This window comes from Dolichospermum sp. DET69, assembly GCA_017355425.1.
Lineage (GTDB): Bacteria > Cyanobacteriota > Cyanobacteriia > Cyanobacteriales > Nostocaceae > Dolichospermum.
Map to the genome: position 1 here is coordinate 3,255,320 of CP070233.1, position 57,671 is coordinate 3,312,990.

Consider the following 57,671-nt stretch of genomic DNA (forward strand, 5'->3'; position numbering starts at 1 on the left):
GGAGGGTAGGATGACTACCCCACAAGAGTTACGTAAAATTATGGTATGCAAATTATAGAATTTTCAGCGGTTAAGCAACTCATTTCAAGAAACAATTGTGACAAAAGAAGGGAACAGGGAACAGGGAACAGGGAACAGATAAGAAACACTCATTTGCACCAGTTTAGAGCTTCAGTCAAAAAAAAGATGTTTTGACAAGATGCGTATCACGAAAAAAACAGTGTCATTATTTCAATCTCATGTTTTTAAACATGAGTTTTTCCTGTTAGAAAGTTGCCCGTTCCCTGTTCCCTCTGAATTAAAATTAAGTGTTGAATACTATGTAGTAAGGAAAATATGAATTAATAGTTTTCTACAACATTGCTAAAGCTTTTCAGATTATCCTTCAATTGTTGATGCACGCGAACTGCTTGCAGCAGCGCTTCGCTATCGCCCCAAAAAGGAATCACGACATTAATTTGTCACTACCATCAAAACGACAAAAAATAGTCACAGAGACACTGATTTGTCACCGATGACATATAATTAGTCACTGTACACAAAAATATTGTTTTTTTAGCCTTAATAATCTAAAAGTGCGGATAAAAGGACTTGAACCTTCACTCCTTTCGGAACTAGAACCTAAATCTAGCGCGTCTGCCAATTTCGCCATATCCGCATCAATAACTTACTTTAGCATAATAAATTATTTATGGCAATAGGTAAATAAGTCAAAATTGAAAATTAAGGTATGGGGTATTATTTTTCCCCATGTCCCCAATCCTCTACATCACAGCTACACGAGGTAGACGATGCTTGAAGCCGCAGAGAATTTCCCAAGAAATGGTATTGAGACGATTTGCCCAATCATCAGCGGATATTTGTTCTTTGCCCTGTTTTCCTAGCAAAGTGACTATTTCCCCTTCTTGCAAATCGGGTATAGAACTCACATCTAACATGATTTGATCCATTGTAATTGCGCCAATTTGTGGCACACGCTGTCCACGGATTAACACCTCCATTTGGTTAGAAAGATGACGAGGAACTCCATCTGCATAACCAATCCCCACGACAGCCAAACGCATTTCTCTAGGGGCAATAAAATGATGCCCGTAGCTAACTCCAGTTCCTGCGGCTATGGTTTTAACTTGGGTAACTCTGGCTTTAAGTTGTAAAACAGGTTGTAGTTTGATTTGATTGTGTAAATGAGTAGCAGGATAAAGCCCATACATAGCTAATCCCACCCGCACCATGTCATAGTGTAATCTTGAATCTGTAAGGGTAGCGGCTGAGTTCGCTAAATGTAAACTAGGAATTTTGATACCTTTTGCTTTAATCTGTGCAATTGCTTCCTCAAATCGTCTATGCTGTTCTGCCATCACTGTAGCATCAGGACTATCCGCCGTTGCCAGATGAGAATAAATACTAGCAATCTCTAAATGGGGTAATCCTTGTACCAATTGAACAAACTCTGCTGCTTGTTGCCAATTAGTACCTAATCTAGACATTCCTGTATCTAACTTAATGTGTACAGGTAAAGAAGAATGATAATTAATAGTTTCTAATGTGTTAGAAAATTCTAAAGCTTGCTTAGGACTACACAATGTTGGCTGAAGTTGCCAATGAGCGATCGCCTGAATTTGTTCTGGTGTGTTAGTTGCCCCTAGAATTAGAATTGGGGCTTTAATGCCATCTTCGCGTAATTGAATCCCTTCGGGAACAGTCGCTACACCCAACCAACTAGCACCTGCTTCTAAGGCTGTTTTAGCGACTACTACAGATCCATGTCCATAGGCATCTGCTTTGACAACTGCCATTAACTGGGTACGTGGCGATAAAAACTTTACTAACTGCTTGACATTACCAGACAAGGCCCCTAAATCAATTTCTACCCAAGCCCGCTGAGAAAACCAAGCATAAGTATCACGTTCCTGATTGTCAGCAAAAATCGGGGTTTGCTTGCGACTTAACATTGCACTTCACTCCTATCACACCACCGACAGGCTTCTGATATCCCCTAGAAGCCATATCACTTTAATCAGGAAGTTTAACTTTGATCCGGTAATTTATACAAGATCGTAGCTTGAGCAATATTTAGTGTGCCTGCATCCTCAAATATTTATTAGAAGATAGTTCTTCCTTATCAGTTTTATCATAACAAATTTAAAATCAAATGTCAACCCCTAAATACTCTTTTATGGCGATTTTTTTTTCGAGTTGGTGGAAAATTTCAATTGACAAGATATAAGAATTTAGAATAGTAGAGACGTTCCATGGAACGTCTCTACGAGGGTTCTAGGATACCTACATTTAATTTCTGGAGATGTCTAAGAGACTTCCAATTAAAGAAATATCCAAAATTTCTTGTGGTGCGGGCATCTGGTCCCCTAATAATACAGGGACAGGCAAGATGCCCATCCCACAAAATTGGATAGCGAACGCGAGAGCGTCCCGGAGGGAACTAGCGCTGCTGCAAGCAGTTCATCTTTTTTGTGGAGTTCTCTAATGAATACAGCATAATCTTTTCACAGATTCAGAATGGTTCATTAACTTACGCCGGACTGGACTAGAAAAAGTTAGTGATCTAAATCAAGCACCAAAGTATAAATTATTCTCATATTCCCAGCAGAGTGTATTTGTGTTAGTATGTGTAAAACTAATACCTTAGAGCGCAGATTCATGAGGAAGGTTTTAGTCCTGAACGCCTCTTACGAACCGCTCAACATCACCAGTTGGCGACGAGCCACGGTTTTGTTGATTAAAGGCAAGGCTGAACGCTTAGAATACAACGGTAAGTTTATTTACTCGGATTTTCCGCTGCCGACCGTTATTCGGTTGCGCCACTATGTTCGCGTTCCTTATATGGAAATTCCTTTCACTCGCCGAAATATCCTGCATCGTGATAGCAATACTTGCCAGTATTGTGGTAGCACAGGAGACGGGTTAACTCTAGATCACGTGATGCCGAGATCACGGGGTGGGGGAGATACTTGGGAGAATATTGTTACTGCTTGTGTACGCTGCAACGTAAAAAAAGGCTGTCGTACACCTCAAGAAGCCCGGATGCCTTTGCGTCATTTACCCCGTCAACCTTACAGTAGTCTCTACTTTGAGGTAACAAAGCATCTTAAAAGTGGACTTCACCAGGAGTGGCAAAAGTATGTCATAGGTCTTTGACATTATCCATAATTAACTACAAAAATTCAGGACAAACTTCACCTGTAGATAGAACCGTTTGATTAAAATCAATGGCAGTCTCTACAAGTAGGGTTTTCGCTTGTGTTTGGTTAGTTTATACTACAGCTTATGGCAAGTTTCCACTAAGCTGATATTTTCATGTCCGCAGCAACAATCTTAATTTCCAGAATTGGCGTTTTATCTTTTAAAAAACGATATATATATAGTTTTTGTTCTTAACTGATAATTTGTTACAATTACAAGTAGATGATTTGCCACCCAGAAATTGAGAGATCAATTTGCACAAAGAATACTAAAAATAACACAAGTCAAATAAATATTCAAGATAATTATCAAATTTTTTTTCATAAAAATCTGTATATTTGTTTAGACAAAGCCACAAATTACGAGATTGCATATACTTCAAAACGTAAAGCGGACTTAATTTTCAGCATCTCTATGTGCTTTAAGGTGGATGTAATAGATCCTTAACTCATGCTATTGACAAAAAATCAACCACCCTACACAGTGCCAAAACAATTAGTTTTAGATTTTTGCCCAGCCTAATGTAGCTTTAAGAGCGCATCATCCGTGGGATCATATCTGAATGGATAACACCACTTTCCACACTTAGAAATACAGTTACTTATGTACGTGAATTATCCGCCTTCTCAACTTGAGAGTTTATCATTGGCTACAGATCCTAATCCAGATGAAGCAGAAATAGAGAAAGAGTTAATTGAACTTCCACCTTTAACCCGGACTTCCTTACCATCCTCTAATGGTAATAGTAATGGTGATGGAGGTATCTATTTAGTGCAGCGTGGCAATTCTTTGGCATCTCAAAAATCAGAAGAGTTACAGAAAACACTGCTTGCACATCGTCATGAACGGCAATTAGTAATTTTGCAAGATTTTCCTGACCCTGATGCTCTTTCATGTGCTTGGACTTACCAATTAATTGCCCAACAGTATGATATCAAGTGTGATATTATTTACGCGGGAACTTTAAGCCACCAGGAAAATATTGCTTTAGTTAAGCTAACTAATTTACCTGCTCAACGGTGGACAATACAAACCGTAAAAAATAAAGATTTGTCATCTTATCAAGGGTTTGTGTTAATTGACAACCAGGGAACTACATCTCAATTATTACCAGCAATCCAACAAGCCGGAATTCCCCTGATAGTGCTAGTGGATCATCATAGTTTACAAGGGGAACTCAAGTCAGAATTTGTTGATGTTCGTCCTTATGTGCGAGCTACAGCCACAATTTTTACTCAATACTTACAAGCAGGATTGTTAACCTTAGATAACAGCATGAGCCAGCACGTTAAATGTGCTACAGCTTTAATGCACGGGTTACGCTCAGATACAAATCGGTTGATGCAGGCACAAGAAGAAGATTTTATGGCTGCTGGGTATCTGAGCAGATTTTATGATGCTCAGTTACTAAATGCTATTTTGCAAGCAAATCGTTCTAAGCGGGTGATGGATGTGATCGAGCGATCGCTTAAAAACCGCATCGTTCAAAATAACTTTTCCATAGCTGGTGTTGGTTACTTACGCTATGATGACCGGGATGCAATCCCCCAAGCGGCTGATTTTCTGGTAACTGAGGAAAATGTGCATACCGCAGTAGTCTATGGAATTGTTCATGATGAAGATGACGAACTAGAAGTAGTAATCGGTTCTCTCAGAACCACAAAACTGACCTTAGATCCTGATGAATTTATTAAAGAAGCCTTTGGACAAGATAGCGCCGGACGGTTTTTTGGTGGTGGAAGAACGGGTGCAGGAGGTTTTGAAATTCCCATGGGTTTCTTATCTGGTGGTAATGAAAATTCGGCTTATGCGAAAATAAAATGGGAAGTTTTCGACGCACAAATTAAACAGAAATTATTGAGATTGGTGAATCCTAGAGATAATCCAATTTAGTCTTAAATCGGATTGAAAGACTTGATTTATTTAGGGTTTAGCAATGCTGAACCCATACAAATGAATTTCTTGGCGGTTAATTGCAACTTAAAAGTAGTGTTTGAGGCAATCCCATGAAGACGAAAAACCCGCAAATTTTACAACTTCTGTATGAGCAAGATTTTTATGCTTGGGTAGAACAAACAGCAGAGCTTTTAAAATCTCGAAATTGGGAAATACTAGATTTAGAAAATTTAATTGAGGAAGTGGTGGATTTGGGTAAGAGTCAACAAAGAGCTTTGCAGAGTGCATTGAGGTTAATATTATCGCATTTACTTAAATGGAAATATCAACCTGAAAAACGTAGCAATAGTTGGCAAATAACCATTACCCGTGAGCGACTAAATTTAGATGAATTATTCATAGAAAGTCCTAGTTTGCGACGTTTTTTAAATGCTGCTGAGTGGATTAATACTACTTATCAGAGAGCGCGAAGAGAGGCAATGGTGGAAACGGGTTTATCAGATGATAAATTTCCTATTGTTTGTCCTTTTGCTGTTGATGATATTTTAGATTTGGACTTTTATCCTCATGGTGAAGAATAATTGTAATATTTGTGTATTTAAATTATTTAATTATTTAATTGCGTTACCATGATCATAAATAAAGCAGTGTATAGATTATTATGTACCAACTTAATTTAACTATTCCCGAAGAAACTGTATTGGCTCTCAAGGTAAAGCCAGAACAGCTACAAGGTAAAGTTCTTCTTGCTGCTGCTATGAAATTGTATGAACTTGGTAAACTTTCCTCTGGAGCAGCGGCTAATTTAGCGGGTATTCCTAAAGTTGTATTTCTTTCACAACTAGCAAATTATAGTATCAGCACCTTTAAACTCACTGAGGCTGAACTGATTGAGGATTTAGGTCAGTCATTTTTAATTTAAGATATTCTTAGATACATTCTAACAAGTAAGCTCATGCTCAAACTTTTTGAGTAGCAATTTTTTAGTGAAACTATTAAACATTTAACAATAAATAAGACTAAGAAAGTTATTATGACACTAATTGCACGATTGCCAGATAGTCACGAATTAATTAAGCCAGCAGTTCTAGTAATGACAGGAAAGGAATCTGCAAAAGTTTTGGATAAAGAGTTAAGAGGTGGGACATATTACTGTCCATTCTGTGAGAGGTTTAGGGAGCAGATTAGGTCTTATGGCAAACTCACAGAAACATACGCAGCTCTTGAGAAGATGACCTTGAATGTGAATTATCGTTGTGGGTGTTATACCCCATTGGATGAAGTGAAGAGATTAATGCACTTTGCTCATCCTTGTGGAACAACTAAACAGATACAGCAGATTGCAGGAGTTGATATTCATAGAGGTTATAATAATACTGCTCATGATTTATCAGTTTTGTCATTTATGGAATTATTGTGTGAACAATATCCACAAGAACAAGGATATAAACTGCAACGGGAAAAGTTTTTGAAATTAGATGTGCCACCAATAAGTCGTTGCCCTGATATTGTTATTTACAAGGGTAAAGAGGTTATCCGAGCGATTGAAGTGCAAATCTCACAACAGTCATTTAAAGACTTTAAAGAGCGAAATAATCACTTATTACTTCTTGCCTCAGAAGTCGAATGGTTTATTCATAAAGATATCTATAACAGAATGGGAGAGCATCGTTGTTGGTTAACAGATCAAGGAATTCAATACTACCTGTTTTGGCAAGATCCAACAACTGGGAAATTACATTATGATATTGGCAAGCCTCCAATATCACGTTCATATAAATCACATAAAAGACAATTTAATGATCAAGGATTAGACGGTTCATGTAGCATTGCTAGTCGCATTGGGTTAACACCCCAAGAGTTAGAATTAGAAGCAAATTGGCTGAAAGAAAAGAATCTACCTCCCAAAATTAAAGTAGGAAAACCAGAGTATTCACCATTGCAGTCAATAGCAGCAGTACAACACTCTTTACCGCTTGTAAAGTACCAGATTGGTGATCTTGTAGAAGTCCATACAAGCCTAAATTGGGAATCAGCAGAAATAATTGACATAGCCGACACTGGATTGCCAAAAGTACGGATTGGTGGGAAAAGACCGCGTATTCATGAGGTTTTTACATTTAATCATATACGCTTTCCCAGTGAACAAGCAGGATCTATAAAATCATCTTCATCTGAACCATTATTGAAGCAAGGTAGCCTTTTTGAGTTGTCTTATGGTTATCAGCTATGAGATAGGAAATTATTTTTTTATCTAAAGTTGGAGAAGACATTACCAAAGTTTACAGAAAGCTATATTCTTGAAGATTTTGTACCTAGCACAAAGACGAAATCTTTAGATTGGGTTAAGATCAATTACACAGCAATAATTTATGAAGTGAATATGCGCCTTAAACTAACTAAAATATTCAAAAAAGTTCCAGAAGGTTATATAGGATTTGTTCAAGAATTACCTGGAGCAAATACTCAAGCAGAGACTCTTGAAGAAGCAAGAGAAAATTTAGAAGAAGCTATTGAATTAGTTTTAGAATCTCATCGCTTGCTTGCAGAAGAGCAACTGCAAGGACAGGATGTAATTCGTGAACCTATTTTCTTGTCAGTTGCATGAAGCGCATAGACTTAATTCGCCATTTAGAAACTTGTGGTTGTGAGTTCTTGCGTGAAGGAGGAAACCACACCATTTATGTCAATAGAGCTACCCAAAAATCATCAGCTATTCCACGACATAAAGAAATTAACGATTTTTTAGAGAAGAAAATTTGTCGAGATTTGCAAGTGCAAGAACTAGGTGCAACTTAATAAACATGGAACTATATTTAATTCGTCATGGTATTGCCGAAGAACATCAACCCAAACTAAAAGACGAAGAACGACAACTCACCCCAGAAGGACGACAAAAAACCGAGAAAATAGCTCAAAAATTACTAAAGCTAGAATTACACTTTGATTTAATACTCACCAGTCCCCTAGTTCGCGCTTACCAAACAGCAGAAATACTCATTGCTGCTGGATTGAGTTCCCAGTTAGAAGCATCTGACCATCTTAGCTTTGAAGGTAATCTTCAAAATTGGCTGCAAGAATGGCTAGAACCCAGAAAATATCCCCATAAAACCCAACTAGGATTGGTAGGCCATGAGCCTAATTTAAGCCATTGGGCAGAAATTCTGTTGTGGGGAGAAGTAAAAGAGAGTCTCATCCTCAAAAAAGCAGGTATGATGGGAATAAAACTACCAGATGATGGTTCAGCTTGGGGTCGGAGCCAAATGTTTTGGTTGACACCGCCCAAGTACCTGCTGCAATAGTTGTTACATCTGCAACTGTTGTGGTGAAAATAGTCTCTGGTGAGTTAGCGCGAGCAAATATTTTACAAAGTAAATGGTGTCGCCATGACGGTATGCGAATACAAGCCTGGTTTAGAAGGTATTCCCGCAGCCCAGTCGAGTATTAGTTATGTAGACGGGCAGAAAGGAATTCTAGAATATCGTGGTATCAGGATTGAGGAATTAGCTGAAAAAAGTACATTCCTAGAAACTGCATATCTCTTAATGTGGGGTGAGTTACCAACTCAGGAAGAACTAAAAGAATTTGAGCATGAAGTTCTTTTCCACAGACGCATCAAATACCGCATTCGGGACATGATGAAATGTTTCCCTGAAAGTGGTCATCCCATGGATGCTCTTCAAGCCTCCGCTGCTGCTTTAGGTTTATTCTATTCTCGTCGGGACTTACATAATCCGGTCTATATTCGTAACTCTGCTGTCCGCTTGATAGCTACTATTCCGACAATGGTAGCAGCGTTCCAGTTAATGAGAGAAGGTAATGACCCAGTTAAACCCAGAGATGACTTAGGCTATGCAGCTAACTTCCTGTATATGCTTAATGAGAAAGAACCTGATCCTTTAGCAGCAAAAATCTTTGATATCTGTTTAATTCTTCATGTTGAGCATACAATGAATGCTTCTACATTTAGTGCTAGGGTAACAGCTTCCACCTTAACTGATCCTTATGCGGTGGTTGCTAGTGCTGTAGGTACTTTAGGCGGTCCATTGCATGGTGGAGCGAATGAGGAAGTAATTCAGATGTTGGAAGAAATCGGTTCTGTAGAGAATGTTGTCCCTTATGTAGATAATCTTCTCAAAAACAAAGCCAAAATTATGGGCTTTGGGCATCGTGTTTACAAAGTCAAAGACCCCCGCGCGACAATCTTACAAGGCTTGGCAGAGCAGTTGTTTGAGAAGTTTGGCTATGATGAATATTATGAAATTGCCGTGGAAATGGAACGGGTAGTTTCGGAAAAACTGGGTGGTAAAGGAATTTATCCTAATGTTGACTTTTATTCCGGTTTAGTGTATAGGAAAATGGGAATTCCTACAGACTTGTTTACACCAGTATTTGCGATCGCTCGTGTAGCTGGTTGGTTAGCACACTGGAAAGAACAACTGGTAGAAAACCGGATCTTCCGTCCTACCCAAATTTACAATGGTCGTCACGAAATCGCGTACACTCCCATTGACCAACGTTAACGAATAAACAACTCAACTCTAGATTTTGGATTTGCAATTCAAGTCCACTAGTGGACAGATTGATAAATATCATATCTTCCCTTGAGGCTTGTCTCCCAAAATCGCAACCTGCTAGAAGTTCTAAAAAATCAGACAATTTGTATATATACTCAAAACGGCTTAGTTATTTAATTCTGCGGGCAGGGGTTTAGCAATGCTAAACCCCTACAAATCTAGGTTTTTCGTGATTTTACTTTCATTCCATGTCCCAACCGTTTTGAGTATAATAAACAACCGTCGCCAACCTGGAAACGGCTGGTTTGTCTTGTCTAACGACTTAATGGGTAAACTTTTGCCCATTTTCCGACTTACCAATCATTAATTCCTAATCCCAACCATAAGTAGAAGTTGTCTTGTGGAGTCTCATGGTGAAAACCATCCAAGGATATACTAGACTCATGAATTGGCAAATGTATTGAACTTCAATCGAGCATCATCTCAGCAGAGATTATTAGTAAAAAAATGAAGATGGGAATAAGAGAACTCCACAAAAAAAATGATCCAATCTTGTGGGATGGGCATCCTGCCCGTCCTGATATTATTAGCAGGCTGTTTGGCCTGCACCACAAGAAATCTTGGGATATTTTTTTATTTGGAAGTCTCTAACTAATTTCATCCTTCATAGTTCATCAGAACGTTGACTTAAAGAGCAGCAAACATGAATCCAGGAATTGACCTCCAAGGAACTTTTATTCAATCTGTCAGGGACTTAGGCGTACCCCCAGGAGCAGCCAAAGCCCTATGGATGCCATTACCAATGGTTCTGATGCTAATTGGGGCTACAGTCGGCGTACTAGTTGCCACATGGCTAGAACGGAAAATCTCTGCGGCTGTACAGCAACGAATTGGGCCTGAATATCAAGGACCTTTTGGATTGCTAGTGCCTGTGGCAGATGGTCTGAAGCTAGTATTTAAAGAAGATATCATCCCCGCTAAAGCAGATCCTTGGCTATTTACCATCGGTCCAATTATTGTCGTCTTGCCAGTATTTCTGTCGTATTTAATTGTGCCATTTGGACAGAATATTATCATTTCTAATGTGGGCATGGGCGTGTTTTTGTGGATTGCATTATCCAGTATTCAGCCCATTGGGTTATTAATGGCAGGCTATGCCTCTAATAATAAATACGCCCTGTTGGGAGGTTTACGGGCGGCAGCGCAGTCCATCAGTTATGAAATACCCTTGGCATTGAGTGTACTAGCGATCGCCATGATGTCCAACAGTCTCAGCACCGTTGACATTGTGAATCAGCAATCTAACTTCGGTATTTTAGGCTGGAACATTTGGCGACAACCATTAGGTTTCATGATTTTTTGGATAGCCGCATTGGCAGAATGCGAACGCTTACCCTTTGACTTACCAGAAGCAGAAGAAGAACTAGTAGCCGGGTATCAGACCGAATACTCAGGCATGAAATTCGCGCTTTTTTACCTCAGTTCCTACATTAACCTGGTACTTTCTGCTTTACTAGTAGCAATTTTGTACCTTGGTGGTTGGCATTCTCCCATCCCCCTGCACCTGATTACTGACTACTTAGGAGTTAGTGAAAGTGACCCGGCAATTCAGGTAGTCACAGCGGTTATAGGCATCACGATGACCGTAATTAAAGCCTACCTACTCGTATTTCTGGCCATTCTCATTCGTTGGACAGTACCACGAGTCCGAATTGACCAATTGCTAGACTTAGGATGGAAATTCCTTTTACCAATAGGCTTGGTAAATCTCCTCTTAACCGCAGCCTGCAAACTAGCCTTTCCCTCACTTTTCGGTGGGTAAACAGCAGTTGTCACTCGATTTTGGATTGACGATTTTGGATTTTGGATTGACTCCACCAAACAAGTGTAGAAGCTCGAAAATTTTAGATTTTGGATTGACAATTTTTCCGTTGTGAGAATGACGGGGCTTGTACCAAATTTTTTTAAGCTAAAATCTAAAATCTAAAATCTAAAATCTAAAATTCCCGGTCAGTGGTCAATATCATTAATAATTGGCAACTGACAACTGAACAAAAAAGTCAAGAGAAAAACAGATAATGCTAAAGTTCCTCAAACAAGTTGGTGATTACGCCAAAGAAGCCATCCAAGCAGGTCGTTATATTGGTCAAGGATTATCCGTTACCTTTGACCACATGAAACGGCGACCCGTTACCGTCCAATATCCCTACGAAAAATTAATTCCTGGTGAAAGATTTCGCGGTCGCATTCACTACGAATTTGACAAGTGTATTGCTTGTGAAGTCTGTGTGCGTGTATGTCCCATCAACCTCCCTGTAGTTGACTGGGAAATGGACAAAGGAACTAAAAAGAAAAAGCTCAAACACTACAGTATTGATTTTGGCGTTTGTATCTTCTGTGGTAACTGCGTGGAATATTGTCCCACTAACTGTTTATCCATGACAGAAGAATATGAACTAGCCACTTACGATCGCCATGAACTTAATTACGATAGCGTCGCTCTAGGACGTTTACCCTATAAAGTTACAAATGATCCAATGGTAACACCACTCCGTGAACTTGTTTACCTACCTAAAGGCGTAATGGACCCTCACGGAGTTCCCGCCGATGCCCCTCGTGCTGGTTCTCGTCCAGAAGACTTGGTAGAAAAATAGGTGACAGTTGACGGTTGACGGTTGACGGTTGACGGTAATTACCAATTACTAGTCAGCATTTATCAAACATTAAAAGGATCGAAAGAAGTGAATTTAGCTGAAGGAGTACAGTCTGTATCATTTGGCATTCTTGCTGTGATGATGATTGGGGCAGCACTAGGTGTAGTGCTATTCTCTAACATTGTCTATTCCGCCTTTTTGCTGGGAGGAGTATTCATCAGCATGGCGGGATTATACCTATTGCTAAATGGTGATTTTGTCGCATCGGCACAAATACTAATTTATGTTGGTGCAATTAACGTTTTAATTCTGTTTGCCATTATGTTGGTAAACAAAAGACAGGATTTTTCACCATTGCCTAATGCTGGAATCCGTAAAGTATTTACAGCTTTAGTCAGTTTTGGACTATTTGCTCTCTTAAGTACAATGGTGATAGCTACGCCTTGGGCTTATACAACTAATCCTGTAGTTAATCAAAATTCCATCGTTGTCATTGGGGAGCATTTCTTTAGCGACTTCTTGCTACCCTTTGAATTAGCTTCCGTCCTCTTGCTAATAGCGATGGTAGGAGCAATTATTTTGGCACGTCGTGAATATATCCCCGACACAGTACCAACCTCTGAACTACAACAAACAATTTTAACCCTACCAGAACGCCCCAAAGAACTCATATCCACTGGTAGCAGCACTGACAACTAACAACTGACAACCGACAATCATGCAACTCCAATACTTTTTATTATTAGCCGCAGCTTTGTTTTGCATTGGTATTTATGGTTTAATTACCAGTCGCAACGCAGTGCGGGTACTGATGTCAATTGAGTTATTGCTAAATGCCGTTAATCTAAATTTAATGGCATTTTCCAACTTCCTTGATTCAACCTTAATTAAAGGTCAGGTTTTCACAGTTTTCGTGATTACCGTGGCAGCGGCAGAAGCAGCAGTAGGTTTAGCAATCGTTCTGACTATTTATCGCAACCGCGATACTGTCGATATGGAGCAGTTTAATCTTCTGAAATGGTAATAGTGCGTGCAACTTAAGCAGGTAATCATCGCTTACAAAGCGCGAGATCCCCAGAGTAAACGCTGGGCTGAACTCTGTGCTAAACAACTAGAAAATCGTCATTGCCAAGTATTGATGGGACCTAGTGGGCCAAAAGATAACCCCTATCCGGTTTTTTTGGCCTCTGCTAATCAACCAATTGATCTAGCTTTGGTACTCGGTGGTGATGGTACTGTCTTAACCAGTGCTAGACATTTAGCCCCAGCAGGCATCCCCATTCTTGGAGTGAATGTGGGAGGCCATTTGGGGTTTTTAACTGAATCAGTAGACGAGTTTCAAGATCCAGAAATTGTTTGGGACAGGCTGTTAGAAGATCGTTATGCTATCCAACGCCGCATGATGTTACAAGCAGCGGTATATGATGGGACTGGCTCAAATTTAGAACCTGTGACGGAAAGTTACTTGGCTTTAAATGAGTTTTGTGTCAAACCCGCTTCTGCTGACAGAATGATTACCTCAATTCTGGAAATGGAAATTGATGGTGAGATAGTTGATCAATATGTAGGAGATGGATTAATTATCTCTACTCCCACAGGTTCTACTGGTTATACAGTTTCTGCCAATGGACCAATTATCCACGATGGGATGGAAACAATTACCATCACTCCCATTTGTCCCATGAGTCTTTCTAGTCGTCCTCTGGTTTTACCCCCTGGTTCTGTGGTCAGTATTTGGCCTTTGGGGGATTATGATTTAAGTACCAAACTGTGGATGGATGGTGTGTTATCTACTTCCATTTGGCCAGGACACCGTGTTGATGTGCGAATGGCTGATTGTCGAGCTAAGTTTATTGTTTTACGCGCAAATAATTCATATTATCAAACATTGCGGGAGAAATTACTTTGGGCTGGGACAAGAGTTCGCTACAACAATAATCACCGCAGTTGATTTTTATGTGTTTTTTCTAAACTTTTCCCCAGTGCGCTCGTATTTGTAAATTCATTTTTGCCCCTGATTTCAATACATCTGGGGTTTTTTAATATCTACTATTACTGACAATTAAAAGTATGGACTAAGTAGGTAAACATAATAAAAACGATATATGTTTAGTTTTGTGAAAACCGTGAAACGACCTATTTGCAAGGCATTCATTGAATTTACATTTCGTCATATACCTTTAATTTTTTCTGTTTACCTACTTAGTCCGGTACGGCGTAAGTTAATGAACCATTCCGAATCTGTGAAAAGCTTATGCTGTATTCATTCTCAATTCTAAATTCTAAATTCTAAATTCCGAGAAAGCGGTACTAGGTGAATTTGTATCTTATCACCAGATTTTTTGAGCAGTTAAGCTCATAATGAAAAAAAGATAATAACCAGATCCCCGACTTCTTAAAGCAGTCGGGGATATATCTTCTATGTTGGTAAAATATTTTACAAATCTATGTAGGAAAATAGATGGAACTTTCTGATCGCTACAATAATTATCAACTCCATCTTTCTGATTTTCCCACTTTGCAAACTGATAAATATATCCTGCGTCTAGCTGCAAATGCCAAAGAACTAGAATCTATTTTTCAGTTGCGGTTTGAAGTGTTTAACCTCGAACTGGGTTTAGGATTATCTAGTTCTAATATTGGCCAGATGGATAAAGATAAATTTGATGAAGTTTGTCATCATTTGTTACTTATTTCTAAAAATACAGGTGAAACAATTGGTACTTATAGAATGCAAACTTATACAATGGCTGCTCAATATCTAGGATTTGATGCGGCTGATATATTTAATCTTCACGGTATTCCTGATGCTGTGCTTCAATCTTCTGTTGAGGTAGGACGAGCTTGTATAGCTAAAAAGTACCGCAATAGTCATACTTTATTGTTACTGTGGAAAGGATTAGCTAATTATTTAATTTGGACTAAAAAACAATATTTTTTTGGTTGTGCATCTTTACTTACACAATCCCATTGGGAAGCGGCTTGTACTTTTAATTATTTAAAGCACAATAATTTTATACATCCTGATATTTTAGTATGTCCTCATGCAAAATACCTAATAGAAACCTTACAAAATCATCCAGATAAATATAATATATCAATTCCTAATATTCTTCAGGCATATCTAAATATTGGTGCTAAAGTATGCAGTTTACCAGCTATTGATAAACAATTTAAAACTATTGACTTTTTAGTTATTTCTAATATTGCTGATTTTACTAAATGGCATCATGGCAGGAGTCAGGAGTAAAAATCTGTTATGGGCTGATTTTTATGAATATTAATATAAACACTATAGCGGTTATTGTTGGGATTCAATACAATTGAGGGCGGGGAAACCCCTACGGGTTTTGAAATTTAATCACTGTATCTCATTCAAGTGCATACCGCTATAAGTAGGGCTTAGTGACATACTCCACACACTCCCTTTCAGGTGAGTGTGGGCAACGAGCGCGACTCTTCTATGAAGACATTGACTGAGCTTTAAGACCGTGTGTCCCACGGTTCTTGATCCCACATTCCGCACTTCAATGAGTAGTATGCAAAAACTACATTCACGGGTAATTCAAAACAATAGTTCGTAAAAATTACGTTACTATCAAAAAATAAATTATGCACACAAAAATTCTAGCTCTTTTATTGTGTCTAAAAAGCCAGTGAAATAGTTGAATTTGAATTTTTAAATCAGTTAGAGAAACACAAAACCATGCAATAGGGAATTATAGATTTTAGAACTAACATAATAAATAATATTTTTGACAAGCATTCGGTAGGAATTGCAAGAGGCGACAATGTTCCTTCGTTAAGTTAAGAATTCTCTGAACTCCTTGTGCAATCAGAATATGAATCCCCTGAAAACATTGAAATATCCACCTTAATGTGGGAGATTCCGTGGGTTTATTTAGTTGATTTTTAACAGTAGCTTTTTGTGTTTTTAATGCAATTCGTAATTGTCTTTGTCCCAGATTATAAACCAAAAGACATAATGCCATTAACATCATCATTGTCTCTACTCTTTCTGGATTTTTCACAAAAAGACTATCGGCAAAAAATAACGGGTCTTTGATAAATCTAAATCCTCGCTCTGTTGATTGCTGTTCTTTATATATTCTCAATATTTCTGTAGGTGCTAATTTTGTTGTGTCTAAAATATTCGAAGAATAAAATAAATCGACCACAAGAATTTTGATGTTTTGTGATTAACTCCTGATTTTCTATTAATTTACATTTGACTTGATACACTACTGTTGTTCCTTTCTTTAATTTCTCGCTAATTTCTATGTCCGATGTTTGATGATATTTTAATTTTGCTGTCATGTCTTTAATTTTTAATTCTGCTAAAGATTTTGAACAAAAATCTTCTTTTTCTAACTTGACTAGCTGTTTATTAGTTTTTAGAAACTCCTCTGAGATTTTTTGAGTTAATTTCTTTAAATCTGCTTTTTTTCTGTCTGTGCTTTCAATTAATAACCATCTTTGCTCTATTCCTCCATAAGATACTTGTTCTTCTCCATAGCTATATCCTTTGATTTCACAGGCTTTCATGTCTTTACTTATAAATGCTTTCACTAAGTTTTTGGCTTTTTTAATGGATAATGTACTACAAAATGAAGTGCGGAATGTGGGTTGGTACGAAATCCTCACTTGTATATTGCCTTTTTCAATAATTGGTGTTACTTTTTTAGTATACGCTGATTAGAAAAATACGTCAAGATGCTCATGAAAAATGATTTTACGTCCAAAGGTAGATCGGTAAGTGATTTAAAAGTGCATTTAGTTTTAACAACCAAATATAGACGGAAAGCCTTTACAGGTGAGATGTTGGTACGACTTCACGTTATTTTAGAAGAACTTTTAATTAAATGGGATTGCAAACTTGTAGAGTTTAACGGTGAAGAGGATCATATCCATTGCTTATTCCAATATCATCCTGATATAGAATTGAGTAAATTAGTTAATAATTTGAAGTCAGTTTCTTCTAGAAAGTTACGTCAGGAATTTTCAGAACATCTAGCAAAGATTTACTGGAAAGATGTTTTTTGGAACGGGTCGTATTTTGTAGCTAGTTGTGGAGGCGTTACTATATCAACATTACGCAAATACATTGAAAATCAAAATCAACCCGAAGAATAAAATTTGTTCATTTCGTCGCTGTAGCCTTCTTTGTTTTCGCTACGCTCAAATATAAGTCAGGCTACGCAACTCAACTCACGCGCATTCATCCCACGCTCCTAAGCGTGAGACGTGGGGCTTCTGCTGATTAAGCTAAAAGAAAGCAAAAGCGTTGATAGATCAAGTTTTACAGAGTTCTATCAGCAAACAAGTGCCAGATTATTAAGCCAAGATGTTGAAAACCTTTACATTTTCACTCTTCTATAACTGGGTAAATGTGAGGTCTCGTTGACTAGCCGTTCTTCTTTCTTCTTTCTTCTGACTCGGTGACTCGGTGACTCGGTGACTCGGTGACTCGGTGACTCGGTGACTCGGTGACTCGGTGACTCGGTGACTCGGTGACTCGGTGACTCCTATCCCATGGCTTACGCTATCAGCAAACCCTATGTAACCAAAAAGTGCAAAAAATCGTCTAATTAGATACAATTTATTAACATTAAGAGAAGTTTTGGAGAATAACATGGTCTTATTAAAAGGCTTTGAGATTGAGATGTACACTGGTACGCCTCAAGGTGAAATTGTGGGACTATCAGACAAAATTATTGCGAATCTAGATGGGTTTATGCGTGAGCCAGATAGTCGTAATGTGGAGTACATAACTCAACCATCCATGAATTATGAAAATCTATTATGCGCTTTGCTACGCCCACGAAAAGAGTTGCGGAATTACCTCCAAAGCTTGGATAATTATACTTTGATACCGGGTAGTACATTATCTTTGCAGGGAAGCAATCACTTTTTGCGTTCTGACCCTACCAATCCCTATCATGACTACATTGAACAAACTTATGGGACAAAAGTAGTTACTGCCAGCGTGCATATCAATATCGGTATCAGTGACCCAGAAATATTAATGCGTGCCTGTCGGGTTATCAGAATGGAAGCACCTTTATTCCTGGCCATGAGTGCCTCATCTCCTTTCTTAGATGGTCAAACTACTGGTTATCATTCCACACGCTGGGGACTATTCCCCCAAACCCCTGATCATGTCCCCTTGTTTGCTAGTCATGCCCATCATATTCAATGGGTAAATGAACAATTAGCCGCTGGAGCAATGCAAAATGTCCGGCATTTATGGGTATCAGTGCGCCCAAATGGCGATCGCCGTCCTTATGACCTAAATCGGTTAGAATTGCGAATTTGTGATTTAGTGACCGATCCTATTGCTTTATTAGCGATGACTGCTTTATTAGAAGCACGGTTAATCCAAATTATTGACAACCCGACTATTGATCCTTTAACTCAAAGTCCGTTTTCTCCCGAAGAATTGATTACCTTAACCATGAAAAATGAAATGGTTGCTGCAACTGACAGTCTTGATGCTAAATTACAGAGATGGCAAGATGGTAGCAGTATTCTTGCTAGAGATTGGATAGCAGAAATCTATCAAGATGTTTGGAGTATTACTAAACAACAGGGCTTTAGTTGTTTCCTATCCCCCTTGCAAAAAATCCTGCGGGAAGGCAATGAAGCTCAACAGTGGTTGCAATTACATAAGGTCGGCGTTGATATTCAACGTGTGATGACTCAAGCGATTCTTGCTACCCAAGAACGGGAAACTGAACTAGAAAGCAAACTATGTTCATCTATCAGGGAATAGCAAGAGCGACGAGGGAAGAGGGAAGAGAATGTTTTCAGTCATTATAAAAATAAGAAGTAAGCAAATTATACAAAGAATATCACGAATTGATTGCGTCCTTGTTGTTTAGCGCGGTAGAGTGCTTGATCAGCTTGTTCAATTAGAGTAGCTTCTGATAATTCAGCAGCAGGTATTTGGCTAGTTATACCAAGACTAATGGTTACTGTATCACTTACTTTTGAGGCTTGGTGAGGAATGGCTAAATCTTTAATTGCATCATGAATCCGTTGGGCGATCGCCATTGCTCCTATAATATCAGTATTAGGTAAAATCACCGCAAACTCTTCTCCACCATAAGGTTCTTAGCGGTACTTTGGTGAATATTTTAGCAAACCAGTTGGCGGAGTGATCATTCATTCTTAAATAATCTTTTCCTCCACGGGACGTTCTATATCATCCTCACCCAAATACTCGCCATTTTGGATTTCCAAGATTATCAAAGGAATCAAACCGGGATTTTCTACCTTGTGCAGTGTGGCTGCTGGCACATAAGTTGATTGATTGTGATTGAGTAATATTTCTTGATCTCCACAAGTTACCCTAGCCACGCCAGAAACCACTACCCAATGTTCATGACGATGGTAATGGATTTGGGCTTTAATGCCATGTTTAGGCTTGATTTCTACCCGACTGATCCGATAATTTTGTCCTTCTTCGATAACTTCCACATAGCCCCAATAGCGATTTCCTGCATGAGACGAATTTATACTCAGATTTGATAGTATTTCCACTTCGTTTTGATTCATACAATTTTACCAATTACTTATTACTTATTACCTATTACTACCCTAAACAGAAAAAGATTTATTAGTTAATAATAGCTTGTAAAATTCTAACGCAGGTAAGGCTGGACTATATATAAAACCTTGAATTGCATCACAGCTATTTTCCCGTAAAAGTGCTAATTCTGCTTCAGTTTCCACCCCTTCAGCAATAATTTTCAGATGAAGATCATGTCCTAATTGAATCAAACTTTTTGTAATTGCTGCTTTGCGGTAATCATTATTAATATCTTTGATAAAATCACGATCAATTTTGAGTGTATCCATTGGTAATTGTTTAAGATACATTAAGGAATTATTGCTAACTCCAAAATCATCAATGGCAATTTTTACTCCAAAAGAGCGTAATTTTTCCATGGTAGTTATAGCCAAATTCATATCTTCCATAATCATTCTTTCTGTTAATTCAAGCTCTAAACAATTTGCTTGAATATTATGGCTAGATATCAAATTAATAACTTTGGGAATTAAATTTACTTGATTAAATTCAACTGGTGAGAGATTAACCGCTATCGTTAAGTTATGAATGCCAATATCTTGCCAAATTTGCATTTGCTGGCCAACTGTCTTGAAAACCCAATTACCAATATCAATAATTAATCCATGAGACTCTGCCAAAGGAATAAATTCCTGTGGTGATATTCTTCCTAACTCTGCATTCTGCCAACGCAACAGACTTTCTGCGGAAGTAATTCTGCCAGTATTCATATCAATGATTGGTTGGTAATGAATCTCAAAACCCTCATAATTTTTCTCTTTTATTGCCAGTTTCAACTGATTTAAAACTAGCTGCATTCTCGATGTTAATTTATGAGAAATAGTCGACAAATTCTTCTTTAAATTTGCATATTTTTCCAACTTGTTCAAAACAGCACTCAATAATTCAGCCCTGGTAAATGGCTTAGTCAGGTAATCATCTGCTCCCATATTCATCCCTTGACGGAAATCAGATTTAGCAGCATTAGCAGTCAAAAAAATGAAAGGGATAGTTGATGTTGATGGCTCTTGACGTAATGCTTTTAATACGCCATAACCGTCTAGTTCTGGCATCATTATGTCACAGAGAATTAAATCTGGATATTCTGATATAGCCATCTCTACACCTATTCTACCATTAGCAGATGCTACGGGTTCAAAATTCTCAGTTTCTAGTAGATCTAATAAATTATCTCGTACTGATTCCTCATCTTCAATAACTAGAATTTTCGACATAATTAACCTCATTTTTATTTTGATTATTTACAAAAGAAGGGAACTCTTAACTGGGAACAGATAAGAAACACTCATTTGCACCAGTTTAGAGCTTCAGTCAAAAAAAAGATGTTTTTACAAGATGCGTAGCCCGAAAAAAACAGTGTCATTATTTCAATCTCATGTTTTTAAACATGAGTTTTTCCTGTTCCGGTGTGCCTATTCCCTGTTCCCTCTGAACTACCATATCTTGATTTTGATAAGTAATACCGCAGGAGGGAATTTAGAATTTAGAATTTAGAATGAATACAGGATTCAGCTTTTCACAGATTTGGAATGGTTCATTAACTTACGTCGGACTGTACTAGGTTTATACTCTAATCTAATAAATATGTATTAACCTTACCAGGTATCAAAACATCATTTAACATTTATACCATTTCTTTGCCGCACATTTAATCTTCTTTCACCAAAACGGATTAGTCGTTCAATAGCTAAAAGTCGGTTTTCCCAAACTTTAACCTGATAGGCATAGGGTTGATTTTTTGCTTGCATCTGTGAAAATTGAGACTGGACGTTATTGAGAGCTTCCCTGACTGTAATTAAATTAATGGCAGAAGGTACGGATGCTAGTTGATTTAACGCATCCTGTAAATCCTGATCCAGCTTTTTAAACTCAGCAGAGGTCATTGCAGATATAGGCAATTGACCATTATTTTCTACCACTTGCCATTCTCTCTGCAAAGCTGCATAACGAAAGGCCGCAGTGCGAAAAGGTTGACGCTGGGGCATAGGTTCATTTTTAATCCCTTGGGTACTATTAAACATTTGTTCTAGTTCAGGATTAAAATTTTCCGCTGCAAACAACGCATAACCATTAACTGGCAAGTCTCGCAGCAGTTGCAGTTGATCAAATGCACCCATAGTTGGTAATGATAATAGACGGATTCCCGGAATTAACAAAGTAGCACCCAATTTTGTAGAATTAATCCAGGGTTGGGCTAATCCTTGAAACCGAGGTGTATCCAAAGCATAGGTCATGGGCATAATTAAATCTATATCTCCTCTTCTGGCCCATACTTCCCAATGTTGTTGAATTTTTTCTATGCGTTCATATTCTGGTAAGGGAAAAACGGCTACTGAGAGAATGAGAGTGTTACGTTTTTTTCGTAATGTCTGCGATAGTTCAGCTACAAAACTATCAACCTGTTGAGTCCGGAATGCTGTCCACTGTTGCCACAAATCCCGTTGATTGGGAGAGATATTTAAGGGGTCAATCCCCGTTTGTTGTTGAAATTGCGCCCTTGCTGCTTTACCATAGCCATAGCTGCGACCAACAAAGGGGTCTTGGAAAGGATAACGAATATAATCTAAATGGATACCATCTACTTGATACTTGGTAACAATTTCTGTATACAGTTTGATTAAATACTCTCGGACTTGGGGATTAGCTGGATCTAAAAAAGGTTTAGTTTGACCAACGGGAATAATATTACCTTTATTGTCATAATTAGCCCAATCAGGATTTGCTGCTAGTACGGGTCCTAAATAATCAGGATTAACATTAATAATTTCATTATGACGGCTATTACCAGCGGCAAATACCCACACCCAAGCGTGTAACTCCATCCCCCGTGAGTGAGCTAGTTTTACAGCACTTTCTAGGGGGTCCCAACCACGAATCAAGGGGTTTTGTTGGGGTGCTACCTGACTGGGATAAATAGGATAACTAGCATTGATGGTTTCCAGAAAAATGGTATTAATTCCGGCTCGTGCTAGTTTATCAAATATTTTGGCTAATTCGGCTTCATTACCTGCTTTAATAATCGTGCCTCTGTCTAACCAAATTGCCCGAATTTCTGGTTGTGCTAATCGTTGATTAACTGGAAATTGCTGCCATAAATTTGCTTTAGCTTGTAACCATGTCTGCCGCGCTAGAGCATACTTTTTTTGTTGGATTAATAAGGGGAGATTTTTGGTTGTTTCTCTAGCTTTTGTGAAGGTTTCTGCTAAGTTTGCTGTTTGTTGGTTGGAAGATGCTGTTTTTATTGTTTCTGTTTTTTCCAAGGGGGAAGTCGTGGCACTATTATTGATATTTTTATAACTATTATAAGCTGATACTGCTAGATGGGTACTTTCTATTCTACCAATGAGATTTTCTAATTCTTTTTGCAAGGAAATTGCTTCTTTTTGATCAATCGGTTCGTTAGAATTGGGTATAACATCTAAACGGACATTTTGTTCTAGTTGATTAATTGGATCAATTAAATTTTCGGTGGTGAGTTTAGAAACAATTGATAATCCTGTATTTTTAGATTCTGCTGGTAATTGGGAAGTAACAGTTGGTTTTTTAACAGTCTTTTTAACTGGTTGTAACTTAGCAGTAACAGTTGGTTTTTCAGAAGTTTGCAGTTTTGGGGGTTCAGTAATTAGATTGGGCTGACAATTTGGCGCAGGATTGGCAATTTTCTGTTTGCTATTAACTGGTAATTTTAAATAACGACTTAAAGATACTTTTAACCAAGCAATATCTAATCCCGCAGATGCTGCTGTATTTATTCCCCAATTCCAACCTAATAAGGTAGATTTTTCAGTTGTTAATATTGCTGTTAGACGATCTTTAGCGTTCCAAACGACTGTACTTTGAGTAGGAGAATTATTGGGAATAATTACCCCCCCTTTAATTGCACCAAACAATTCTTTTTGATTTATCCAATCAGGAACAGTGGTATTTGTAGGTTGTAGATTTTCAGTAGTATTTAAACTAAATCCCCAATAACCTCCTAAGAGTTTTCGTAATAATTGACGAACTCCAGGAGTGGATAAATTACCAACTGGTCCACTAGCGATTAAATATCCACCTTGACTTACCCATTGATCTAAAGCGATCGCCTGTTCCGTTGTCAATACCTCGACATTGGGCAAAAATAATACCTGTGGTTTACCCCAATCATCCTTATGTTTAACCTGACTCAAAGGAATCACACAATAGTTCACATTTAGCTTTTGTAATCGGTTGCTAATTCCTTGCCATTGTTCAGGATTATTTTGACTATTAACCACACTAAATACAGGTCTATCCTTAATAGCTTTAGCTGGCAATACACCCAAAACATTAAACAACAACAGATTAATATTTAAAATAACGAATCCGAATATTTTTTTAGTCATTAGTCATTAGTTATAGCGGTATGCACTTGAATGAGGTAAATCATAGCCCCCTCAGTGCTTGCCTACGGTGTACACACAAGTCTTCTAGAGTTGCCCCACAACGTTTAGATCCCCCCAACCCCCCTTAAAAAGGGGGGCTAAATTCTTCAAAGTCCCCCTTTTTAAGCTATCCATTACCCACATCTTTCTTAACAATCTTGAAACATTTATGTGGCAACGGTTTCAACGCTTGAAAATTTCCCTACTCTTGACAAAATGTACCTTATTCTTCTTGATAAAACCCTGATTTTATTGAGAATCATCAACGGAGGATTAAGGTTTGGGGTTTGAGAGCGATCGCTCTTATCGAATGTTAAGAAAGATCCCGGTAATGGATAGCTTAAAAAGGGGGGCTAAATTCTTCAAAGTCCCCCTTTTTAAGGGGGATTTAGGGGGATCGGATAACGTTTAGCATCCTGTCTAGAGATGTGTGTACACCGTAGCAGTGCTTGCGGGGAGGGGGTTGGGGGTGGGGTTCTTGTATCTCACTCAACAAAAGAAACGCTATATTAGTCATTAGTTAGAGAATAGGCAAGAATTTTGTAAATTATCAATCCTATTCAAGACAAGTATTGATTAATTCTTCAACTCCCGCTACAGGGAAAATACTGACATTTAATTCTTGAGATATTTCCTCTACTGTCATATCATCGAGAAATACCAATTCTCCATGCTTAAGCATGACACTAGGTAATAAAATTCCCTCTCCTAAATCTTGACCTTTTAAGTTCAAAAGTAAATCATGTCCGGTTAATAACCCAGTAACACTGATACTTTGTCCCCAATAATCACTACATAAAGCCCGCATATTCACTTCTAAACCTTGGACATTATTTAACTGTTGTACCAGGGGTTGAAATGCTGTTTCCACTGCATTACCAACAACCCAGGTTAATCTACGTTGATTGGTAATTTTTGGTGGTAATATTTCTCTGGCAATTTCGGTAAACTGTTTGATAAATAACCGAATTGAACCCACACCATTATCAATTTGTGGATATTCTTCATATTCAGCTTCTGTGGGTAATTCTTCCCCAGCAATTAAAAACCATTCGTCAGCTAACCATACTCCACTAGAACCAAATTTTTTCCTAAATTGCTGACAAAGTAATTTAACTTGAGAAATTACCTCTTGTGCCTTTTCTTTTGTCACAGGAATCAACTCATCTTCTTGAGGACGAAACCGCGTCAAACCCACAGGAACAACTGCTACTGATGCTACTGTTGGTAATTCTCCAGCATGAAAAGATGTTAAATCCTGTAATGTCCTTTCCAGATGTTCCCCATCATTTATACCAGGACAAACAACAACTTGAGCATGAATTTGTAATCTGCGTTCTTGAAACCATTTAATCTGTGATAATATTTCCCCACCTCGATTATTCTTTAATAGTCTAATTCTCACATCTGCTTCTGTAGAATGGACAGAAACATACAAAGGTGATAACCGCATTTGTTCAATTCTTTGCCATTCTTTGGCTGTTAAATTCGTGAGAGTTAAATAAGAACCATATAAAAAACTTAGGCGATAATCATCATCTTTTAAATATAAACTAGTCCGTTTTCCCGGTGGTTGTTGATCAATAAAGCAAAAGGGACAACGGTTATTACACTGAATTAAACCATCAAATAAAGCTGTATCAAATTCCAGTCCTAAATCCTCATCATCATCTTTTTCAATTTCTACATGATGGGTTTTTCCAGTGGTATCTAAAACTTCTAATTCCAGAATTTCATCAGCACATAAAAACTGATAATCAATTAAATCACGGGGTTTTGTGCCGTTAATAGCCACAATCGCATCACCGGCTGCAAAGCCAATTTCAGCCGCAATTGAGTCAGGAAGCACTTTAGTAATTTTAGCAGGTTGAATGGTAGTCATTAGTCAGTTGTCATTAGTCAGTTGTCAGTTGTCAGTTGCTAAGAGGATGTTTGATAGCTTGGGTTGTATCCAATACCTGTAGATCCCCTAAATCCCCCTTAAAAAGGGGGACTTTGATCTATTTATTCCCCCCTTGATAAGGGGGGGGTTAGGGCTGACAGGTGTAGGTTTTTAATATTCTCTGTAAAGGCAAGACCAGGAAGACAAGGAGGGATAGTAGACAAGGAAGATTTTATCCATAAAATACCCAATTTATGGTTTGTTTTATGACCAATCATCCATTTCTTGTCCGGTTTTCCTCCCTTGTCACCTTGTCTGCCTTGTCTTCCAAGTCCTGTCCTCACCCAATTGTAAAAAACCTACACCTGTCAGGGGGGTTAGGGGAGATCTGAGAGTTCTTGATCCACTATGAGAGACTTTTCAAACAACCTCTAAGGAATAGAGAGCATAAATTTTAGACAGAAGTTAATTAAAGATAACCTAAAATTTAATATCTCAGTCCATAAATACAAGGAATATTCTATCAGAATTATCCTTGCCAACCTGCGGCGATCGCTAATAATATAGAAATACCAAAAGCTAATCTATACCAAACGAAAACAAAGGTGTTTTTGGTTTGCAAGTATTTGAGTAAAAAGGCAATTGATAAATAAGAAAAAATAAAGGTAGAAATGATGCCAACAATTAACAAGATCAGAATATTATCAGGTAATTCTCCAGCTTGAAACAGCTTGAAGATTTTCAAACTTTTATATAAAGTCGCAATTGTCAAAGTGGGAAACCCTAACAAAAATGAAAATCTTGCTGCTGCTTCTCTTTCTAAACCTAAAAATAAGCCAGTAGTTAAGGTTGAACCAGAACGAGAAACCCCAGGAACTAAAGCTAAAGTTTGTCCTAATCCTACCAAAATACCATCCTTAATTTCCAAAGCATTAAAACCTCGTTTTCTAGTTCCCAATTTTTCGGCTAAACCTAATAATATTGCCATAATAACGGACATTATTGCAATAATTAACGAACTTTCTGGAATAACATCTTTCAACAAAAAACCAATAGTTAAAGCTGGAATTGTCCCAAAACCAATTCCCACAACAATTTTCCAGTCCTCACTTTCCCAGTCTTTAGTTTTAAAAGCTTTAATTGCACCTTTAACTAAACTGGAAATTACAGCCCAAAAATACCACAAAATGGCAACTACACTACCAAATTGAATAGCATCAACAAAATCTTTATCCCCCAGTTCTTTCCAACCAAATATCTTTGTTACAATTAATAAATGTGCGGTACTACTAATTGGTAAAAACTCTGTAATTCCCTGGACAATCCCTAAAATAAACGCTTGTATCACTCCAGGAATCAAATCAACTTGATTACTAACTGTTGTGCTGGATACTCCTACCTGTAGCAGTTGTGATGATAGTAAATTTATACTACTTAGGTCTAAGATAATTGTCATCAAATAAACTCCCAAGATCAATGCGTAATTCTAGCAAATTATCCAACTTTATTTAATCATGGTCAGTCTGGTTAGGCAAATATTATGGAACTTATAGATAAGGAACAGCAAAACTCAACAAAAAGGAACAAACCACGAAGGAACGAAGAACACGAAGTAAAGAAGGTTTCAAAGAGATTTTGCGTAAGTCCTCAGCATCACCCTGTAAATCCTTAAATCGGTGGATATCCTGATTCTGAAAATTAAGACTTGACAAGACGCGATTTTTAATTTATACTTATGTTACGAATGGAAATCTGTCCGCACATATATACAGCACTTCCCGATGTTATGAGGTACAAGAACCCCACCTCCAACCCCCTCCCCGCTTGCGGGGAGGGGGCTAAGATGTACCTCATAAGAGCAAAAACCGCTGTAGTAATATTTTCAACTAATAAATCTGAATCAGGATGTCCACCGATTTAAGGATTTACAGGATGTTAGTTTGAGTTAAGAATTTTTTTCGATTTAAAAATTCCTATGATGTAGGGATTTTTGATGGCTGATTTTTTGTTAATTCTGTATTAACTCTCACACTTGATAGAATTAATCATCAAATCAATATTCAAAACGTCAGACTTTAAACCAAAATCCTGTAAATCCTCAAATCCTGGTTATCCTGATTCAGACAAATAGTCAAAAGGGTGTAGAAACAAATATCCAGCCCTCTATAACTTTTAATTACTAAGGAATGAGGATTAAATAAAGTGCAAATCTTGATGGATGTAATTTAACATTAGGTTAGACGGTCGTTATCAAGAATTGTAAGTTAATAAATCCACGTTCCTAAGGGCTGAAACCCTGATATAGGAATATTTTGAAAATGGCTCAGGTCAGATTTGAACTGACGACCCCAGGCTTATGAGTCCCGTACTCTAACCAACTGAGCTACTGAGCCACGTTGTTTTATCAACTTATATTAAGATAGCATACAAATTTGCATCTGACAACTATCAATTTACAAATTTTTGCCTCAAAAATAAAAAGAGGGAGTATACCTCCCTCAATTAATTAGAAAATTAGGAATTACAGACGAGGGGGTAAGAAAGCGATAGGGTTAACAGCACTCTTCCCAGACGGATGAACCTCAAAATGGCTGTGAGGTCCAGTGCTGAAACCAGTGCTGCCCATAGCCGCAATTGTCTGACCTTGTGTCACTCGTTGACCAGGTTGCACCAAAACTCGGCTGTTGTGTCCATAGCGAGTCAAGCTGCCATCATCATGGCGGATATCTACAACGTTGCCGTAACCACCGCTATTCCAGCCAGCCTTCTCAACTACACCAGCAGATGAAGCATAAATGGGTGTGCCAGTTGAGTTAGCAATATCAATCCCTCTGTGCATTTTGCCCCAGCGCCAGCCATAACCAGAGGTAAGAACTCCCTTAGCTGGCCAAATATAGCCTGTGGCAGCAGAATTAGATGGGAAACTAGGATTATCTTCAGTGCTTCGAGGCAAGTGTATATCCACTGCTGCTATAGGTGGTAAAGCAGGAGAAACAGAAGTTCCTCGCAATTTTCCTAAAGAGTCAGACGCATTGGCACGAGCAGGAGGCACTGTTAACTTAATCCCAGATGAATTGCGAGGAGAATTCCATCTAGCACCAGTTTTACCAGGCAGGAATTCTGGGTTAATTGGCTCGTTGGTAGGAGCAGATGCTGTTACTAGAGTCTTAGGCAGTTGATTGCTGTAACTTGGCAATATTGCTTGAGGTATAGCAATCTGGATGGCATTTGCTTGAGATGCTACGGAATTACTGGATGATTCAACAGCAACAGATTGACTATTGTTTTCATAACCTGTAACAGCTATACCAGCTTGTTGAGCGCGGTATTTATAACGTAATCTCTCAATTTCTGCCTGCAAGCTGCGGATACGTTCATTACCTTTGGCTTTAGATACTTTTTGCACGGGTTTTTGTGACCCCTGCTTTTGGGAAAAAGTTCTTGGTAATGGAGCATCACCACCTAAGCCATAAGAGTCACTGGGAGTAGGTAAGGCTTTGGGAATAACAATAGGAATAGTAGTCTGCCCTTGGTTATCCGTCGCTATGGGCGCAGGAACATTAATCCGGTTAGCGATACTAGGATAATTATTCCGTTCTTGCTCCCCTGTCGCTACTGGCACTGGGATAGTTACACTATCAACAGCAGGAGTTTCAATCTGTTCTTGCTGCTGGGTTACTATTGCAGAAGGAACTGAAATACTAGTATTGTTAGCGACAAATGATCTAGGGTTAAAACTAGGAGTATTTAAAGAAGAATTATCTACTCTGCTAGAAGTTTCTAATACCTTATCCGGAGGAATAATTAACCGTTGATTAATTTGCAGTTGATTAGGATCGCTCAGACTATTAACTCTAACTAGCTCAGAAACTGAAGTACCGTAGTTGTTAGCGATTTCTGCTAAGGTGTCTCCAGGCTTAACTTGATATGTTGAGGGAGACAATTGAGCGACAACTTTTGTTGAGGCTGATGCAGGTATGGGTACTTGCTGTATCGTCGCACTTGTTTCTTTGTTCTGTTTCAACTGAGAAATAAGTTCTGATTGGTGAGAATCAGTCAAATTCTCAGATTGTTCTGGTACGGATTTATTTGCTACAGTGGTTGGCTGTGCTGCCTTAATCCCAGTTTTTAATGAATATTGGGTTTGTTCAGAGCGTAACTGAGCCAAACTATTTCTTAACCGGCTTGACTTTTCCTGTAAGCGGTTTAAAGCAAATTCTTGTTGTGCTTTTAGTTGGGCATCAACATTACCGTTGGCTAACTCCCCTGCTGGCAAATTTTGGGTACTGCCAGTAACCTCTTCCACTTTAGACAACTGTGTTGCTGTCTCAGGTAGTTGGTTACCCGTTGGTAATGTCGCCTGAACTGGGCGATCGCTCACTCCCTGTGATAGTTGTGAGGAGACAGAATTATTGTCGGCGGTTTTGGCTGGGGAAATTACGTTGGATGCAGTGCCTTCAACGGCTATGTTGTTGGTTGCAATTTGCCATTTAGCTTCAAGCCCAGGCACTTGTGAAACTACTGTTGGTTCCAATATACCGGAATTAGCAAACGCCCCTGCTGATGAGACGGTATGGGATTCCAGTTTAGTGGTGGCAAATTTCATCTCAGTCTCGGAAGCAGCCGACATTGTTGAAGCTGCTTTTTGACTGCCAACAGGAGCGGCTGCTTGGGCTTGATCGCTTTGTCGAGTCACCAAAAGGCTGGTTGCTCCCATTGATATTGCCAAGCCAATCATCGCTGCCCGATGAGTCCGCGCCCGGCGGGTCATTTTGGGATTGATCTCATAATTTGTTTGCTCTACCGGGGCATCATCGTTGCTGGGGGTATTGTTCAACACAGCCTTCTCTCTTTTTTTTAATGCTCGTTTCAAAGACGACCTCCTAATGATCACTAGCGTTCAACTGATCTTGATTTTTAAGTTGGATATTAATTCATGATTGATCTGATATCAAACCACATATCAAGATCACATTCACCAGAGACACTTACGCAAGATTAACGTGCTTCTCTGATTTAAACAAGTTCTACACCTTACTAAACCCTAAAGTTTTTCTGTGTTCTTGTCTAAGTCACTCCTCACAACCCCAAAATTTTCACTCTTGACTCATTTCTGTGGCAAAGCACAGAACTAAACAAATATCATAACTTGGCTAGGTCTATTGTCTCTATTAGTTCATGAGCTTCTACAATTTATGCAAAAGCAATGATCCCGCTATCGACATTTTCAAGATCTTTTGACTAAATCCGTTTTATCAATAGTAGACTTTACGTTTATTCTTCCCTAAAACACAACCGTATACAATACCTGCAATTTTTTTCTTGTTTTTGTTGTGTTTCTGAATACAAAGTTATCCAAATCATTGAGAGTAAAGGTTTTGGGTAATTTTATCTTTTTGAACTCATTAGCCCAGAATTAACTAAACTCTATCCTTGGTCTTGAGATCACCCTGAAAATATCTATACAAATTTCTTATGTTACTTTAAAGGGGCTTGTCAGTATTTACCATTATACACCTCTCGGCTGGAGTATGTTATACAACATTATTCTAACAGATTTCGGCGTGATTGATCTGGTAAATATGTTTCTATCACACTTAATCCCAAATTTTGATTGGTGAATATGAGTTATTGTAAATATCCTAACTGACGACGACATTCAAATAAACCTACGGCCACGCTGACTGATAGGTTCAAGCTCCTCACACCAGGTTCATACATGGGAATATACAAGGTGGAGTCACAAGTGGAGAGAATAGAATCTGGTAAACCTTCTGTTTCACTGCCAAAGTACAGCCAATCATCCGCTTGAAACTGAAAATTAATGTAGTTAAAATCACCACGAACACTAAAACCTAAGCGTCTACCCCCACGTTGTTTATGTACATTTTGAAATGTTTCTATGGATTCATGATAATGGAATTTAACGTAAGGCCAATAATCTAACCCAGCTCGTTTTAGATAGCGATCGCTAATTTCAAATCCTAACGGACCTACCAAATGTAATTCCGTGCCTGTAGCGGCACAAGTCCGGGCAATATTGCCCGTATTAGGAGGAATTTGTGGGTTGACTAAAACTATCTGGGGCATCTTTTTAAATCTAAATTGTATATTAGAGAAATTCTTGCTCTCTAAAAATCTACCAAAATGCAGAGGCGATAGATAGTTTTTTTTAATATGTACGAAGTATTTCCTATGGATTATTTTTTTAAATTATTTCAGAGAGTGATTTTTTCTAAAACCATCCGTCCTGTTCGAGAGTTTCGATTAATTGCAAGCCGCGAGGATCTCCTACCCCCAAGAGCGAGGCTTTAGTATCTGCTCTCACACCTAAATCTTTGTCCTCAGCAAAAGCTTGAATTAATGCATCTATGGCTGTAGCATAGACAACATTAGAAGGTAGTTCTTTACAAAGTTGGCCGATTGTCCAAGCAGAGTTACTGCGTACGCCAGCTATGGGATCTTTCACTAAAGCTTCTATCAGGGCAGGCATCGCGCCAACAATGGCTTCATAACCTACTACTGTCATCTGTGCTAGGGCGCTCGCAGCCCAGAGACGAACGGCGGGGATATCGGTTCTGAGGGCATCTGTGAGGGGTGGTAAGGAACGGCGATCGCGGCAATTACCCAAAGCCCACACGACACCTTTACGAACATAACCATTAAAATCGCGGTTGAGTTGCATAATTAATGGTTCTACGGCTTCCTGGGAGGGATTGCGACCGATACCATAAGCAGCACTAACTCGAACCAGGGGACAATTATCTGTGAGCAAATGGATCAGATGGGCTGTTGCCCGTTCATCTTGAATATCACAAAAAGCACGCGCTGCTAACATCCGTTGTTGGGGCTGGGGATTTTCTAAAAGTACCAGCATTAATTCCGGATCAGGTTTTGCCACTTCTGACTCAGCAGTAAGTGGTTCTAGTTGGTCTAGGGGGCTTTCTAGCTCCGCTTCGGCATCGAGTAGGCTTAGTTCGTATTCGTCGTACATAATTTTTACTGTAACCCCTGTTCCCTGTTCCCTTTCACCTGTTCCCTAATTAAAGTGATTTTACCATCCAAAGGGATTGTTCTTGATAACCGAGTTGATGGTAAAGATTTAATGCGGATGTGTTAGATAGAAATACTTGTAGTCCAATTTGACGAGCGCCTTGTTGTTTAGCCCAATTTTCTAAGTATTGCATCAAGGCTTGACCTATACCCTGTCGGCGATGTGTTGGGATAACATACAGGAGAAAGATATGGGGATGGCGATCGCCACTTACCTGATCTATAGCATTTCCCACCCAGAGACAAGCTATGGGAACGGGTGATCCCATCTGATTACCTATTCCCTGGTCTTCATATACCCACCAAATAGGAGTATCACGGGAAAAATATTGCTCAACTGTATGGGCTAAGTGGGAAAAGTTTTGATCAGGGAATTGTTCTTGGTAAGTCCGCTGCATGAACTTGACCAAGAGAGCTTTATCTAGAGTTGAACCTTGACCAATAGAATAGCCTAGCAGTAAATTCAAAATAAACTTATTCCCCAATTACTTAAGGCTTGCATAAAAGAAAGTAAAAACGAACTCTTCCTTCTTCCTTCTTCCTTCTTCTTTCTTCCTTCGTGTCCTTCGCTCCTTCGTGGTTCATTAACTCCTGACTCCTGACTCGGTGACTCCTGACTCGGTGACTCCTGACTCGGTGACTCCTGACTCGGTGACTACTTAATTATCATCCCAATAGGGGCAGGGGCTGCCATATCGGAGGGTAAAAAGATGCGGGCGCTGACGGCTACTAAAGCCAGGGTAAATATCAACAGTGCCAGGAAAGGAGCGATATATTGACGAAAAATAGCCATATTGTTAATTATGAATAAATAGCAACAACATTGATTCTAGCGAACTGTTTTAATATTATTGCTGATCTTGGTCTAACTCATTTAAAACTTTTTCACAGTACCAATTTTCTGGCATTCCCGGAACGTTTTGTTTAGCTTGGTCAATTAGTCTTTCAGCCGCAGCCACGTCTCCAGATAATCTAGCGATTAAGCGGTTTTTTAGGTAGTTGCCAGTTACTTCTTCGTCTACTTGGTTGGGTATACTGGGTTTGAGTGCCTGAAGAGGTTCACGGCGCAGTTGCCAAAATAGGACGTAATAAAGTGTACCAAAAATTAGAATCAGGCTAATTGTTCCCAGGAGTGTGAGGAAATTAAAAGCCAGATTTTGCAGAACTAATTGTGAAAGTACATAGCCCAGTAATAGACCCGTGACTATCAGAACAAATGTACCAACAAGAATAACTACTTGCGTTCCCATATATCTTCTTCTTCTTTTAGTCCTGGTCTGGTGGCTGCTAATGCTTTGGGATTCCAGGGAGCAAACAATGGTAACAGGAGAAGTCCCGGTACAGCAGCAAAAATACTAATAATGAAAAATAACGGCCAACCCGTACTTTTTGCTAAAGAACCTGCTGGCGCAACTAGAATATCACGACTGACGGCCATAAAACTAGAAAGTAAAGCATACTGAGTTGCGGAATAACGCTGATTACACATATTCATCAAAAAGGCAACGAAGGCGGCTGTTCCTAACCCAGCACAAAAGTTTTCTATATTAATTGTCAGTACGAGAACTTGATAATTTTTACCAACTTGTGCCAGAACAAGATAAGCTAGATTGCTGACTGCTTGTAAAGCACCAAATACCCAAAGTGAACGATTCAGTCCAATTTTACTCAAAATTGCGCCACCTGCCAATGTGCCAACTATTGTGGCAATTAGTCCCATTCCGCCTTGAAGTGCGCCAATATCAGTTTGTGTAAAGCCCGTTTGCAGTAAAAACGGCGTAGACATATTGTTAACAAAGGAATCACCGAGTTTATAGAGGACGATAAACAACAGGGTGAGTATGGCGTGAAATACTCCTTGACGTTCGATAAATTCCCTAAAGGGTAAGATTACGGCTGCCCTTAAGGAGTCTGGTGGACTGATTTCTTTTGGTTCTGGTGCCAAGAGGGTGGCAATAATACCGATTCCCATGCCTAATGATAGTAATAAATATACTGATGACCAAGCTATTCTATCGGCAAGAATCAGGGCTAATGAACCTGTGAGGAGGAGGGCAATCCGATAACCGAGGACAAATACTGCTGCACCTGCGCCCATTTCTAGTGGGTTGAGAACGTCCGTCCGGTAAGCATCAGCGGCGATGTCTTGGGTGGCACTGAGGAAGGCAATAACTACGGCGTTGATGGCTAGGAATTGCAGGGCTTGTTTGGGTTGCTGTAAGGACATACAGGCGATCGCTATGAGTAACCCAATTTGCAGGGTAATTAACCAACCCCGTCTTCTCCCTAAAAATGGCAAGGTAAACCAGTCTAACAGCGGCGACCAGAGAAATTTCAAGGAATATGGCACACCTACTAGGCTAAATAAGCCAATGGCGGTTAAATCTACTTTTTCAACCGTCATCCACGCTTGTAAGGTCTTGCTGGTCAAAAACAAGGGCAATCCTGATGAAAAACCGAGTAAGATCAGAGCCGCCATTTTCTGGCTACCGAAAACGCGCAGTAGGGATTTGACTGGATTCATTTTTTGTAATTGCAAAATCAGGATCTTACTTTATTTGTGGTTAGTTCAATTAAGTCTTCAATTTTCTTAATATTCTGATCTCCTGCTAGGTAGCCAATACCGCGATGTAAGTGTAAACGAAATTGGGTAATTAAGGTTTCTCTATCTGTATCGAAGCCGTCGTTGTAGCATCTTTGTTTGAGAGCTAAAAGCAAAATATCGGATATTTCTCCCCCAAAAACCCGCCATGTCATCTCTACGTTACTGTCTTGGGGGATAGGTACGGGTGAAGGCGCTGCGGGTTCTGCGAGGGAACGACAAAACGCCCACCTGCATAGTATGTTCCATTGGTCTATTTTGGTGCTGCGTTTGAGTTTGAGTAGTTGTTCTTTGGCTGTTTGGGACAGTTTAATTCTTTCTATTGGTGATTCCATGATTTTGGTAATTGGTAATTGGTAATTGGTAATTGGTAATGGGTAATTGGTAATGGGTAATTGGTAATTGGTAATTGGTAATTGGTAATTGGTAATTGGTAATTGGTAATTGGTATTAGTTATTACCAATTGAATTTAAATAAGCATTTAACTTCGCGGGAAGTTCATTAATTATCGGTTTGAGAATATTTACTTGTTCAACTGTTAATAATTTACGGGCATAAGCAAGCCGCAACCAATGAATTGTTTCATTTAGAGAACCTCTAGCTATTTTAATAAAGCGTTTATTATCTTGAAAGTTATAACGTCCTCTCCCTTCTGCTATATTTGCTCCGATGCTATCTGCTGAACGGACAATCTGCTTACCAATTGTATCTTTAGCAAAATTATCCCATGTCATAACTATTTTCCAAATTTCATTTGCTAATTTTTCTGACAATTTATAAACTTGCAACTCTTCAAAATCCGGTCTTCCCATTACCAATTACCAATTACCAATTACCAAAAATAACCGGGTTTTATTGTGGTTTCTCTTTTGTTGGAGTTGTATTCGAGGAGGTATTCACGGGCTATGGCTTCGGTTTCTTGCAGGTTTTGATATTCTTGTAGACCAATTTCGGTGTCGGTGGAAAGGAGGATAACTTGATGGCTGGCTGAGGGGAAATACCTCTCTACTAGGTTGTGACGGTGGGAGGAGTCTAGTCTTCCTAAGGGGGTGTCTATGGCGACTGGTAAGCGTCTTCCTGATACTTTGGCTAGTCCCCACAAAAATGCGATCGCTAATAGTTGTTTTTCACCAGCAGAAAGCCGATGTTTGGGGACTTGTTTTCCGTTTAAATCATATAATGATAAGCCAAAGGTTTTAGCATCAATAGCAATGCGATGTACTAGGTCTGATTTATGTAATAAATACAAGAAACAGTTTTTTACTTCTTCTTCTAATTTATTCAGTTTTCTCAGAGTTAATCTTTCTCGAAACAATTTTAATGTTTGTTGAACTTTTAACGCCGAATCAATAATGTGTTCACTATTTTGATATTTAAGATTTTCTACAGCATATTCATTTAATTCTTGTCTCAATTTTTTAGTTTCTGTGTCTAATTCTATCAGTTTTTGACTCATTATATCTGACTGAGATTGAATTTTATTAACTTCAGTTTGTGCCTGTTTTACTGCTTTTTGTAGTTTTGTATATTCTTCGGGTGCAGCCGCAGTTTGCACTTGTCTTTCTAAGGTGAGGATTTCTTCTTCATAATTATTTAATTCATCTAATTGCTTTTGGGCAGTATTTTGGGAAATTTGCAACCGATAGGTGATATTGTCAACTAAACTTAAACTTTCTTCATCTCCATTTAACCAATTATTTTTTGTTGATAAATTATTGGTATATAAGTTATTGATATCTTCAGCTAAAAAAGATTGAATATTAGTAACTTTATTAGTTTCTAGATTTAATTGTTGTAGCCAATTTAGTAATCTTTCATCTCTAGCAATTAAGACATCTTTGGCTAATTGGATTTGTTGAGTTTTCAGTTCTTGTTCTCCCTGTCTTTGGACTTGAGATAATAAAGGACTAATTAACGCCAAAGGTAAAACATCAGCGGCTAGTTCACATAAGGATTCACGGACGTTATTAGCAATTTTAATTTTCTCTTCCTTTTGGTTTTCTAATTGGCTACGTTCAGCCGCAATTTTACCACCTTCATTTACAAATCTATCTAAAGCTTCTTCATGAATTTTTTCTAATTCTGTAACTTCAAGATTGAGGGCTTTGAGTTTTTCTTGCTTATTTTCGTATTCTTGCTGTTTTTCATTAATTCGGGTTTCAATTTCTTCTAATTTTGCTAAATCTTTGTTATCTGCAAATTCCCGTTTTTTGCGATTTACTAAAATCTCTAAATCAATTGCTAATTTATCTGCTAATTCTAAACCTAAAAGTCCGTTAATAGCATCCACAACTATTGGTGGTGGTATTTCCTGTTCTGCAAGTTCTTTAACTTGTTCACCGTCAAAGAGAAATAAATTAGAAATACCTAAAGGTAAGATATTTTCTATATATTCATCCCAGATATTTACTAATGAATCAATTGGCCATGTTTCATCATCTCCTAATATTCCTAAATGATCTTTACCATCTTTGGGATTTTTTTCCCAAGTCCGCACAACCCGATATCTAATCGGTTTATCATCTTCGATATGTTCAAAAACTAATTCGATGCGAGTTTTTTCTGTGGGGGTAGCTTTACTATTTACACATTGATTTAAAAAATCTGTATAACTCAGATTTCCCCGTGTTGAACATTGGGCGCGTTGTCCATATAAAGCCAGACGTATAGCATCCATAAGGGTGGTTTTTCCACCGCCATTCATTCCTCCTAAAAGGATAATTGGCCGGGCGTTATCTTCATCAATTTGCGGGTTGAGGTTGATGATTTGTTTTCCAGCATAGGGACCGAAGTTTTGCAGGACTAATTCTAGGAAGATCATGGTTTTTGGGATGTTTGTGTTAATCATACCGGGCGGTTATAAACCGCGTCTACACAGGCGAAACCCACCTTCGTGGGTTAAATTTATTCATTTTTTCTTAGTCCACGAAGGTGGACTTTGTTTGTGTAGACGCGATTTCCAATCGCCAATTCTAGGAAGATCATGGTTTTGGGGATGTTTGTGTTAATCATACCGGGCGGTTATAAACCGCGTCTATACAGGCGAAACCCACCTTCGTGGGTTAAATTTATTCATTTTTTCTTAGTCCACGAAGGTGGACTTTTTTTGTGTAGACGTGATTTCCAATCGCCAATTCTAGGAAGATCATGGTTTTGGGGATGTTTGTGTTAATCATACCGGGCGGTTATAAACCGCGTCTATACAGGCGAAACCCACCTTCGTGGGTTAAATTTATTCATTTTTTCTTAGTCCACGAAGGTGGACTTTGTTTGTGTAGAAGCGATTTCCAATCGCCAATTCTAGGAAGATCATGGTTTTGGGGGTGTTTGTGTTAATCATACCGGGCGGTTATAAACCGCGTCTACACAGGCGAAACCCACCTTCGTGGGTTAAATTTATTCATTTTTTCTTAGTCCACGAAGGTGGACTTTGTTTGTGTAGAAGCGATTTCCAATCGCCAATTCTAGGAAGATCATGGTTTTGGGGGTGTTTGTGTTAATCATACCGGGCGGTTATAAACCGCGTCTACACAGGCGAAACCCACCTTCGTGGGTTAAATTTATTCATTTTTTCTTAGTCCACGAAGGTGGACTTTTTTTGTGTAGACGTGATTTCCAATCGCCAATTCTAGGAAGATCATGGTTTTGGGGATGTTTGTGTTAATCATACCGGGCGGTTATAAACCGCGTCTATACAGGCGAAACCCACCTTCGTGGGTTAAATTTATTCATTTTTTCTTAGTCCACGAAGGTAGACTTTGTTTGTGTAGACGCGATTTCCAATCGCCAATTCTAGGAAGATCATGGTTTTGGGGATGTTTGTGTTAATCATACCGGGCGGTTATAAACCGCGTCTATACAGGCGAAACCCACCTTCGTGGGTTAAATTTATTCATTTTTTCTTAGTCCACGAAGGTAGACTTTGTTTGTGTAGACGCGATTTCCAATCGCCAATTCTAGGAAGATCATGGTTTTGGGGATGTTTGTGTTAATCATACCGGGCGGTTATAAACCGCGTCTATACAGGCGAAACCCACCTTCGTGGGTTAAATTTATTCATTTTTTCTTAGTCCACGAAGGTGGACTTTGTTTGTGTAGACGCGATTTCCAATCGCCAATTCTAGGAAGATCATGGTTTTGGGGGTGTTTGTGTTAATCATACCGGGCGGTTATAAACCGCGTCTACACAGGCGAAACCCACCTTCGTGGGTTAAATTTATTCATTTTTTCTTAGTCCACGAAGGTGGACTTTGTTTGTGTAGACGCGATTTCCAATCGCCAATTCTAGGAAGATCATGGTTTTTGGGATGTTTGTGTTAATCATACCGGGCGGTTATAAACCGCGTCTATACAGGCGAAACCCACCTTCGTGGGTTAAATCTATTCATTTTTTCTTAGTCCACGAAGGTGGACTTTGTTTGTGTAGACGCGATTTCCAATCGCCAATTCTTCTAATCTAATCGCCAGGAGTTTTTGTTTCCAAGTTCATTTCCCATGTAGAAATAAGTAATTTTTCTTGATGATGTATTTGTTGATTTCTAATGTAATTAGCTACATTATCTATAGCATCATAACTAACTGTAAATGCACCATAACTTCCTTGCCATTTAAAAAATTCTTTGGGTTTAATTTCGTGATTAATAAAATGAGAAGAACTACCCTTTGCTTGTTTGATAACTTCGGATACGCTAACTGTTGTGGGAAATCCTGTTAAAAGATGAACATGATCCTCAATTCCCCCAATGGCAATAACTGTACATTTTAATTCCTCACACTCTTTAATAATTGCTGCATAAACTAATTGCTGAATTTCTGGTATAATTAATGGCAATCTATCCCATGTTGCCCAAACATAATGTAAATACAATTGTGTAAAATTTGCCCTCATATATTTTCTAATTGGTAAAATTTGATATTTCATTAACCCGTAATTAACCCACGAAAGTGGGTTTTGCTTGTGTAGACGCGGTTTCCAACCGCCCCTTATTCTAAGCACCCATTATTCCACATTATCATCCTTTTTTGCATATTTGATATTAGCCCAACTTGGTACTTTACTCTCTTCCTTATCAGGCGTATCTCCTAAACTTAATTGCTTGAATTTTTCCCGAATTGTAGCTACGTCACCTTCTAATGCTGCTTGTCGTAAATCCCGTTTTAAATGGGCATTTTCAATGGCTTGCTTTGGAGAACGAGAACTTGTATCAAAGCATTTTTCTAGGCTGTCGTAGATACCGACACGGCGAGTTTTTTTCTTAAATTGCCTTTCTGTATCTAATAGTCTGGCCATTAATTCTAAGTGCATTCCGTCACCGTCACAAATTTCTTCTAATACTCCCCATTCATCACTTCCAAGTATGCTATGGTCAGCACCAGGACGGGGATCTTTAAATACTTCTTCTGTGACTTCTTCATATATGCGGGGGACACTATCATCAAATTCGTGTTTTTCTTCTAACCATATTCGACGAATTTCACTCAATTCTGCTTGAGAAATCAGAGTAATATCGCGCATATTTTCAGGCGCATTTTGACGCATTTCTTTTTGCGCTGTTAATAATTTTCTGAGCCAATATTCTCGCCAATATTTTGTATATGGACCGGGTATAGGTTCAACAGATGTTTCACCCTCTATATTGCGTTCAAATAATTGAACTTCTCCCCGTAAACGCCGAAAATCTCTTTTTTCACGGTCATTTTCAATATCTAATTCTCGACGAAAATCAACTATTGGTTGTAACCATTCTTTTTCATCATTATTTTGAATCATTGCGTTCAAAGATTTATCACGTTCCACAAGCGTGCAAACCCAGCAACCAAAACGAGAACTACCACAACTAGGAGTAGAAGTATCAACAACTAAAGGACATTCATTATCTGCTGTTGATTCTCTATACATAGTAAATAAATCTTTATTACTATGTCCCCAAGGATTTTCCCATTGCATTAAATATACCCAAACCTCATCAGTTCGCCAATCTTCAATAGGACTATAAACAAGTGAATTAGGTAAGCTGGCATTAGGACTAAGGCGATCGCGCACTCGTCTTTCTTCATATTTTTTCATTGTGGCAGCGCGACGAGGGCTTTCTGCTTTACGAATACCTAAGATTACAATAGCTTCACCGCTACTTCTCACAACATCACGAATAAAACGATTAGATGGATTGATTTTCAACCGTCCAGTACACCAACGAAACTTTTGACGGGGTGCAGGATACCCTTTACCAATTAAACCTACCCAGTATGTATCCGCAATTTCTGGTTCTAATATATGGGGTTGCATTGGCATTCTCTGCTCTTTAGCAGCTAATTCTATATGCTTATGAGAACTACGCACCCAAGTAGAAACATAGGGATTTTCTACCCCTGTATCTGTTGTAATTACATGAATTGGCTTAGTTCTTTTTTCCGGTGGAAGTCCAGAAATTGCACTCCATATAAGCTGTAAAGTAGCAGTGCTGTCTTTTCCACCTGAATAGCCTACTACCCAAGGTATCTCATCTAAACAATACAATTCTTGAATTTCTGTAGACAGAACTTGGATATACTCCACTAACTCTGGTACAGTACGATTCGGCTGATTTTTATTTTCTGGTTGTTGTGCTGTAGTCATTTTTCCCTACCTACGTATATATGGACTGAAACTCAATACTTCCCTTCGGAGGAAATCATTTAGTATATAAAAAAACCTGGCTATGAGTGCAAAATATTTTTAAAAATTGCATCCTTAGTATCCATTTTTTTGGACAATAAAGCAAGAGTTATTCACTAAGTTTTCAAAAATCAATATGAATGATAGTACAAGCACACTAAATAATCAACTCGCTAACGAGTATCTAGAACGGGAAAATAAGGATAAACAGGTATTAGCTTTACTGCTAGAGCGGTTTTTAGAGAAGAAAGATCAAATTCTTGTCCAAAAAACCGAAATGGGTGGTACTGAGGCTTATGTAGGTTCTGTGACATTGGAATGGTTCGCGGGACGGGTACATTTTGCGTCTGGTTTACCCCTGCTGCAAAAAAAGTACAACCCAGAGACAGATAATATTGAAATTGACGCTGACAGTATTGATGAAATCCAACAACGCCCTATTGATTGGTCACGTCAAGCCCCGTTAGTACAGTATTTAGCAGCAAGAAAAAATCATAAATTTCCGGCTGTGTTGGTAGTAATTAATCAACCTTGGGTAGATAACCCCAAAGCAGCGGAGTGGAATAGTCAAGGACGGGCTAAAAAAGCGACTACTGATTTTATACCCTTAGATAAAGATGGTAAAGTTGGTTTACTGAATATTTCTGAAGAAAATGTGACAATTTATGCTTTAGATGGTCAGCATAGATTAATGGGTGTACAGGGTTTAATGGAGTTAATTAAATCTGGTAAACTCCAACGTTATAAAAAGGATAAAACTGCTGATGAAAGTTTTATTACTTTATCTGATTTAATTGATAAATATCAAGTAGAACCTGCTTATTTACAAAATTTACGTCAAGAGAAAATTGGGATTGAATTTATTTGTGCGGTCAATACTGGAGAAACCCATACAGAAGCAAAACGACGGGTAAGATCAATTTTTGTTCATGTAAATTTAATGGCTGCACCTTTAACTAAGGGTCAGTTAGCCCAATTAAATGAAGATGATGGTTTTGCTATTGTAGCGCGAAAAATTGCAGTTACACATCCACTTTTAGAACAAAAACCCAATCGCAATCCGCGTGTTAATTGGAATAGTGCCACAGTAGCCGCTAATTCTACAGTTTTGACGACGCTGCAAGCTTTACAAGATATGTCCCAAAGGTATTTGGGTCAAAAGTTCCCCCACTGGAAACCTTTGGAAAAAGGGTTAATTCCCATGCGTCCAGAAAATGAAGAAATTCAGGAAGGAATTACAGATTTTAGACTACTTTTTGATAATTTAGCGAATCTTCCCAGTTATAAAATATTGGAACACGAAGATACAACTGTTTTGCGTCGCTTCCATTTTGAGAAAGACGGAGGTGAGGGAAATATGTTATTTCGTCCAGTTTCTCAAGTTGCTTTAGCGCAAGCTTTGGGAACTTTGGTATTTAAAAAAGGTTTTGCTTTGACGGATATTTTTAAGAAGTTGGAGAAATTTGACCGTCAAGGAGGTTTTAGTGGTATGGAATATCCTCAATCTTTATGGTATGGGGTTCTGTATGACCCCAATAAGAAGCGGGTACAGGTAGTAGGAAAAGATTTAGCTGTGAAGTTATTAATTTACATTTTGGGAGGAATGACTGAAAAAATGGAAGTTCCTGCTTTACGTAAGGCTTTAGCTAATGCTAGGACTATAGAAGAGCAAACTATAGGTTTTGATGGAAAGTTGGTCAAACCGCAAGATGTAGGACTTCCATCTGTACTGAGTTAGCCAAGTTAGCGAATAATATCACTCTGTGGTTTTCACTGATGTTCAAGTATGTCACTGTTGCTTATTATGTTTATTAACATAACTAAGTATACAGGGTTTATATGTCTCAAACAAACGATGCTAACAGCAATAGCAATCTATCTGATATCAAAGCTAATTTCATTACCGTTCTTGCACCGCTTTTTTCTAAACATTATCTAGAGTCATGCTATCCAGGGTTAATTTTTCACCAGGGACAGCGAAAAATGTTGCAAATAAATGTACGCGCTAAAGATTTACCCACTCTTCTTCAAGCTAAACCTTCTACTAAGAATGATCCTGATTCGGGTAAAAATCGTCCAGAGGTTAAGGGTCATGCGAAAGAAATAAAGGACTATGTTATAGAACGCGCTCAAGCTAACAAACCGTGGGTTTTAGGAACAATTACAGCCAATGTTGATGAACAGGATATTAAAATACATGAATTAGGAAACGGATTTTGTATAGTCGTTATTCCTAATGGTATTAAATTAGATATTACTGATGGACAACACCGTAAAACTGCAATTCATGAATTAATTTTTAGTAGTGATAGCCATTTAATTGATAATAACCAGTTTGCAATTACTCTCATTTTAGAAGGAGAACAACGCCAGTGTCAAACTGACTTCAAAGATATGGCTCAAACTAAACAACTAGATAATTCATTATTGTTATCATTTGGCGAGTTTGAAGGTAGAGTTGGTATTACTAAAAGCCTAATACAACAAGTAAGAATGTTTAATGAAAAAACCAATAAAATTGGAAGAAGCGCATCTACTAAGCAAAAGTTGATTTATACAACTAACTTTTTGGCACGTTTTGTAAGTTGTGTTTTTGTAAATAATCCAAACGATGAACTTAAAGGTTATAACGTTGAGAAAGTATCTGAATCTTTAACTGATTGCTTGAATAAATTTTTCTCAGAATGTAAAGATACAAAAGGAATTTCTGAAACATCGATTGACAAGCTTACAGTTCATCAAGTAGGTTCATTTCAGGAATCTTGTTTATTGGGGGTAAGTGTTGGTATCGAAATATTGGGAAGATTGTTGCACTACACGTATGATGAAGATAATAATTATTTTGATGAACAGCGAGTTGCTCAACTAGCAGAACTTGACTGGTCACGGAGAAATAGTCTTTGGGAAAATAATGTAATCAGAAAAACTGGTAATTCTGATTATGAAATTGTTAATAGAGTAAATCCTGTAGCAGATGCTGTCAGAGCAGTAAAAGTTGCACTAGAATGGACATAAATTGATAGTCAAGACAGGAATTTTGTTAGATCAAATTCCTCGTCTTCTTTTTCTATCTTTGTTCTTTCATAACTGAGAAATAGTAAAATTCGCTCAGAATAATCTACTGCACCACGTAACTCATTTTGTAATATTTCCAGTCCAGCATTAGCATATTCTTCAAAAATATGGTTACGTTGAATATCGTATTCTTCCTCATTGAGAGAGAGTATTTTAATTTCCTTAGTTTCATTTATTCCCAATAATTTAATTAAAATATCATGTCCAGTTGTAGCAAAAACTTCTAACCGAATTGGAGCAGGTTCACGTTTAGAAATCTCCTCCAAAGGAACACGCTTTTTATACTTTACACCCAAAGCAGCAGCAAAAACAATCACATCAGCGAAAGTCTGAAAAGGACCAGTTCCCCCATCAGCAGAAGTTAAACTTTTTACTAATTCAGCTTTATCCTTAGCAATCCTGATTCTACCAGTTTCCGCCATAATTATAAAATATACATTTTTAAAATCATAAACCAAACCTAACTTACTAATATCACATTTTGGCATTCTTCTTTGCGTCTTTGCTTCTTAGCGTCTCTGCGCGAAACAAAAAATCAAAAAACATCCTCATAAACCAGAGAAAGAGGAAACGTAAAATCAACACTAACTAAATGTACCTCATCACCCTCAACAAAAGGATGTAACTCCCATAAACCCTTCTCGTTTAAGCGAAAACAATCTAAACTAATTTTATCAGCACTAATTAAAACATATTCTTGTAAAGTTTCAATCCTTCTATATTGCTGAAACTTTCCCCCCCTATCATAAGCTTCCGTACTTGGAGAAAGCACCTCAACAATTAAACAAGGAAATTGAATAAACTTAATCGCTTGTTTATCCCGTTGATCACAACTTACCATGACATCTGGATAATGAAACGGACCATTTCCCGATATACCCACTTTAGCATCTGCCATAAAAGGACGACATTTCCCCCCACGCAAATGATTTTTTAACCCAGCAGCCAAATTTAAAGCAATAGTAGTATGAGGGATAGTTCCCCCAGTCATAGCAAAAACTTCACCATTAATATATTCATGTTTAATATCTTGCTGTTCTTCCCACTCCAAAAACTCTTCAGGACTCATATAAATTCTATCAGGAATAGCAACCATGATTTTTTCTCCTTTTTTGATAAATTAACTAAAAATTCCCAACAACCAACGATTCACCTCACCATCATCTTGAGTTAAACTGCGGTGAATAGCTTCCTTAACAGTAGCTAATTGTAAACCTGGTAACACCTTTGATTCCTCAATTCTCCTACTACCACCATCAACTATTTCAAAAGCAATAATATCATCATTATTAGCATTCATTACCCAATATTCCTTTACCCCTAAACGTTCATAGAGTAACCGCTTAAAACCCAAATCATCATTAATAGAAGAAGCAGCAATTTCTACAACTAAAGTTGGTGCTGCTAACTCATTAATATTTACAGGAGAATTATTCAAAGGGGGAAATTTTATTTTCTCACCAATATAAAAAGCTAAATCAGGTTGACATTCACTTTCACTAGTTCTGCGAAAACTGGTATTTACCCAGCCTTTAATCTTAATGTTTTTCAATGTCGCATACAGATTAACAACATTTGCAACAACATTATTATTGTTTCCATGAATTGAACCAACTGGTGACATTTCTATCCTCATGTAATCTTGATAATAATAAAATCTTCCCTGTTGATAATTAGGATGATCAACAAATTCCATAAACTCATCCCAACTGACATTTACCCAGGTATCTGTAACGATATTTAGTAAATTAGCAATAACCATGAAACTTACCTCTCTCTTTCTACTTCAATAATTTCCGTATATTCAAAACCATTCAAACTTTGTCTAACCAAAGAATATCTTTCCCTCCCCAACTCAATAAAATCCTGTTCACAATTAGGCTTAGAAGAATAATAAACTAACACATATTCCTTCCCAATTTTATCAGCAATTTCCTCCTCAACTTCTACCCTCCATTGAGTCTTAGTTACTAACACAATTAACTGATTTGCTAACTTAGGAATAGTTCTCGCAATGTGACGACGAGAATTAGTATCTAAACTCCCAAAAGGAGAATCCATAACAATAGGAAAAGTGCTACTATCAGGAACCATCATCATTTTTCGATTTTCACTCCAGTCACGCACCTTATCAATAATACTAGCGATAAAAGATAAACTGAGAATTTGATTTTCTCCCGTTGAAGCTGCAACTTGTGCTTCAATTCCCGTCGTATTTTCCACCAAACTTAATTCATACTTTTCGCTAATTTTGGGAATATAAGGAGTAAAAGAAATAGCCGAGAAAATTTCCTGCACTCGTTGTTCCAATTGCAGACGAAATTGATTTTCTTGACGGTTTTTAACTTCCGATAACCGTTCAATAGCATCTTGAGTAGCATTAATCCGACGTTGTGCTAAAGATTGTTTTTCCTCATTCTGTTTTTGTTTAGAAATTTGTTTTATCAAAGCATCAATATCTGTTTTTAGGTGAGAAACTTCCTGTTGATTTGCACCCTGTTCTCGATTTAATTCATCAATTTTAGCTTCAATTTCATCCAGGCGTTTTTGTAAACTACTAATTTCCTCATTCGGATCTTTTCGTAATTGTTCTTGAATACCAGATAATTCCAGTTCAACTTGTGATAAATTTTCCCTTAACTGGTGAATTCGGGCTTGTTCTCTATCTGCTTCTTCCCAAAAAGAATCAGCTTGATTATCAATTTCATCAACTTGTGCGCTCATTCTAATTGCGGTTTCTTCCACAGTTGAAGAACCTGCTTTTTTCATGAGATTTTTGACATGAAAATGAGTATGTGTTCCTTCTCTTAAATCCGCACCACAAATACATCTTCCAGAAGTGAGTAAATCATTGACAAATTCCCGCGAAATTCCCGCAGTTAATTCACCACGTTGTTTTAAATCTGTGAAGATTTCCCGAAACTTAGTAGTAGTTTCTGACAACAGCACTGTATAACCCCGTGCGGAAATAACTTTTTTTAAATTCTCCCGTGTTTTTTTCAATTCGTCCCGTAAACTGTCTTTTTGCGATTCTAAACTTTGCTTTCTTTCCTGTAATTCCTTAACAGCACTCAATTCTCGTAACTTATTACTAACTTCTTTTTTTAATGTTTGATAATTTTCCAACTCTTGATTTATTTCTGTTTGACGTTTATGGATATTTTCAATTTCCAGTTCTTGCTTTTCTTGCTGATTCAACAACTGTTTAGTTTCCGCGTCACCAATATGTTTTAAATCAGTTTCTAAAGTTTTTTTAGCATCTTTCAGGTGTTTAATAGAAAGTTCAATGACTTCCACACCCAAAAAAGTTCTAATTGCTGCTGCAATTTCCGCTTTATTATCAGAACGAACAATTTCTTCAATGCGTTCACCGTCAAAGAAAAAATATTGATGTAAACTTGCTGGTAAAATCTGAGTAATAATTTCCTCAGCTTGCTGAAGAGGAAAATACCATTTTCCGTCATCTCCAGCAACTTGAATTTTTAACTGAGTTTTCCCAGCTTCAATAAAATCACTTTCATTTTTATAAACCCGACAACCACGAGTAGCACGATAACGATTACTTTCATGTTCCCAACCAACTTCTACCCAACATTCCACAGGTTGACTAGGTTGAGATTCTGCAATTGCGCGTTTATTTACTAACTGTTCAGTTGACGCAAAAGCCGCACTAAATTTTTCATATAAAACCCAAGTAAACGCATTCAAAATACTAGTTTTACCCGCTCCATTACTCCCGTAAATCATGGTAGTATTTCTAACATCTCCACCAGCTAAAGTTATTTCGGGAGTTTTCCCATAAAAGGAACGAAAATTACATAATTTAATCGAAGTTAGCTTCATTGCACCGCTTCCTTCACAATAGTGAGAATATCATCATTAATATGACCTTTGCTTTTTCTATCTAATCGGTTTTTCTCTAATTTACATACCTTCTCAATAATTTGCTTTACCTCAGGAGGTGCGCTGGTAATTGGTTCTTGAACATCTTCAATGTTTGATTCTGGTATCATTTTCAAACAGCAATAGATTTATTTTCTATTTTAACCAGTTCTGATCCTATTTTTATCTATCTGTCAATTACAAATCTTAACGCAGCCAGAAGCCAGGGAATAAATTCCCTGTCTGATAGCTAAAGTCGGTTAAAACCGACTATTATAGTGGTATGCACTGGGATGAGATACACAATTGACCAGAAAATTTATACACTAAAAGCTTTCAAGTCTGTTCTCTTTTCCCTGCTATATCAAATTAAAATGGAAATCGTACCCTAGCTTTAGGAAAACTAACCATGAGAGCATAAATAAACGGAGTAATCTGTAGTTTATGTGAACCAAACCACTCAAAACATGAGTAAACGTTATCTAGGTCATAACACCTTGGGATTCGCTAGTCCCCTGCCATGTTGCTACTTATTAAACAATCCGCAAGGATAGTGTATTTAGCATAACAAGCTCAGATAACAAGGTTGAAGCAAACATTACCCTGAAAAGGTGAAATTTAAATGTCTAATTTTGTTCTAGTTCTGGATACCAACAAAAAACCACTTACTCCAATCCATCCAGGAGATGCACGTTTTTTATTAAATCAACAAAAAGCTGCTGTATTTAGAAGATTTCCATTTACCATAATTTTGAAAGAACCTAAATCTGACGTTCCAACTCAACCGATTGAATTAAAAATAGATCCAGGGAGTAAAACTACAGGTTTTGCGTTAGTTCAAAATAATAAAGTCATCTGGGGTATGGAATTACAACACAGAGGTTTAGCTATTAAAGAAAGCCTAGAAACTCGAAAAGGAGTAAGGCGAGGAAGACGTTCTAGACATACTCGTTATCGTCAAGCTAGATTTCTTAACCGCACTAAACCTCAAGGTTGGTTAGCACCTTCTTTAAGCCATAGAGTTTTAACTATTAACACTTGGGTCAAAAGATTATGTAATTTTGCCCCAATAACTGACATAGTTCAAGAGATTGCTAGGTTTGACCTACAGCAGCTAGAAAACCCGGAGATATCAGGCTTTGAGTATCAACAGGGAGAGTTACAAGGGTATGAAGTCCGTGAATATCTTTTGAATAAATGGAATAGAAAATGTGCATACTGTAATGCTGAAAATGTCCCTTTACAAGTTGAGCATATTAAACCAAAAGCCAAAGGAGGAACTAATAGAATTTCTAATTTGTGTCTAGCTTGTGAGAAATGCAATATCAAAAAAGGTACTCAAGATATTGAGAAGTTTTTAGTAAAAAAGCCTGAGTTGTTGAAGCAAATTTTATCCCAAGCCAAGCACCCACTAAAAGATGCGTCTGCTGTAAATTCAACGAGATGGGCTTTATTTAATAAGTTAAAAGAAACTGGATTACCTATAACAACAGGTTCAGGAGGTTTAACTAAGTTTAATAGAACTCGTTTAGGATTGCCTAAAACTCATTGGATTGATGCTGCTTGTGTAGGGAAAGTTGAAACTCTCAAAATACTTACAACAAAAATTTTAACAGTAAAAAGCACGGGGCATAGTTGCAGAAGATTCTGTAGGATCAATAAATTTGGTTTTCCTTGCACCGAGCCTAAACAAATATTCACTCATGTTTCTACAGGAGATTTTGTTAAGGCTACTTTGCACAAAGATCGTAAAAATATAACTTCTGGAAACTATGTAAGTCGTGTTAAAACTCCCACAAAAAACGGATGTGAGATTGTTATCAATGGTTTTAGAGTTGAATTTTCAACAATGAAAGATATTACTAAGGTTCATTGTAGTGACGGATATAGCTACGTTTGACTACGGAAAACTACAATTTTATGAGATTAAATGCAGAGACAGTTACTATTGCTAAATGGAGTTTAGACGACTATCATCGTATGATTGAAATTGGCCTTTTAGCTGGTCGTCAAGTTGAACTACTAAATGGAGAAATTATCAACATGGCACCGGAAGGACCAGAACACGCGCAAATTAATACTGACTCTGCTGAATATTTGCGAGAATTACTCGGTTCAAAAGCACTGGTAAGAGATGCAAAACCTATTACAATACCTAATAGCAATTCAGAACCAGAACCAGATTTAGCAATAGTTGAACCACTGCGGGCTATTTATCGCAGTCATCATCCTTATCCTGAAAATATATTTTGGTTAATCGAATATTCTAAAACTACCCTAAGTAAAGATTTAGATGTAAAACGCAAAACCTATGCTGCTGCATTAATTAATGAGTATTGGGTAGTAGACTTAAAAAATCAACAATTAAAAGTGTTTAGAGAACCAATAAATGGTAATTATTCTAGAGAATTAACCTTTACTTACGGTGAAATATCTCCCTTAGCATTTCCAGAAATTAAAATTTCTATTCAACGGTTACTACAAGGATTTTAACAACTAGAGTTTAGACTAAATTTGATTTTTAAAGCTACAACCCTTATGTAACAAAGGGTTTCGATTTTGGATTTCTATCAATCGTAAAAATCATCAAAACATTTCTGGATAATACTTTGGCGGTTTAATACATTAAGGGACTGACGTTTCAGAGGTATCAACCTATCTTCCGCACCCTCAACTGTCACAATCGGTTTTTACTGTTTTTTATGATGAAATGAGGATGTATTGTATACCGAATCTCGATAAATTAACGGATACATGATGCCGACAAGGCATAATTTGTATCCAAAAATCAAGAGAAAATCAAGTGATAATACTATGTGACACCCCAGGGTGCGGAATGTGGGATCAAGGCTTTCAGAATCATCAAATTAAAATAGTTTTGGGGGTTGACTTGCACAGTTAGATGTGATATTGTGATAATGGGAATCTGTACTTCCATAAAAATTTCACTTACACTCCATTATACTAATATAGCACATCGCCGGCGATGTTGCAAGCCGACTCCCAAAAAAAATTTTGCGCCAGATATAAAAGAAATTGTGTAGAATTGGATATTATGATCAAGCTAGATAATGGATTTTCAACTCCAAGCACCCTTTGTCCCTACCGGTGATCAACCACAAGCGATCGCTCAACTTTCTGCCAGTATTCAAGAAGGAAATCATTATCAAACATTACTCGGTGCCACAGGAACGGGTAAGACATTTTCCATAGCCGCTGTCATTGAAAAAGTCGGTAGGCCTACCCTAGTATTAGCACATAATAAGACCTTAGCCGCCCAGTTATGTAACGAACTGCGGGAGTTTTTTCCTCATAATGCAGTTGAGTATTTTGTCAGTTATTACGATTACTATCAACCCGAAGCATACCTTCCCGTTACTGATACTTATATAGAAAAAACATCAGCAATTAATGAAGAAATAGATATGTTGCGACATTCCGCAACTCGTTCTTTATTTGAACGCAAGGATGTAATTGTTGTAGCTTCCATTAGTTGTATTTACGGTTTAGGAATGCCGGCGGAATACCTGAAAGCCGCAATTCGGTTACAATTAGGAATGGAAATTGATCCCCGTCAAGTTTTAAGGGATTTAACAGCAGTTCAATATACTCGTAATGACATCGAAATGGGGAGAGGAAAATTTCGGGTTCGCGGTGATGTTTTAGAAATTTCCCCTGCTTATGAAGATAGAATTATTCGCGTGGAATTTTTCGGTGATGAAATTGATGCAATTAGATATGTTGATCCTGTTTCTGGGGAAATTCTCCACAGTTTAGAAGCGGTTAATATCTATCCTGCGCGTCACTTTGTTACCCCCAAAGAAAGAGTAGAAATTGCTTGTGCAGATATCGCTGATGAATTAAAACAGCAACAATTAACATTAGAATCCATGGGTAAATTAGTCGAAGCCCAACGCATAGATCAACGCACCCGTTATGATTTAGAAATGTTACGAGAAGTGGGATATTGTAACGGCGTAGAAAATTACTCCCGTCATTTAGCAGGTAGACAAGCGGGAGAACCTCCAGAATGTTTAATTGATTATTTTTCTAAAGATTGGTTATTAGTGATAGATGAATCTCATGTTACTGTTCCCCAAATTCGGGGAATGTATAACGGAGATCAAGCTAGGAAAAAAGTATTAATTGATCATGGTTTTCGGCTTCCCAGTGCGGCGGATAATCGTCCTTTACAAGCGGAAGAATTTTGGCAAAAAGTTAATCAATGTATTTTCGTTTCTGCGACTCCAGGAAATTGGGAATTAGAAATTTCTGAAGATAATATTATTGAACAGGTAATTAGACCAACGGGAGTAATTGACCCAGAAATATTTGTGCGTCCCACTGAGGGACAAATTGATGATTTATTAGGAGAAATAAAAGATCGAGTTGACCTTCAGGAAAGAACTTTGGTTACTACATTAACTAAACGCATGGCGGAGGATTTAACTGAATATTTAGCAGAGAGGGGAATTAAAATCAGATATTTGCATTCAGAAATTAATTCTATTCAACGCATTGAAATATTACAAGATTTGCGAAATGGGGTTTTTGATGTGTTAGTCGGTGTCAATTTACTGCGGGAAGGTTTAGATTTACCCGAAGTTTCTTTAGTAGCGATTATGGACGCAGATAAAGAAGGTTTTTTGCGGACTGAACGTTCTCTAATTCAAACTATCGGTCGGGCTGCGCGTCATATTAGAGGAAAAGCAATTTTATATGCTGATAAATTAACAGGTAGTATGATTAAAGCCATTGATGAAACTGATAGAAGAAGAGGAATTCAAACGGCTTATAATAAATTGCATGGAATTACACCTCAACCGATTATCAAAAAGTCTACTAATTCGATTTTATCATTTTTAGATGCCTCTCGGCGGTTAAATGCAACTGATTTAAAAATGGTTGATGAACATTTAGATGAAATATCCTTAGAAGACATTCCAGAGTTAATTATGCTGTTAGAAAAACAAATGAAGGAAGCAGCGAAGAAGATGGAATTTGAAGAGGCTGGAAAATTGCGCGATCGCATTAAGCATTTGCGAGATAAAATGTTGGGTAGATAAAATAAATGTATAATTAACGCCTTACTAACTTCTTTTGCATAGCAGCATCTTGAATAACATATTTATTGCTAGTAAACACCTGAATACCTGGAACAACACTATAATCCATATCATCAGTAATAATCTTAACTGTTCCTGCTCCTGCTTGTAAATGCAGCATTTGCATAAGTTTGCCAAAACCAGACGTTAGTATCTACAAAGAAAATGTCACTTTGCTGTGGGGTATCAGTTTTGATATCTATGATATCAGCTTGAATAATCGCCATACTTCAAAAACTTGCAGCCATATCTGTTATCACCGTATCCACAGCATTACGATATTTTTCATCAGAGTAATAACGTTTAGCTCTAGTCATTACGTGATTAATAACATCCCATCCATCAGCATTGAGAGAAGTAAATTCAAGCAATTGATTCAACTTCTCAGATGGGATATCTTTTAACAATTGACCAAATGCAAAATTCACAAATGGAGATGCAAAAACCTTCACTCCTGCAAAATCTAACTCCACAGTTTCATCAGTTAGTAAACATGGATGAATCTGATCATATAACTTTTGTCCACCATCAGGAGTGATGGCATACTCGCCAACTATATCGTAAACTTTATACAGCATGGACTTATCTCCCTCTCTCTAAAGCTTCAGCTTCTTGAGTTTAGGAACTTCTGAAGCTAAACAGTAGTATTTTTCATCACATCGGAAAGCTATATTGACTAGCGTTCCCGAAAAGTTAGTACAAACGTTTTCGTATTTAACTCCATTATCCCCTATATTGACATAGCTGTCATTACTGAAAATCATGAGATTTCCATGATTTTTTCTATTATTCTGTAATTTTTCCTCTAGTCAATTTAATTTGTCCCCGTTTGTTTTTACTATCAAGACGTTTTCTTTGAGAATTGCGAGTTGGTTTAGTTCGTTTACGTTTTCGGGGTAAAACAGACACACTTTTAATCAGTTCTTGAAGTCGTCTGCAAGCCTCCTCCTTATTCTGTTCTTGACTGCGGTATTCCTGCGCTTTAATAACCACAACTCCCTCAAGAGTAATGCGGTGATCTTTCAATTTAAAAAGCCGTTCTTTATAGATTTCTGGTAACGACGAAGCACCAATATCAAAGCGCAAATGAATAGCAGTAGCTACCTTATTAACATTTTGACCACCTGCACCCTGAGAACGAATTGCACTAATTTCAATATCGCTATCAGGAATAATTACTGTCTGGGAAATTTCTATCATTTATATGCAGTAAGTCACATCTATAATAGTTGTAAAAAATATAGACAAATATCTTTTACTTTGAAAGTGTTACCTTTACTGGGGAAACTACAATCCCCTGTATCCCATCTGCAAAAGCATTAGGGATTGCTTTTTTGAGAATATTTAGTGAACCATTTACATCTGCATTAATTAAAATACCAAGAGCCGATTTATATAGACCACGTTTAATTCTCTTACCGCTAAAAGAATGGGTTTCCCCTTTTTTATATTTGGGGAGTACATCTTGATCTAAAAAACTAGATTTAGATGTATAGCTTTCTTCGGTGATAATTACAGATATTCCCTGTAATTCTGCTTTATAAGTCAACTGTTCAATAAATCTAGTATGTGGTATTTGAGTAAAATTTTGGTTATTTTTAGAACCTATATTAAGTTCTTGTTTCCAACCTTCATTTTTGCCAATTACCAAAGTACCTATATTTAATTCAACTAACTTATTGATTAAATATCTGCTGGCTTTATGCAAGTAGTCATCAACCTTCAAATTGCGTTTTGTACAGAGAGTCTGTAATCTTTTTGATGTCTTATTTTTGAGAATCGCCTGTAATTCAGCTTTCTTTTTGTTAAAAAAATGATTAATGGATTTTAACGGTCTGCCATTGATCAAGAAAGGTATTAAACCTGCTTGATTGAAAGTTACAGAAGCCAAATTATTTAATCCTAAATCAATACTGGCAATTCTTTTATTATCTACCTGTTTTGGTTTTTCTTCTTGATGATAAATCACCTCAACAACATAATGATTAAGCTTGGGAATCACCCTAACTTGTGCTATTTCTTTAGCCTGAGTAGGGAAAACTATCTCAGTCTGGCTAAGTTTAATAAGTCCTTTTGATAGAAATGGTTTAGACAAAGCCTGTATGGTATAAACTAACAGGTTTCTCCCATTTTCCTTATGTTTGTATTTAGGTAATTTTGGTTTACCCAAAAACTTAGATGGGTTTTCTTGATCAGCTTTTTGTGCTTGAAAAAATGCTTTCCAATTCTTATCTAAAATTATTAATATTTGCTGGCTTACTTTCGCTGGTAGATTTTTGTAATCAAACTCACTTTGTAATAATTTTTGGATCTGATTATAATTGAGAATCTTACCAGTTTCAAAGAAGGATTGTCTAATTAAGTAGTTGGCAGCATTATAGAGATTTTTGGAAAGAAAGCACAGCCTATCAATTTCTTGATAGTTTTTATGAGTTTTTTTGATGATATGTCTTTGAAGCTAGTTTCATTCATCCTCCTCAAGACATTTTACAATGCACTCAGTTTTCCTAGTCCGTCTCTGGCATAGATAACTACTCCTGTTTTGATTGGTTTATCGAAGTTGACTCTTGACTACCTGTTGTTAATTGTGTAGCGTTGAGTTCACCTCGTTTCCACATTCTCCAGGCTGTTTTATAACTAACTCCTATTGATGAGTGCATAATCTGATAGTTTCATGGAGAGTCTTTCTCGACCTTCACAATTATTTTAAGACATTTATCTATATTTGGCAATGCCTAGCTATAAAATCAGAGAAGTTTGCCAATACTAGATCCTAACATACAGCAGTGTTACAGCACTTCTGGGTGTTATGAGGTACAAGAAGCCCACCCCCAGCCCCCTGACAGGTGTAGGTTTTTTACAATTGGGTTTTATGTTGGACTTGGAAGACAAGGAAGGAAAGTAGACAAGGGAGTGTGAAGAGAAAGAACCGGAAAATTCTGCAAATCTTCATGGGTTTTAATTCTTCTTTGTTCTTCTTCCTTGTCCACTTTCCCTCCTTGTCTGCCAAGTCTAGCCCTATTATAAATCTCAATGTAAAAAACCTACACCTGTCAGCCCCCAACCCCCTCATCGCAACCGATGAGGGGGCTAAGATGTGCCTCATAAAAGCGGAGAGAAGATAATAAATAACCTTCTCAAAATAAAAGTTAAT

The 57,671-nt window shown here is 37.7% G+C and carries 52 protein-coding genes, 2 tRNA genes and 1 pseudogene; 22 read left to right on the forward strand and 33 right to left on the reverse strand.

Translation table 11 applies throughout. The features are described from left to right. Positions 1–576 precede the first annotated feature (576 nt). Positions 577–658, reverse strand: a tRNA-Leu gene (locus EZY12_14865). A gap of 106 nt (positions 659–764) precedes the next feature. Continuing rightward, a complete protein-coding gene (locus tag EZY12_14870; protein ID QSX66121.1) occupies positions 765–1,952 on the reverse strand; it encodes an alanine racemase in 1,188 nt (395 codons plus the stop codon). A gap of 706 nt (positions 1,953–2,658) precedes the next feature. Here EZY12_14870 and EZY12_14875 point away from each other — a divergent pair. The 15 genes from EZY12_14875 (at position 2,659) to EZY12_14945 (ending at position 15,518) form a co-directional block, all read left to right on the forward strand. Then, the gene (locus tag EZY12_14875) at positions 2,659–3,156 is read left to right on the forward strand and encodes an HNH endonuclease (GenBank protein ID QSX66122.1); all 498 of its coding nucleotides are present in this window, start codon (positions 2,659–2,661) and stop codon (positions 3,154–3,156) included. Between the two features lie 648 nt (positions 3,157–3,804). Beyond that, positions 3,805–5,094 carry a bifunctional oligoribonuclease/PAP phosphatase NrnA gene (locus EZY12_14880; protein QSX66123.1) on the forward strand — a complete coding sequence of 430 codons (1,290 nt, stop codon included), beginning with the start codon at positions 3,805–3,807 and terminating at the stop codon, positions 5,092–5,094. A gap of 113 nt (positions 5,095–5,207) precedes the next feature. Beyond that, positions 5,208–5,678 carry a DUF29 domain-containing protein gene (locus EZY12_14885; protein ID QSX66124.1) on the forward strand — a complete coding sequence of 157 codons (471 nt, stop codon included), beginning with the start codon at positions 5,208–5,210 and terminating at the stop codon, positions 5,676–5,678. A gap of 80 nt (positions 5,679–5,758) precedes the next feature. After that, the gene (locus EZY12_14890) at positions 5,759–6,019 is read left to right on the forward strand and encodes a UPF0175 family protein (GenBank protein ID QSX66125.1); all 261 of its coding nucleotides are present in this window, start codon (positions 5,759–5,761) and stop codon (positions 6,017–6,019) included. A 111-nt stretch (positions 6,020–6,130) separates the two neighbouring features. Continuing rightward, positions 6,131–7,330 (forward strand): hypothetical protein, encoded by a 1,200-nt coding sequence (locus EZY12_14895; protein QSX66126.1) that lies wholly within the window; start codon positions 6,131–6,133, stop codon positions 7,328–7,330. A gap of 150 nt (positions 7,331–7,480) precedes the next feature. Next, positions 7,481–7,705 carry a type II toxin-antitoxin system HicB family antitoxin gene (locus EZY12_14900; protein QSX66127.1) on the forward strand — a complete coding sequence of 75 codons (225 nt, stop codon included), beginning with the start codon at positions 7,481–7,483 and terminating at the stop codon, positions 7,703–7,705. After that, the gene (locus EZY12_14905) at positions 7,702–7,896 is read left to right on the forward strand and encodes a type II toxin-antitoxin system HicA family toxin (protein ID QSX66128.1); all 195 of its coding nucleotides are present in this window, start codon (positions 7,702–7,704) and stop codon (positions 7,894–7,896) included. The genes EZY12_14900 and EZY12_14905 overlap by 4 nt, the downstream gene beginning before the upstream one ends. Before the next feature lie 5 nt (positions 7,897–7,901). Continuing rightward, positions 7,902–8,399 carry a phosphohistidine phosphatase SixA gene (gene sixA / locus EZY12_14910; GenBank protein ID QSX66129.1) on the forward strand — a complete coding sequence of 166 codons (498 nt, stop codon included), beginning with the start codon at positions 7,902–7,904 and terminating at the stop codon, positions 8,397–8,399. A gap of 84 nt (positions 8,400–8,483) precedes the next feature. Then, positions 8,484–9,620: a citrate synthase gene (locus tag EZY12_14915; protein QSX66130.1), complete on the forward strand. Its 1,137-nt coding sequence runs from the start codon at positions 8,484–8,486 to the stop codon at positions 9,618–9,620. 697 nt (positions 9,621–10,317) lie between these two features. After that, on the forward strand, positions 10,318–11,436 hold the full coding sequence (gene nuoH, locus EZY12_14920) for an NADH-quinone oxidoreductase subunit NuoH (GenBank protein ID QSX66131.1): 1,119 nt from the start codon (positions 10,318–10,320) through the stop codon (positions 11,434–11,436). A gap of 256 nt (positions 11,437–11,692) precedes the next feature. Further along, a complete protein-coding gene (ndhI, locus tag EZY12_14925) occupies positions 11,693–12,268 on the forward strand; it encodes an NAD(P)H-quinone oxidoreductase subunit I (protein ID QSX66132.1) in 576 nt (191 codons plus the stop codon). 87 nt (positions 12,269–12,355) lie between these two features. Next, on the forward strand, positions 12,356–12,967 hold the full coding sequence (locus EZY12_14930) for an NADH-quinone oxidoreductase subunit J (protein ID QSX66133.1): 612 nt from the start codon (positions 12,356–12,358) through the stop codon (positions 12,965–12,967). 19 nt (positions 12,968–12,986) lie between these two features. Beyond that, positions 12,987–13,292 carry an NADH-quinone oxidoreductase subunit NuoK gene (gene nuoK, locus EZY12_14935; GenBank protein QSX66134.1) on the forward strand — a complete coding sequence of 102 codons (306 nt, stop codon included), beginning with the start codon at positions 12,987–12,989 and terminating at the stop codon, positions 13,290–13,292. A gap of 6 nt (positions 13,293–13,298) precedes the next feature. After that, positions 13,299–14,219: an NAD(+) kinase gene (locus EZY12_14940; GenBank protein QSX66135.1), complete on the forward strand. Its 921-nt coding sequence runs from the start codon at positions 13,299–13,301 to the stop codon at positions 14,217–14,219. A gap of 510 nt (positions 14,220–14,729) precedes the next feature. Further along, the gene (locus EZY12_14945; protein ID QSX66136.1) at positions 14,730–15,518 is read left to right on the forward strand and encodes a GNAT family N-acetyltransferase; all 789 of its coding nucleotides are present in this window, start codon (positions 14,730–14,732) and stop codon (positions 15,516–15,518) included. 484 nt (positions 15,519–16,002) lie between these two features. Here EZY12_14945 and EZY12_14950 read toward each other — a convergent pair whose 3' ends face one another. Both EZY12_14950 and EZY12_14955 read right to left on the reverse strand, forming a co-directional pair. Then, on the reverse strand, positions 16,003–16,383 hold the full coding sequence (locus EZY12_14950) for an IS1634 family transposase (protein QSX66137.1): 381 nt from the start codon (positions 16,381–16,383) through the stop codon (positions 16,003–16,005). Then, entirely contained in the window at positions 16,370–16,813 is a 444-nt protein-coding gene (locus EZY12_14955) for a hypothetical protein (GenBank protein ID QSX66138.1), read from the reverse strand. Before EZY12_14955 ends, EZY12_14950 begins: the two co-directional genes overlap by 14 nt. A 174-nt stretch (positions 16,814–16,987) precedes the next feature. On the opposite strand from EZY12_14955, the gene tnpA (EZY12_14960) reads away from it, so the two are divergent. Continuing rightward, positions 16,988–17,401 carry an IS200/IS605 family transposase gene (gene tnpA / locus EZY12_14960; GenBank protein QSX70681.1) on the forward strand — a complete coding sequence of 138 codons (414 nt, stop codon included), beginning with the start codon at positions 16,988–16,990 and terminating at the stop codon, positions 17,399–17,401. A 240-nt stretch (positions 17,402–17,641) separates the two neighbouring features. On the opposite strand, the gene EZY12_14965 is transcribed toward tnpA (EZY12_14960), so the two are convergent. Next, on the reverse strand, positions 17,642–17,902 hold the full coding sequence (locus tag EZY12_14965) for a hypothetical protein (GenBank protein ID QSX70857.1): 261 nt from the start codon (positions 17,900–17,902) through the stop codon (positions 17,642–17,644). Here EZY12_14965 and gshA point away from each other — a divergent pair. Further along, the gene (gene gshA / locus EZY12_14970) at positions 17,901–19,040 is read left to right on the forward strand and encodes a glutamate--cysteine ligase (protein QSX66139.1); all 1,140 of its coding nucleotides are present in this window, start codon (positions 17,901–17,903) and stop codon (positions 19,038–19,040) included. The two genes, EZY12_14965 and gshA, sit on opposite strands and share 2 nt — an antisense overlap. Positions 19,041–19,105: 65 nt before the next feature. Here gshA and EZY12_14975 read toward each other — a convergent pair whose 3' ends face one another. The 19 genes from EZY12_14975 to dndC form a co-directional block, all read right to left on the reverse strand. Continuing rightward, complete coding sequence (locus EZY12_14975; GenBank protein ID QSX66140.1) at positions 19,106–19,354, reverse strand: diguanylate cyclase; 249 nt, start codon at positions 19,352–19,354, stop codon at positions 19,106–19,108. An 84-nt stretch (positions 19,355–19,438) separates the two neighbouring features. Then, positions 19,439–19,825: a phosphomannose isomerase type II C-terminal cupin domain gene (locus EZY12_14980; protein ID QSX66141.1), complete on the reverse strand. Its 387-nt coding sequence runs from the start codon at positions 19,823–19,825 to the stop codon at positions 19,439–19,441. Between the two features lie 42 nt (positions 19,826–19,867). Then, on the reverse strand, positions 19,868–21,073 hold the full coding sequence (locus tag EZY12_14985) for an EAL domain-containing response regulator (GenBank protein ID QSX66142.1): 1,206 nt from the start codon (positions 21,071–21,073) through the stop codon (positions 19,868–19,870). Positions 21,074–21,472: 399 nt separating this feature from the next. Then, positions 21,473–24,223 (reverse strand): family 10 glycosylhydrolase, encoded by a 2,751-nt coding sequence (locus tag EZY12_14990; GenBank protein ID QSX66143.1) that lies wholly within the window; start codon positions 24,221–24,223, stop codon positions 21,473–21,475. Between the two features lie 595 nt (positions 24,224–24,818). After that, entirely contained in the window at positions 24,819–26,144 is a 1,326-nt protein-coding gene (locus tag EZY12_14995; protein QSX66144.1) for a TIGR03279 family radical SAM protein, read from the reverse strand. A gap of 529 nt (positions 26,145–26,673) precedes the next feature. Further along, complete coding sequence (locus EZY12_15000) at positions 26,674–27,600, reverse strand: undecaprenyl-diphosphate phosphatase (GenBank protein ID QSX66145.1); 927 nt, start codon at positions 27,598–27,600, stop codon at positions 26,674–26,676. A gap of 863 nt (positions 27,601–28,463) precedes the next feature. Further along, a tRNA-Met gene (locus EZY12_15005) sits at positions 28,464–28,537 on the reverse strand. A gap of 128 nt (positions 28,538–28,665) precedes the next feature. Then, positions 28,666–31,017: a peptidoglycan DD-metalloendopeptidase family protein gene (locus EZY12_15010; GenBank protein ID QSX66146.1), complete on the reverse strand. Its 2,352-nt coding sequence runs from the start codon at positions 31,015–31,017 to the stop codon at positions 28,666–28,668. A 755-nt stretch (positions 31,018–31,772) separates the two neighbouring features. Further along, the gene (locus EZY12_15015; protein QSX66147.1) at positions 31,773–32,234 is read right to left on the reverse strand and encodes a tRNA (cytidine(34)-2'-O)-methyltransferase; all 462 of its coding nucleotides are present in this window, start codon (positions 32,232–32,234) and stop codon (positions 31,773–31,775) included. A gap of 145 nt (positions 32,235–32,379) precedes the next feature. Then, positions 32,380–33,138, reverse strand: coding sequence for a HEAT repeat domain-containing protein (locus EZY12_15020; protein QSX66148.1), 759 nt, complete (start codon positions 33,136–33,138; stop codon positions 32,380–32,382). A 49-nt stretch (positions 33,139–33,187) separates the two neighbouring features. After that, entirely contained in the window at positions 33,188–33,595 is a 408-nt protein-coding gene (locus EZY12_15025; GenBank protein QSX70682.1) for a GNAT family N-acetyltransferase, read from the reverse strand. A gap of 257 nt (positions 33,596–33,852) precedes the next feature. Continuing rightward, positions 33,853–33,990, reverse strand: a complete 138-nt coding sequence (locus EZY12_15030; GenBank protein ID QSX66149.1) for a hypothetical protein — start codon at positions 33,988–33,990, stop codon at positions 33,853–33,855. 55 nt (positions 33,991–34,045) lie between these two features. Continuing rightward, a complete protein-coding gene (locus EZY12_15035; protein QSX66150.1) occupies positions 34,046–34,447 on the reverse strand; it encodes an ABC transporter permease in 402 nt (133 codons plus the stop codon). Next, positions 34,432–35,721, reverse strand: a complete 1,290-nt coding sequence (locus EZY12_15040) for an AmpG family muropeptide MFS transporter (protein ID QSX66151.1) — start codon at positions 35,719–35,721, stop codon at positions 34,432–34,434. The genes EZY12_15035 and EZY12_15040 overlap by 16 nt, the downstream gene beginning before the upstream one ends. 17 nt (positions 35,722–35,738) lie before the next feature. Continuing rightward, a complete protein-coding gene (gene dndE / locus EZY12_15045) occupies positions 35,739–36,134 on the reverse strand; it encodes a DNA sulfur modification protein DndE (protein QSX70683.1) in 396 nt (131 codons plus the stop codon). A gap of 115 nt (positions 36,135–36,249) precedes the next feature. Beyond that, the gene (locus EZY12_15050; GenBank protein ID QSX66152.1) at positions 36,250–36,612 is read right to left on the reverse strand and encodes a four helix bundle protein; all 363 of its coding nucleotides are present in this window, start codon (positions 36,610–36,612) and stop codon (positions 36,250–36,252) included. 20 nt (positions 36,613–36,632) lie between these two features. Next, positions 36,633–38,621, reverse strand: a complete 1,989-nt coding sequence (dndD, locus tag EZY12_15055; GenBank protein ID QSX70684.1) for a DNA sulfur modification protein DndD — start codon at positions 38,619–38,621, stop codon at positions 36,633–36,635. Between the two features lie 1,635 nt (positions 38,622–40,256). Next, a complete protein-coding gene (tnpA, locus tag EZY12_15060) occupies positions 40,257–40,688 on the reverse strand; it encodes an IS200/IS605 family transposase (GenBank protein QSX66153.1) in 432 nt (143 codons plus the stop codon). A 111-nt stretch (positions 40,689–40,799) separates the two neighbouring features. Next, positions 40,800–42,416, reverse strand: coding sequence for a DNA phosphorothioation system sulfurtransferase DndC (gene dndC / locus EZY12_15065; protein ID QSX66154.1), 1,617 nt, complete (start codon positions 42,414–42,416; stop codon positions 40,800–40,802). Between the two features lie 175 nt (positions 42,417–42,591). Here dndC and EZY12_15070 point away from each other — a divergent pair, with 175 nt between their 5' ends. Both EZY12_15070 and EZY12_15075 read left to right on the forward strand, forming a co-directional pair. Then, positions 42,592–44,193: a DGQHR domain-containing protein gene (locus EZY12_15070; GenBank protein QSX66155.1), complete on the forward strand. Its 1,602-nt coding sequence runs from the start codon at positions 42,592–42,594 to the stop codon at positions 44,191–44,193. 101 nt (positions 44,194–44,294) lie between these two features. Then, entirely contained in the window at positions 44,295–45,470 is a 1,176-nt protein-coding gene (locus tag EZY12_15075; GenBank protein ID QSX66156.1) for a DNA sulfur modification protein DndB, read from the forward strand. 8 nt (positions 45,471–45,478) lie between these two features. Here the strand turns inward: EZY12_15075 and EZY12_15080 are convergent, their stop codons facing one another. The 5 genes from EZY12_15080 to EZY12_15100 form a co-directional block, all read right to left on the reverse strand. Continuing rightward, positions 45,479–45,952, reverse strand: coding sequence for a DNA phosphorothioation-associated protein 4 (locus EZY12_15080; protein QSX70685.1), 474 nt, complete (start codon positions 45,950–45,952; stop codon positions 45,479–45,481). Positions 45,953–46,065: 113 nt separating this feature from the next. Next, positions 46,066–46,626: a Uma2 family endonuclease gene (locus EZY12_15085; GenBank protein ID QSX66157.1), complete on the reverse strand. Its 561-nt coding sequence runs from the start codon at positions 46,624–46,626 to the stop codon at positions 46,066–46,068. A 24-nt stretch (positions 46,627–46,650) separates the two neighbouring features. Further along, positions 46,651–47,292: a Uma2 family endonuclease gene (locus tag EZY12_15090; GenBank protein ID QSX66158.1), complete on the reverse strand. Its 642-nt coding sequence runs from the start codon at positions 47,290–47,292 to the stop codon at positions 46,651–46,653. A gap of 5 nt (positions 47,293–47,297) precedes the next feature. Then, positions 47,298–49,373 (reverse strand): AAA family ATPase, encoded by a 2,076-nt coding sequence (locus EZY12_15095; protein QSX66159.1) that lies wholly within the window; start codon positions 49,371–49,373, stop codon positions 47,298–47,300. Further along, complete coding sequence (locus tag EZY12_15100; GenBank protein ID QSX66160.1) at positions 49,370–49,543, reverse strand: hypothetical protein; 174 nt, start codon at positions 49,541–49,543, stop codon at positions 49,370–49,372. The genes EZY12_15095 and EZY12_15100 overlap by 4 nt, the downstream gene beginning before the upstream one ends. Before the next feature lie 491 nt (positions 49,544–50,034). Here EZY12_15100 and EZY12_15105 point away from each other — a divergent pair, with 491 nt between their 5' ends. From EZY12_15105 to uvrB, 3 genes are all read left to right on the forward strand, one after another. Continuing rightward, entirely contained in the window at positions 50,035–51,312 is a 1,278-nt protein-coding gene (locus tag EZY12_15105) for an HNH endonuclease (GenBank protein QSX66161.1), read from the forward strand. A gap of 20 nt (positions 51,313–51,332) precedes the next feature. Further along, positions 51,333–51,905 carry a Uma2 family endonuclease gene (locus EZY12_15110; protein ID QSX66162.1) on the forward strand — a complete coding sequence of 191 codons (573 nt, stop codon included), beginning with the start codon at positions 51,333–51,335 and terminating at the stop codon, positions 51,903–51,905. 578 nt (positions 51,906–52,483) lie between these two features. Continuing rightward, positions 52,484–54,478 (forward strand): excinuclease ABC subunit UvrB, encoded by a 1,995-nt coding sequence (uvrB, locus tag EZY12_15115; protein QSX66163.1) that lies wholly within the window; start codon positions 52,484–52,486, stop codon positions 54,476–54,478. Between the two features lie 13 nt (positions 54,479–54,491). Here the strand turns inward: uvrB and EZY12_15120 are convergent. The 4 genes and pseudogenes from EZY12_15120 to EZY12_15135 form a co-directional block, all read right to left on the reverse strand. After that, positions 54,492–54,744 (reverse strand): annotated as a pseudogene (locus tag EZY12_15120) (hypothetical protein). Positions 54,745–54,747: 3 nt separating this feature from the next. Beyond that, entirely contained in the window at positions 54,748–55,095 is a 348-nt protein-coding gene (locus EZY12_15125; GenBank protein QSX66164.1) for an STAS-like domain-containing protein, read from the reverse strand. A 208-nt stretch (positions 55,096–55,303) separates the two neighbouring features. Then, entirely contained in the window at positions 55,304–55,717 is a 414-nt protein-coding gene (gene arfB, locus EZY12_15130) for an aminoacyl-tRNA hydrolase (GenBank protein QSX66165.1), read from the reverse strand. 55 nt (positions 55,718–55,772) lie between these two features. After that, entirely contained in the window at positions 55,773–56,963 is a 1,191-nt protein-coding gene (locus EZY12_15135; protein ID QSX70686.1) for a transposase, read from the reverse strand. Positions 56,964–57,671: the final 708 nt, after the last annotated feature.

Excerpts from the sequence above, each read along its gene's own strand:
- EZY12_14870 (QSX66121.1), bottom strand. The coding sequence starts at position 1,952 with ATGTTAAGTCGCAAGCAAACCCCGATTTTTGCTGACAATCAGGAACGT.
- EZY12_14875 (QSX66122.1), top strand. The coding sequence starts at position 2,659 with ATGAGGAAGGTTTTAGTCCTGAACGCCTCTTACGAACCGCTCAACATC.
- EZY12_14880 (QSX66123.1), top strand. The coding sequence starts at position 3,805 with ATGTACGTGAATTATCCGCCTTCTCAACTTGAGAGTTTATCATTGGCT.
- EZY12_14885 (QSX66124.1), top strand. The coding sequence starts at position 5,208 with ATGAAGACGAAAAACCCGCAAATTTTACAACTTCTGTATGAGCAAGAT.
- EZY12_14890 (QSX66125.1), top strand. The coding sequence starts at position 5,759 with ATGTACCAACTTAATTTAACTATTCCCGAAGAAACTGTATTGGCTCTC.
- EZY12_14895 (QSX66126.1), top strand. The coding sequence starts at position 6,131 with ATGACACTAATTGCACGATTGCCAGATAGTCACGAATTAATTAAGCCA.
- EZY12_14900 (QSX66127.1), top strand. The coding sequence starts at position 7,481 with ATGCGCCTTAAACTAACTAAAATATTCAAAAAAGTTCCAGAAGGTTAT.
- EZY12_14905 (QSX66128.1), top strand. The coding sequence starts at position 7,702 with ATGAAGCGCATAGACTTAATTCGCCATTTAGAAACTTGTGGTTGTGAG.
- sixA (QSX66129.1), top strand. The coding sequence starts at position 7,902 with ATGGAACTATATTTAATTCGTCATGGTATTGCCGAAGAACATCAACCC.
- EZY12_14915 (QSX66130.1), top strand. The coding sequence starts at position 8,484 with ATGACGGTATGCGAATACAAGCCTGGTTTAGAAGGTATTCCCGCAGCC.
- nuoH (QSX66131.1), top strand. The coding sequence starts at position 10,318 with ATGAATCCAGGAATTGACCTCCAAGGAACTTTTATTCAATCTGTCAGG.
- ndhI (QSX66132.1), top strand. The coding sequence starts at position 11,693 with ATGCTAAAGTTCCTCAAACAAGTTGGTGATTACGCCAAAGAAGCCATC.
- nuoK (QSX66134.1), top strand. The coding sequence starts at position 12,987 with ATGCAACTCCAATACTTTTTATTATTAGCCGCAGCTTTGTTTTGCATT.
- EZY12_14945 (QSX66136.1), top strand. The coding sequence starts at position 14,730 with ATGGAACTTTCTGATCGCTACAATAATTATCAACTCCATCTTTCTGAT.
- EZY12_14955 (QSX66138.1), bottom strand. The coding sequence starts at position 16,813 with ATGAAAGCCTGTGAAATCAAAGGATATAGCTATGGAGAAGAACAAGTA.
- tnpA (QSX70681.1), top strand. The coding sequence starts at position 16,988 with ATGAAAAATGATTTTACGTCCAAAGGTAGATCGGTAAGTGATTTAAAA.
- gshA (QSX66139.1), top strand. The coding sequence starts at position 17,901 with ATGGTCTTATTAAAAGGCTTTGAGATTGAGATGTACACTGGTACGCCT.
- EZY12_14965 (QSX70857.1), bottom strand. The coding sequence starts at position 17,902 with ATGTTATTCTCCAAAACTTCTCTTAATGTTAATAAATTGTATCTAATT.
- EZY12_14980 (QSX66141.1), bottom strand. The coding sequence starts at position 19,825 with ATGAATCAAAACGAAGTGGAAATACTATCAAATCTGAGTATAAATTCG.
- EZY12_14985 (QSX66142.1), bottom strand. The coding sequence starts at position 21,073 with ATGTCGAAAATTCTAGTTATTGAAGATGAGGAATCAGTACGAGATAAT.
- EZY12_14990 (QSX66143.1), bottom strand. The coding sequence starts at position 24,223 with ATGACTAAAAAAATATTCGGATTCGTTATTTTAAATATTAATCTGTTG.
- EZY12_14995 (QSX66144.1), bottom strand. The coding sequence starts at position 26,144 with ATGACTACCATTCAACCTGCTAAAATTACTAAAGTGCTTCCTGACTCA.
- EZY12_15000 (QSX66145.1), bottom strand. The coding sequence starts at position 27,600 with ATGACAATTATCTTAGACCTAAGTAGTATAAATTTACTATCATCACAA.
- EZY12_15015 (QSX66147.1), bottom strand. The coding sequence starts at position 32,234 with ATGCCCCAGATAGTTTTAGTCAACCCACAAATTCCTCCTAATACGGGC.
- EZY12_15020 (QSX66148.1), bottom strand. The coding sequence starts at position 33,138 with ATGTACGACGAATACGAACTAAGCCTACTCGATGCCGAAGCGGAGCTA.
- EZY12_15025 (QSX70682.1), bottom strand. The coding sequence starts at position 33,595 with ATGCAGCGGACTTACCAAGAACAATTCCCTGATCAAAACTTTTCCCAC.
- EZY12_15030 (QSX66149.1), bottom strand. The coding sequence starts at position 33,990 with ATGGCTATTTTTCGTCAATATATCGCTCCTTTCCTGGCACTGTTGATA.
- EZY12_15035 (QSX66150.1), bottom strand. The coding sequence starts at position 34,447 with ATGGGAACGCAAGTAGTTATTCTTGTTGGTACATTTGTTCTGATAGTC.
- EZY12_15040 (QSX66151.1), bottom strand. The coding sequence starts at position 35,721 with ATGAATCCAGTCAAATCCCTACTGCGCGTTTTCGGTAGCCAGAAAATG.
- dndE (QSX70683.1), bottom strand. The coding sequence starts at position 36,134 with ATGGAATCACCAATAGAAAGAATTAAACTGTCCCAAACAGCCAAAGAA.
- EZY12_15050 (QSX66152.1), bottom strand. The coding sequence starts at position 36,612 with ATGGGAAGACCGGATTTTGAAGAGTTGCAAGTTTATAAATTGTCAGAA.
- dndD (QSX70684.1), bottom strand. The coding sequence starts at position 38,621 with ATGATCTTCCTAGAATTAGTCCTGCAAAACTTCGGTCCCTATGCTGGA.
- tnpA (QSX66153.1), bottom strand. The coding sequence starts at position 40,688 with ATGAGGGCAAATTTTACACAATTGTATTTACATTATGTTTGGGCAACA.
- dndC (QSX66154.1), bottom strand. The coding sequence starts at position 42,416 with ATGACTACAGCACAACAACCAGAAAATAAAAATCAGCCGAATCGTACT.
- EZY12_15070 (QSX66155.1), top strand. The coding sequence starts at position 42,592 with ATGAATGATAGTACAAGCACACTAAATAATCAACTCGCTAACGAGTAT.
- EZY12_15075 (QSX66156.1), top strand. The coding sequence starts at position 44,295 with ATGTCTCAAACAAACGATGCTAACAGCAATAGCAATCTATCTGATATC.
- EZY12_15080 (QSX70685.1), bottom strand. The coding sequence starts at position 45,952 with ATGGCGGAAACTGGTAGAATCAGGATTGCTAAGGATAAAGCTGAATTA.
- EZY12_15085 (QSX66157.1), bottom strand. The coding sequence starts at position 46,626 with ATGGTTGCTATTCCTGATAGAATTTATATGAGTCCTGAAGAGTTTTTG.
- EZY12_15090 (QSX66158.1), bottom strand. The coding sequence starts at position 47,292 with ATGGTTATTGCTAATTTACTAAATATCGTTACAGATACCTGGGTAAAT.
- EZY12_15095 (QSX66159.1), bottom strand. The coding sequence starts at position 49,373 with ATGAAGCTAACTTCGATTAAATTATGTAATTTTCGTTCCTTTTATGGG.
- EZY12_15100 (QSX66160.1), bottom strand. The coding sequence starts at position 49,543 with ATGATACCAGAATCAAACATTGAAGATGTTCAAGAACCAATTACCAGC.
- EZY12_15105 (QSX66161.1), top strand. The coding sequence starts at position 50,035 with ATGTCTAATTTTGTTCTAGTTCTGGATACCAACAAAAAACCACTTACT.
- EZY12_15110 (QSX66162.1), top strand. The coding sequence starts at position 51,333 with ATGAGATTAAATGCAGAGACAGTTACTATTGCTAAATGGAGTTTAGAC.
- uvrB (QSX66163.1), top strand. The coding sequence starts at position 52,484 with ATGGATTTTCAACTCCAAGCACCCTTTGTCCCTACCGGTGATCAACCA.
- EZY12_15125 (QSX66164.1), bottom strand. The coding sequence starts at position 55,095 with ATGCTGTATAAAGTTTACGATATAGTTGGCGAGTATGCCATCACTCCT.
- arfB (QSX66165.1), bottom strand. The coding sequence starts at position 55,717 with ATGATAGAAATTTCCCAGACAGTAATTATTCCTGATAGCGATATTGAA.